Genomic DNA, 57297 nt, shown 5'->3' on the forward strand with positions numbered 1-57297 from the left:
GCCCGCGCGATGCCGATGCGTTGCCGCTGCCCCCCGCTGAGGGCCACCCCCCGCTCCCCCACCCGGGTGGCATACCCGTCCGGCAACTCCTCCCGCACAAACTCGTCCAGATTGGCGATGCGCGCGGCCTCCCGCACCCGCTCCATGTCGATCTGGTCGGGGAGCACGCCAAAGGCAATATTCGCCGCGAGGCTGTCGTCGGCGACATAGATGTGCTGCGGCACATACCCCAGTTGTTGCTGCCAGGCCGTCACATTCGCCGCCGTGATCGGCAGGCCGTCCACGAGCAGGGAGCCGTGTTGCGGGGCAATCAGCCCCAGAATGAGATCCACGATCGTGGTCTTCCCGGCCCCCGTGCTCCCGACCAACGCGATCGTCGCATTCCGCGGGATCGTCAGCGTGAACTGATCGAGCACCGGCGCGCGCCCCGGGGAGTAGGCGAAGCGAATGTTCCGGAGGACAATCTCCCGCTCAAAGGTCACGCGGGGCCGGGCCTCGGGCCCCCGCGGCGGGGCCTCGCGGACGGGGACGCGCGCCGACCCTGTCAGCTGCGCTTCCAGCGCCTCCAAGGAGCTCAGATTGAACCGGATCTGCGTGGCGCTACTGAAGAGCTGCTGAAAGGCCGGCAGCAACCGGTAGGCCGTGAAGGCATAGAGGACCAGCACCGGCATCGCGTCGGTGAACGCTCGGTGCGTCGCCAGCAGATAGAGCACCACCCCGATCATCGAGCCAAACGCGAGGCTTTCGATCGCGTAGCGCGGCACCAGCGTCACAGTGGCGCTGAGCCACTGATTCCTGGCATACACCGCCGACCAGTGCGCAAACCGTTGGGGATAGGCTTGATCTTGGCCCAGAATCTTGAGCTCCTTGATCCCATGCAACATCTCGGTGGCCAGGCGCACCCGTTCGCGGTGGGCGTGTTTACTGGCCGCGCCCAGGCGGGTCACGAAGTGCCGCACCCCGAGAAACACGCCGGTGTAGAGGGTCCCAAGCACCAGCCCGACTGAGAGCGCCAACCAGGGATCGACCCACAGCACCAGCAGCAGGAGGCTGAGGACGATGACCCCTTTGGCCAGCGCCTGGAGGGTCGGCGCGACGATGCCGTTGGTGACGCGGACCACATCCTCCGTGCAGGACACCACCAGGTGTGAGGTATTGTGGTCCAAAAAATAGGCGTAGGGTTGCCGCAAATAGCTCGTGAGGATCCGCCGGGACAGGTGGTGCCCCAGCCGGCTCGCAAACCGCAAGATGGCCGCCGCGGTGGCGAGCGACACGGCGTTACTGAGGAGCAGGAGCCCCAACGCCCCCAGCCCCAAACCGATCAGAAAGCGCTGGGGGGAGTCGAATGCCAGCCCGGTAAACAGCGTGTGCAACCAGCGATTCGTCTCGATCACGGCCGGGTTGGCCACCACGGCCATGAACGGCAAGATCGAGGTCACGCCCGCGACGTCGATGAAGCCGGCCAGCACCATCGCCCCGAGCAGCAGCGCCGCGCGCCGTTGGTCCCGGGTGGTCAAGAGCTGCCGCAGTCGTGTCAGGGGAAGCCCCATGCCTCCGTCTCCATTCAGCGTGACCCAGCGTGACGTTAGAGACTGACCCCGGCCCGCCGGTCCGCGAGGGCCGCCGCCCGCCCGTTCAGCTCGGCCACGGCAAGGACAGTTCAACTCGATCAGATTCAGTCGAGAACCACCTCATGGCGGCTCTTGCTGTCGACTGAGGCCTGTGCAGAACCGCGCTTATGCTGCACTAGACTCAGACGTTTGTCGGCAAAAAGCACGCGACGGGAAATCGGGAGGGTGGAAGATAGAAACGAGAAACACCTGTTGACCGACAGTGGAGCGAAGACCGTTTCCAACTTTCATAACGAAGAAAATATTGACGCCTCCGGTGACGGCAACCAGAGCGCTTGCGGCAAGAATCGATGTTTCTACAGAGTTGTCTGCGATATGACTTGAATCCCATAGGGAGGCCCGAATACCGACCATCTGCATAACGACGCAGCATACGAGCAGCCCGACAATGATACCGAATAGTATTCCGTTCCTAAACAGCGGCATTCACTCACACCCCCCACGCGGCGATAGATCTCATCCTGACTGCGGACCATACCCACGTTCGGTAACTCCGACACCCATACGTTGGTTGAGCAAGTTGGATACCGTGGCGACTGTTTCCCTGTTCCCACCCGCCGCAACCGACATAGTGCGTATGTATTTCAATACCTTACAGAACAGGATCGCGTTTTCATCCATGGACAACAAAAGTATGAAAGTATGATGGTTGTTACCGATGCGACGGCTAGAGCCTACAGTGTTGCCTCATCATGAGTCTCCCACAGATACGTACGGCATCAGAGCGGACAGGGTTACCGCGAATGAATGAAGCGAACAAGGGATTCAAGAACAAGTGCAGGTCCCAACCCACACTTTGAGCAGTCTATAACTTGCAACGGCTAATAGACCGCTATCGACAAGACGATGTCGTACGAGTTTTACCGCGTTGTGTTCCGGAAAGAGATCTATGGGACCTTGAATGCCTTGCAAGCCACGTTAGAGTCGTGGACATACAAGTCCACCACGCATCGAAGTCGGCATGAGTGATGATGTCATGAGGAATACCAATGTAGATGTTGATCAACAGCTCAGGAAGAGATGATGCTCGCGGCTCAATTTGAGGAAACGGCTTATCTGGCGAGGTGAGTTCCTCACTTTAGAGATGAGACCTTTTACATTTTTGGGCATTTGGCGGGCAAATGCGAGGCACGTTAGCATCACATCACTAGCACATCACGAGGGCATGACATATCGCCTCACCAAAGGACAAGCGATTACTTCCAGATCATCGCCTGTCCCTCGTCCGTCCTCACGGATGTGTGAACGTCCAACCCCTGCCGTCTGTATTCTTACAGCAGGCTTATTGGCTCTTCTTATACACCACTAAGCCACCGATAAAAATCGCGAACATGACGCCCATAAACATTACGAGGGTGTCCATGACTAGCTCCTTTCCTTGGAACCAAAGACCTCGAACGCTTGTCGTCTACCCCTCACATCATGTTGCCGCCCCAGGGGGAAGCCCGGTGAAACCACGGCGAGGAGCTCCCCATCCGGGGAGCTCCTCGCAGATGGCGCTTAGGACGCCTAGCATATCTTGTCTGTATTGATGAAGACCCGCGCGAGGAATAGACTTAGAGGCAACTCGTCAAGAGCAATGCGATTTTCTCGCCAGCGATCACATGCTTACGCTAGCCTCGAATCTCACCCAGGCTCATCTGATTCAATAATGTATTCCCTACACGGGAATGTGACAGCCAATGGAGAACCGGCTAACGTAACTGGCGAGACGCCCGCCCATGACTCGGCGGGCCATTGTGATCCGGTGGACTAAGGTCTTCCATCTTCACCTCCTCCTTGATTGGGAATCACCTGGAGAATCGTGTAGACAGTGAACTATTTATCTTCTGTATACCTCTTCCAGCTTAACTGTCAACTAGGATAATTCAAATTCCTCCGAATTTTAAAGAGAGCATGAGTTATGCCACCCCCATCAAAAAAGATAACAATTGATACAGAATATGCGGCCTGATTTCTATTCGATTATTCTAGTGAGAGGTTGGCAAGGCGGCAGATACTACCGCTGCACACGTAAGATGGGGCCAAGGGTCAGCCATTTGGATGGGCCCAACGCAGCCATGTGGGGCAAGTGAGCGACGTACCAGAACACGATGTCTTGCTCCTGCACTCCCTCATTATCTTCGTCGTATCCCAACTGGCCTCGCGCTCCGAAACTCCACGGCACATCTTCGCTTGCATTGGCTCGGCGGATTGCCACATCGATGTCCGCAAACCTGTCTCGTTCGCCGTCATCCTTCAGTGGAACATATCCGGCACCGGGCAGAATCCAGACTCCGTGGCCGTTCAGCTGATCGCGCACCAACCAAACCTTATGGAGAGCGGGAATCTTGACGTCGTTTCGTTCATTCCCGTACTTCCGCCACCCCGGTCCCCACCCTCGATCCGCCCCTCCGTCTTCGTGGACGAAGACCTGATCCATACCGTTCCCGTTGATATCGAAATCAAACCGCCAATAGGGGTGATGATCATGGTTGGTGTTGCACGACAAGCCCCGACTATGCAGCACGGGACGGAGTTCGCCGTCATCCGACAGGTGCCAGGCTTGATAGAGATGATATTCCCCGATCCTGGCATAGATTCCCAACTCGAGCCACTTCACATTATTCTGGGTTGAGCTTTCCGTGCAGACTTTCCGATCGCCGCAGTTGACGATCGGCACCAGATCCTGCCACCTCAGCCGATCCTGAAACGGGCCGCATCGTCCGCTGTCAGCCCGCGAGCCAAACCACGTGAAGGGATTCCACCAGACCATCTCTTTCACATACTTTACGCGGACGACGGGCATGCTGGCCTTGCCAAGAATCAGTTCATCGCCATACTTCACGTTTCGCAACGCCAAGCCCTGGTTGTCCCGGACTTCCCAGTCGAAACTCCACTTCCCCCAGTCGACATGTTCGGATTGCGTCTCGGCAAGAACCGGCTCGGAGTACGCGAGTGCGCAGGCAAGGAGTATTCCGCTCCACCAGATTCGCGTCATCGTCTTCTCACTCACGAGCGAGGCGGCTCCTCACCCGCATCCAAAACTTTCTCCTCGGTCAGATCGACGACCGCCCAATATTTGGGATCTCCGTCCTGTCCTTTTGAAAAGGTAATCCACATCGTGCGGTGGGCGTAGCCGGGATCGTTTCTGAAAAACCCCCGGTCTGGTTGCATCAGTAATCCGTGGCCTTGGAGCTGTTCCACCTTGCCGGCCAGACGGGGATCGGCCTTGGCCAATTCAATCCCTCGTTGGACATCCTGTTGTCCTTCCGGAGGAAGATACCCTTCCAGGGGCGAGACGCTGAGCAGATTTCCCCCCTTCATCCGGACGTCCACGGCAACATTTTGGCTGTAGCTGTAGTAGACGAGCCTCGTTAGCTTGGCCGCCTCGCGGCAACATCCAAATGAGATCTTGCCTTCGGGCGGCACACGATCAGCGTCGATAAACGCCCATCGGCTACCCAGAAGCTTGGCGACACGCGCATCGCGTTCGGCCGCGCTCCGTAACGCCGCCACCTCGTTGGCGGTCAACACAGCCGAGGCATTCGTGGACCGCTTCACGGCCGCATCCGAAACAGCCCCGACCATTTTGGGCTTGTGATGACCAGCGGCGTCGTCGCCGGTAAATTGGAGCATGTGCGGAGAAGGGGGTTTCTCGGGCAACTGGGTTTTCCGCACAGGAGTCTCGGGATCCTCTGGGCCGAACGGACCACGGGAGCCGGCATCGAGGCTACAACCATAGCCGATACCAAGGACCGTCAACAGGAAGAGAGTCCGCCACCCCGTGGGGTAGGTCATAGCGTTACACCGCCAGCTTCCCGGCAATTCCCAATGCAAGTCTGGAGATCTGCGCGGCGGCCTTGATGACGGCAGCCCGCTTTTTTCGAGAGGCCGCATTCAGAATGGCTTCCTTCATAAGCTCTTTGTAGGCCTTGACCTCATCTCTCGTGAAAGGAACGATCTGTGCGATGGTTTCATTATTAAAGGTATTGGCCAGCTGGACGTACAGGTTGGAGATTTCCGCCGCATAAATCCCTCGACGAAGGGGATCATTCTTGTAGGTTTCGAATTTCTTCCGTAATGCCGCCACCGCTTCAAGGAGCGCCTTTTGGCGAACCCTGGTTTCATCCTGCCTTCCGACCTCGAATTCGACCGTTGCCAACTGATCGACCAGCGCCTTCGCCTCTTCACGGGCATGGTCCACCTGAACCGAGAGATCGGTGATTTCCTGATGCGCACCCTCGGCGGTTTCCATCAACTGCTTGATCAGACTATCGTTCTCTTCCAGAAAGCCCACGACCCCAGCCATACTGGTCTCCATGCTGCCTCCTCTATTGCCCGTCGTCTTTCTTCAACCGGTCTAGAAGGTCGACCAAGTCCGCGGTAAAGGTATGGGCCCGTTCCAGGCTCCTCATCCGAACCATGCGCGAGCCCGTCACTTCCTCCAACGCATCATTGACGGTTCGGGAATGATTCAACGTCTCCATGATTCGCGCAGATCGGCCTGGAGCCTGCTCCACCAAGGCAGCCACAAACTCCGGATCGACAGAGGCCAAGCCCGACTTCTCCGCATGGCGCTTCAACTGGGCATGGATCGCCGCCGCGCGCTTCCATGAGTCGTTTAACGCATTGGCCGTGTCACGTAGGTTGCAGAAGTCTTCTTCAAATTGTTCCCACACCGCCTTTTCCAAGCCCTGATAGTCGGCCACGTACATCTGACCCACGAGATAGGCCGCGGCATACGCGGCCTCGCCTTTCTTGCCGGCGACGTTTCGATACGAAGAGAGCACGAACTGATGCTTCGCTTCCTGCGCCCTCAGTGACGTGAACGCGTCGTTCAACTCGTTGCGGGCTTTCTCCAAGAACTTGATGCGGTCTTCCGTTTCCTTCTGAAACAGATCGATGTTCGTCTGTGCCGCATCGATCTTCGTGCCTTCCATGCGAATCAGGTCACGAACCGCCTCACTATGAATCGAATGACAGCCCACCACGCTGATCGCGATGAGCGTGATGCTCAGGCCGCTGACTATCTGTCGGATCATACAGGTTTCCTCCTGCTCAGGAGCGAGTCATCATCGGCGCAAGGTCCGCACGGCCTCTGCGAGCGACTGCACTTCGTCACGGGATACGGTGACGTCAATATCCAGATACTGCTTAAGGATCGCGTTGATTCGGCGAAGCGCGCCCACGTTGTTGCCGTACTGATCGAAGGCCGTCAGATCCACATTTGCGGAAGCTTGGGCATCCTTTTCTATGCGCTGCGCGATCCGACCGGTGAGTTCAGGAAGCTTCTGAAGGAGATTGCTCATGTCTCCCGTACCGGCCTGAAACACGACCTGCCCATCCGGCCCTTTCCGCTCGGGAAGATTCTTGAGACGAATGTCATTGATCAGCGCGATGACCTCGGCCCCTAGCAGCTCGGCGTCGTCCTTCGCCAACTCGGCATCGGCGACGTCGGTCAGTTTGGGGTTCGTCGTGGCCCACTGCAACGCCAAGTTGAGCTTGAGCCTGGTTTGAACATGGCGATACCACTGGTGATGCCGTTCGGTGACGTTCGTCACCAACTCTCGGTATTGTTCCATCAACCGCTGGTTCTCCGTATAGGCCTGATCCTTGGCGATCACGGCTTGTTTGACTTCCGGCGGAGTGGCGCAGCCGAGACAGGCCAGACTCAGCGCGACAAGAACCTGCGCTGCTTTCATGGTGATTCCTCCTTCCGACTCACGCCTGGAGCAAACCGTCACCGAACGCCAGTGCCGCCTGACTACCTCGATAACGAGGGTGGAGCAGTGCCGGAGAAGTCGACTCCTGTCACCCCTGCACATCAACTATGTAGTAATGATCGGTAGTATGGACTCGTTAGGCGAGCAAGTACACAGAGCCTAGTACAATTCAGTAACTTTCCTAGGTGAGCCCACGTATGATTTCTTGATAGTACGCCTCAAGAAGCGTGGCGCGCGCTTCTTCTATCATGACCAATTGCCGTTGATCGAATGTATTCGCGCAGTACAGATAGTGCGTTTCATCCACGATCCCCAGCTCCACATGCACTTGTCGGCCGTCCGGCTCCTCGCGCGTCAATTCATGGATGATCGTTCGTTCCGTCAATTCTTCCCACACAACCTGCGCCGAGGGGCCATGGTTCTCGTAGAGCGGTTCGTTGGGATCGATGGAGTTCGCCAGCATGGCGTTGAGCGTGAAGAGAGTCCCATCATCCAACTCCGGCAATTCATCCCAGGCGACTGTGACCTGATGCCCCTTGTTCAAGACATAAAAAGGCCCATCCTCCACCGGCTCTTCAATGGATCGGTATTGAATCGGATCCGCTGGGTGCGCGAGTTGTAGCCCTCGGCCGGCTAGCGCGCGCTGGAATGGGATTCGCCTGGCCAATTGCCGTGTTTTCTCACTCACGATCATGCGGCCATGTGGGCGTAGGGCCTGGCACAGACTGTCAAGTCGGATCGCCAACCCTGTCCGCCGTTCAAACGCCGTCTGGCGCGCTGGATCGTCTCCACGATCGAACGTCTTCCAACTCTCGCTGGGTATCCCAGGATCCTGTTCAGCTTGAAGCAGTGCATGCGTCGCCAAGACCATGTCGAAGGAACCTACAAGAGATTCCCTTTCGATATCCAGGCAGATGAACCGAAGATTACGCAGGCCCAGGTCCTTCGTCTTTTGTTGTGCGAGCGCAATCGATGACGCCGAGCGATCGATGCCGACCAGATTCACATCGGGGAAACGACGGGCGTACAAGGTCGTCAGGATACCGGGCCCACAACCGAAATCGAGAATGTCCCAGGCCTTGCCGAGGTGAGCCATCGTTCGCAGCCCGATCGCTTCATAATATTCATACCGCTGGCTATAGAGAGCCGGAACGATCTTCGGATGCGCGGCAAGATCATAGAACGCGGTTTCGTCCACATGATTGCCCGTGCGCTTTCGTTCGGCGTGGATACGGAGCCGGTTCAGTTCTTCGACGGAGAGCCGCTGCCGCTGCCACAAGAAGTAATCGCGGTCGGATGTGAAGTGTCTGAGCCCCCACCACGCAAGATGCTCGCGAAGCGCCTCTCGTACCCCGTCGTTCGCATCAACCAGCACGGATGTTCCTCAAGGGTCGACGCTTCACGAGAAATCACGGCCGTTTCAGCATGATGGCATCGAAGTACGCGTCCGGCACAGGATGCGGACGTCGAAGCTGTCCCGACCCAAAGGCCACATACTTCTCGCAGGTCAACTGTTCCAACCCGATCGGCCCCTTCGCATGCAGCCTCCCCACGCTCAGCCCCACGTCGCTCCCCATCCCGAAACTATCGCCGGCATGAAGCCTGGTTGACACATTCACCAGCACCGCGCCGGCATCGACTTCCCTGGTGAATCGCAAGGCGGACTCGTAGCGCGTGGTGGCGATCCCGGCGGTGAGGCAGGGGCCGTGCACTTTGATATGAGCCAGCGCTTCATCGAGGTCTTCGACCATTTTTACGGCCAGCGTCGGACCGGCGAACTGCGTATGCCAATCCGCATCCGTCGCCGGAATAATCGCGGTATGGCCCGTCATCGCCATTTGCCCCATGAGCGCGACCGTCTTCGGACACGCATGCACTTCGACCTTGAATTCATCCAGTAGGCGGTTGATCAACGGAGGTAAGAACTGCCGGCTCACGAGCTGCTGCACCAGTAAGGTATCCAGCGCGTTGGAGGCTCCCGCCCGCTGCACCTTCGAGTTGATGACCAGATTTTGCGCGACCGAAATATCCGGGTCTTCATCGATATACAACTGCGTGAGACCCCCGTCATCGCAGAGCACCGGGACTTTAGCTTGCTCCGCCACCGTTTTGCGCAAGCCGGCGCCGCCACGCACGATGAGCGCATCGAGGGTTCTGGCCGATCGAATCAGGTCGAGCGCGACTTCCTTCTCTTGGCGATCGATGAGCACCCAGGCCCCAGGAGGCACGCCATGCTCCGTTGCCGCCTCACGAAATCGCGCATCAATCGCCTGATGCGTCAACTTCCATTCCGGCGCCCCGCGAAAGATGCAGAGATTGCCCGCCTTCAGACAGAGCGCGATCGATTCCACGGTAACGAGAGGACTCCGTTCGGAGATCACGCCGATCACCCCGATCGGCACCCTCACCCTGGAGACCTGCAGTCCATCCGGACGTTCCTGCCGCGATGTCACGGCGCCGACGGGGTCCGGCAGATCGGCGATGCCATGCAGCCGCTCGACCATCTCTTTCATGTGGTCAGTCGTCAGGCGGACGCGAGCCACGGCAGCCTTCATCCGATCTTTCATGTCCGCATTCTCGAAAGACTTTCCCACGGCCTCGACATCTTTGCCGTTTTCCGCGAGAATGCCGTCTTCGTCTGCAGCGAGTCGATCGGCAACAGCATGCAGCGCCTTCGACTTCACGGGACCGGGAAGCAGCGCCAGATCGACCGATACGTTCCGGCACTCTTTCAATAACTTATCGAGATATAATCTGATCGGAACTTCAGTCGCCATCGGCATTCTTTTCCACGAAACACGGCGTCAGATGAGTCATTGCAATCACTCCATCCCCCTGAGACAATAGCACACAGTAAGACCTCCAGGGCGCGTGACTATACCACGCGTTTTTTTCATGAGTAAATGACCTGAAAGCCTCACGTTTTACGCTGCTATAATTAACTACACCGTATGATGGCGAATAAGAAGTTGGCGTGCCGGCTCGCGTTGGCGCAAGAGAAAGGAACTGCGATGCGCTCACTAGTTCAAGTGAAGAGACATGGTTTCAGAGTGGCTCTCTTTGTGTTCTTAGCGGCAGTACTGGGGGCCTGTGCTCAAATGAAACCGGTGGGCCCTCTCGGTCCCCCCACGCAGGCCACACCCGAGCAAATAACCGAACGAGAACGGGAAAACCAACCTCCCAAGGTCGTACAAACCCGTCCCAACGGCAGCAGCCCTCAACAATGCCTGGTCAATTTCGACGATGAGAGCGCGCTGGAACATATCTATTCCCAGGCAAGATCAACCCTGGCCTACAGGACGAGCCGCATCGGATTCGGCCCCTTGCAGATGTGTGATCCGTCCAAACATAGCGACTGCTGGACCTATCGCCAGCGCTGTTCCAAGCATGACGTCAATATCGACACGATCGGCCTCACACATTTCCACCTGAGCATGGAAACGGGGATCGAGTGCTATACCCTTCCGGATCCTGGGGACGGGCTCGGCCGTGGATTCGGCAAACTCGTGGACTTTAAATGCACCGAGGTCGATTGGGCGAAAACTCCCCGCGTCTTGTCCTCGCACGATCAGAATCAGTGGGTCAAAATTTGGGTCAGCAATCCCGAGAGTCGCGCGCCGACGTCTTTCGACATGGAATCGATTTCGGTGTTGCCGGACACCTCAATTCAACTCTGGTTCCGGAAACGCGATGGAACCTGGTGGTTCTGGCCGGAGCTGAAGGCCGGCAACACCTGGAATATCCGTGAGCATGCGCGCGATGTATCCGAAGTTCGGATCCGAGGCACCAAGGCGGGACGAGCCAGTTCCTACGTGATCGGTTCGATCGTCGTTCGGGACTAGGTTTGCCTATCTCCGCCGGTGATTGCGAATACTATCCGGCAAAGCCGACACTTCGAGGATGCGATGAGCTTTTACCGCAAGGGAGAGAACACCGACGAAAGGCTTTCGTGAGATACACGCTGACAGTGCTTACTTTATTCCCGCCTCACATCGCCCATTCACGCCAATCCTTAACAATCGATCGGCTCTTCGCGCCGTAATCAGCAATTTTCCTCGAGCAAATAGAGATGAGCGTTGAAGCCCTATTGTCAATACCAGCTTAGGGGCGTATGCTTATGTGCCTCGGCTGCCGGTATCGGTGAGAGCCAGAGGATGTGATCGAACCCGATCGCGATGAACTCAAGCCATGGGGACTGAGCTTCCATTGCTCGACTTGATCGGAATCTATTCCGACGGGTCACCGACTCCCTCCCATCTCCTGAAAAAATCCAAGCAGCACCATGGCATCGATCGCCGGCTGTGCCGAACCTGCCGCGTGACCGCGGTTGTAACAGCCAATGTAGCGACGACGCTCGGTGCCGGCGGCATGAATCACGCTCTCAACCGGGAGGTGGCTTATGGCACGTACACATAGCCTGACTCATGCGGCGTTCATCCTTCTGATCGGATGGTGCATGTTGCTGGTTTCCATTCAGGACGCGGGGCTGGCTCAAGACGGACCGCCCGGCACTGTCTCACTTTTGCGACTCTGGTCCGCAGAGTTTCACGACAATATGACAGTCAGTTTGGTGCCCGCGTTTGCAGCGAGCATTTCCGGCAGGCCGAGAGATTTTCTGGGCACGTATGCCGACAGCACTCTTCAAGGTTACATCTTCTCTCCTGACTCAAAGACACCGCCGCCTGCCGGCACGGTGCCGCTGCACGAACGATTCAGTCCATCAAGAACCGATAGCTACACGGCGATCTGGAGAGGCCCTGGTCGGGCCGAAGATGCGCCATTTTCCCCCGACTATTCGGCTCCGGTTCTTCTCGACTACATTTATGATCCGAGCCTTCCACAGCCTGAGGGAACGGTTCCCTTGATTCGCTGGTGGAGTCCCTCGCGAAAGGATAACCATACGACGACCATGCCGGCCTGGCGTGGCGCAGCCGGAGAATGGCGTGAACCGGACTATTCAGATCCGCAGCTCGAAAGCTACGTGTTCCCACCCCTCGGGATGGAGCCCGCATCCCAGCCACCGCCTGCTGCGCTGCGAGACATGACGTTCACATTGGACCGAGTGGTTGTGCATGATGACTGTGATGACATCAGCCCCGGCGATTGGTTCATTGGAATCGCGGCCGTCAATCCAGGAAATCCGAGCCATATCCAGCGTGCCAGATTCCCGAGCAGTGGAAACGCACGGAATGTGAGTACGGGAGAAACACTCTCGATCGGGACCTCGATCACCTTATCGTCCGTTCCGGTGACCAACAGCATCCGGTTTGTGATCGAGGCCATGGACTGCGATGCCAACGGTCAATTGTCCTGGGCCTTGCTCTTTCCGTTCTCACTGTTCTCCACAGTGGATCGAGACGGGTTGAGTCCCACCGGACTGGGGTCGACACTGTGTCACAACGAAGAGGAGTTTTGGGAAATCTCCGGGAACGATGATTACGTCGGGAATGCCGATCGACTTGTGACTCCCGAGGAATGGCAATCCGGCCGCACATTCACGCTTTCAGCCCCTAGTAGGGGATCAGACTGTGAGCGCGCGGTAAGTGGCATCGGCGATCCCGGCGGGCCGCCGAACTACACGGCGACCGTGACGGTCCGAGCAAGGTAGGCATGGTTGAGAATCGCCGTATGGTACGAACAGTCTGGGTGCGAGCATACCTTCGTCTCGGAGTGCCATCGGCTTTTGCGCCTCAGAAGTCGGCTTCACACAGGTCTGACTCGAAGAAGGGAGAACGCGATGCGGTCTCGATCACGAGGGAAGATGCGGATCTCAATGGTCCTCTGTGCTCTTTTCACGCTCACATTGGGGGCCTGCGCCCATCTTGATCCTCCGAGACAAGCCACATCGGAGCAGGCTGCCGAGCGAGAAAAGGAGAGCGCCACTCCCAATATCATTCAAGCGCGCACAGGAAGCAGCCCCGAGCAATGCACCGTGACGTTCGACGATCCATCCGCCTTGGCACAAATTCGTCTGTTTGCCAGGGACAGTTTCGCATGGACAACCGGCAGATCGTCTTCCGGAGAACTGGAATTTTGCGATCCCTCCCGTCATAGCGATTGTTGGACCTATCGGCAACGATGCACGACGCATGACGTCAATGTGGATCCTGTCATCTGGGGACATTTCCACTTGAGTTTTGAAACAGGCGGAATATGTATTATTTTTGATCCAGGAGACGCCCTTGGCCCCGCGTTCGGGAGACGGATCGATGGGAGATGTACCAGCATACCGTGGGTCTTCGAACAGAGAGTCCTTCATTCACATCTGTCGGATCACTGGATCAAAATCTGGGTCGGGAACGCCGCCTCACATACACCCAGGTATTTTGACATGGAGTCGGTTTGGGTGCTGCCGGACCGATCGATTCAACTCTGGTTCCGGAAACGCGATGGAACCTGGTGGTTCTGGCCTGAGCTCGGCGCAGGAACCATCTGGAATACCCGTGATTGGATCCGTGATGTGTCGGAGGTCAGGATAAGCGGGGCCAGGTCAGGCGCAGCCCCCTACGGAATCGGCGCGTTTGGAATCCGAGATTAGCGCTGAGAAACGCGTCATACTCCAGACGGCTCGTAACGGCTGATCGAGGCCGCTCGTCCTCAGGAGGTTTCTCTCTCAAGAGGGCTTCCTTCCTTTACACTGGCGCTCTTCATTCAATTGGCGGGCCAATGCCGTGGCCAGCCAGGCCCACACCCCCATCACGGGAACCAATACCCAAGCAATGTGAGTGGGCGTGGCGCCCAGAGCCTTCACCGCCGTTACGAGCCAGGCTGTCGATGCGTCACCACCACGCGAAATGGCCGTATCGATGAAGTTCTTGGCCTTATATTTTTCTTCGCGACTGACGACCGTGAACAGAACCTCCCGCGCCGGTTTGGACAGGGCGTACTCCCCCACCCTCCGCAATACGGAAAAGACGACATAGACCGCGAGACTCGGCCAGAAGGCGATCCCCAGAAACCCCACCAGGCTGATCGCCGGCAGAAACAGCAACGCCGTCACCAGACCAAACCGGCTGACGAGTCTTCTGGTGATGAACACCTGCGTGAGCCAGGTCAAGAGGTTGGTCGTGAAGTCCAGCGCAGAAAAGAGCCGCGTGCGGGCCTCCGGTTGATCGAAATATTCCGCGACCAAGCGCGTCTGCTCAAAATAGAGAACCGTGGCGGTCATCGTCAGGATCGCCAGATAGCCGCAGATCCCGAGCAAGTAGGGCGACGAGAAGGTCAGACGGACTCCCGCGAAAAAGCCGCCGCGGAGCGGTTCCCCCTGCTGTGGCCGATGGTCGGCAGTCCGCGTCCGCCCCCATCGCTCCAATCGATAGACGCATCCGATGCAGGCCATCAGAAAACCGCTCGATGCCAACATCAGTACCGGAACCGGGAAGATAAACGTGAGGCCCGTGGTGAAGAGCGGGCCGAGCAACGCTCCACTGCTGCCTCCCGCGGCGATCACACCGAACAGCCGCGCGCCCTGCTCCGGCGTAAACAGATCCGCCATGAAACTCCAGAAGACCGACACAATGAAGAGATTCATCACCGACAACCAGACAAAAAAACTGCGGGCCACCCACTCCGGGTACAGATGACTCGTCATCAACACATAAAAGGCCCAGAGATTCGCGATGAAGAACGCATAGACGGTCAGCAGCAGCCGGTAGCGCGAGCATCGCGCCGAGAGCCACCCGAACAACGGCGTGGCGGCGAGCATGGTGAGGAATGTCGCGGTCATCATCCAAGGGAGATGTTGCAATCCTCCTTCGATGGCCATTTCGTCACGCACGGGACGGAGAATGGAGTACCCGCACAAGAGACAGAAAAAATAGACGAAGGCCCACGCCAACGGGACCAATTCCTCCGGCTTCGCGCCGAGGGAGTGCGCCCATCGAGTCCGTGCTGTTTGATCCGGCCCGCCCATGCGCCCGCAGTGTAGCAGGTGTGCGTACGCCTGCAAGCGCAGATCTGTTAGAATGAGCGGGCCGTACGGAATTCTTGGGAGATGGGAAAGATGATCGATCTTCGGAGCGACACGGTGACCAAGCCGACGGAGGAGATGCGGAAAGCCATGGCGCGCGCCGAAGTCGGCGATGACGTGTATGGCGAAGACCCGACCGTCAATCGCCTTCAAGACATGACGGCGGCCATGCTCGGCAAGCGGTTTGCGCTCTTCGTCCCCTCCGGCACCATGGCCAATCAACTGGCAATCCGGGCCCAGACGCAACCGGGGCAAGAAGTTATCGTCGAGAGCAAGAGCCATGTCGTTCGCTATGAACAGGGCGCGGCCGGGGCACTGGCCGGCGTGCAACTCCATTGGGTGACCGGTGAGCGAGGAATCATGACGGCCGAGCAGGTGGAGGCCGCCATCAGACCGACCGATGCGCACAGCATCACGACGGCGCTGATTTGCATCGAGAACACCCACAATGCCGGAGGCGGCACGATTTATCCGCTTTCCACGATCGAAAAAATCAGAGCCCTGGCCGTGAGACATGGAATCCCCATGCACCTCGACGGGGCCAGACTCTTCAATGCCGTGGTCGCCACCACCCTGCCACCGACGGTGTACGCCCAACACTTCGAAACCGTCTCCCTCTGTCTCTCAAAGGGACTGGGAGCCCCGGTGGGATCGCTGCTGATCTCCAACGACCAACGACTCATGGATCGCGCGCGCCGCTTTCGCCGAATGTATGGAGGAGCGATGCGTCAAGCGGGCATCCTGGCCGCCGCCGGCATCTATGCATTGGAACGGCAGGTCGCTCGGCTCAAGACCGACCATGAGCATGCCAAAAAACTGGCTCGCCAGCTCCAACACATTTCCGCAATCCTGATTGCGCCCCAGCACGTCGAAACGAATATCGTCGTCTTCGACATCGTCGACGCGCACCGTTCTCCGGCCGAGCTGGTGGCCGCGTTCAAAGAGCAAGGCGTGCTTATCAACGCTCTTGGAGGACAGAGCTATCGGGCGGTCACCCATCTGCATATCACGGAGAAGCAGATCGACGAAGCCGTGGCCGTCTTTGCCAACGTCCTCAAACGTTGACACCATATTCCTCCATCCATAGAATGCCGAAGCGACCAGGTCTTTCGCCGGGCGCGGCGCATGAGGTGAAAGACCACCGAGAACGAGAGGCAGACCCTTCGCCAGTCGATTCAGAGGGTTTGCATACACGATTCATTGCTATGGAACTAGAATACGTCATGGACACACACAGCACCACCGACACTCCCACGCGTGAAGAACTCAACGCCGAACTGCTTGAAGTCCCGGAACCTCCGGAGCAGCCGGAATCGCCGCCTCCTCCCGGATTTGAAGCCAATGTGGAAGTCGCACTCCGGCACGTCAAAGGCCGAAGAGGCGGTGACCTCGTCGGCATCCTGCTCGTCGGATCGGGAGCTCGGAAGGCCCTGACACTCCACAGCGATATCGATGTGATCGCCCTCGTCAAAGGAGAGGCCGACAGTCACGAAATCCTCCGTGTCGGCGACCGTCTGGCGGATATTCGCTACCATGGCTACCACGCCGTCGAGGAGGATCTCGCGTACTCGCTCCGGCTCCCCTCCCTACTTCGAAAAGCTAGAATCCTTTACGATCATGACGGCCTCTGCGCGAAACTGCTCGAGAAGGTCCACCACCGCTTTCGCCAAGGTCCTCCGCCGGCTTCGATCAACGAACAGATTCGCCTGAAGGCGGAGTGCTATCATTTGCTTGGAAAAACACAGGACCTCGTGGATAAACCTGGAACAGCCCACTACTTATTGACGCTATTTTACGAGGACTGCATCTCGGCGTTCTTTCGGTTGAGAGGGTTTTGGCTGGTCGCCCCGGTGGATATTCATCGGTTCATGTTTTCGCGCGACCCGGCGCTCGCCGATCTGGCCGGGCAATTCCTGACCGCGACCACGCTCACCGATCGGCTCAACTTTGGCCGGCAATTTGCCGATCTCCTCTTTAAGGATGTCCCGAATCCTGCTCGCATCGACTGACCGGAGCAGCGCATCATCCGGCTGCCTCCGCGTCGAAAACGTGTTTCATGTGCGCCGTGAGAGGAACCACATCTGCCTGTAGATCGATCGACGGACGCACATCGGCTGTGACCGGCGACAAACCAAGGAGCTCTCTTATGGAACTGGGATTCATCGGACTCGGCAAGATGGGGATGAACATGGTAACGCGTCTCCGTCGCGACCAGCACCGTGTCGTGGTCTATGATCGCTCGAATGACTTGATCAAACAGGCTGAGAACCAGGGCTGCATCGGGTCTTCATCCCTTGCCGATCTTGTCGGTAAGCTCAGCGCTCCGCGTGCCGTCTGGGTGATGGTGCCTTCCGGAGCCCCGACCGAAGAAACCATCCAGACTGTGGCTGCATTGTTGCGCCCCGACGACACCATCGTGGACGGTGGAAACACCAAGTTTCACGACGATGTGAGGCGGGCCGCCGAGTTGAAGAAAAAAGGCATCCACTATGTCGATGCGGGAACCAGCGGAGGGATCTGGGGGCTGAAAGTCGGTTATTGTCTCATGGTCGGCGGAGAAGACACAGCCGTCAAACGGCTTGAACCGGTGTTCAAGACCCTGGCGCCGGAAAACGGCTGGGCCCACGTCGGCGCGGCCGGTGCCGGGCACTATGTGAAGATGGTGCACAACGGCATCGAGTACAGCATGATGCAAGGCTACGCCGAAGGGTTTGAGCTGATGTCGAAAAGCGAATACAAGCTGGACTTGGCGCGCGTGGCCGATCTCTGGATGCACGGGAGTGTCGTCCGGTCCTGGTTGTTGGAACTGGCCGCAAGCGCGCTCAAGGACGATCAAAAGCTGGAAAAACTGAAGGGGTACGTGCAAGATTCCGGCGAAGGTCGATGGATGATCGCCGATGCCATCGAGAAGGACGTGCCGGTCCCCACCCTCACGACGGCGCTTTTTACGCGGTTTCGCTCACGACAGGAAGAATCGTTTGCCGAAAAGATGCTGGCGGCCCTGCGAAACGCGTTTGGTGGCCACTCGGTCCGGCGGTAACTGCCGGCATCATGAACACGCTGTTGTAATTACTTCGATGCCGGCGGACTTTTTCAACATCCTGCGGAGGAGACCCTGATGGCCCCAACAAGTCCGCGAATCGATATCCACCCCGCGCAGGAACCGCTGGCTCCGGTGGAGCCCTGTACGCTGATTATTTTCGGTGGATCAGGCGACTTGGCTCGCCGTCGACTGATTCCCGCAGTCTACAACCTCCTCCTCGACGGGTTACTCCCGTCGAACTACGTCGTGATCGGCTTGGGCCGAACCCCCATGAGCGATGAAGAGTTCCGAACCAGCGTCCGCGATGGCGTCGTCAAACATTCCCGCCAGGCCCTCATCGAAGATACGTGGAACGCCTTTTCCCAACACCTGTTTTACTTGGCGGGAGGGAACGACGACGCGCAGACCTATGCGCAACTAAAAGAACGGGCCGAGGAACTCGAGCGGAAGTTCCAACTGCCGGGAAATCGCATTTTCTATCTCAGCATCCCCCCCAGCTCCTTCACCGACGTCTGCGAAGGGCTGTCCCGTTCCGGACTGGCGGGAACTCCTGGGACTCGCGCGCCTTATACGCGTATCATCGTCGAAAAACCGGTTGGGCGCGATCTCACCTCGGCCCAGGCCATCAACGAGGTCACCGGTCGTGTCTTCGACGAATCGCAAATCTTCAGGATCGATCATTATCTCGGGAAAGAGACCGTTCAGAATCTCATGGTCGTGCGCTTCGCCAACAGCATTTTTGAGCCGATCTGGAATCATAAATATGTCGACCACGTCCAGATCACGGTCAGCGAAGCGGAAGGCGTCGGCACGCGAGCAACTTACTATGAAGAAGCCGGCGCACTTCGTGACATGATCCAGAACCATTTGCTTCAATTGCTCTGCCTGGTCGCCATGGAGCCGCCCTACTCGCTCGACCCGGACGTGGTGCGAAACGCCAAAATGGAAGTTCTTCGATGCTTGAGACCCATCACGGCAAAAGATGTGGAAAAGTTTACAGTCCGAGCCCAATACACGGAAGGGACAGCCCATGGCACGCCGGTTCCCGGCTATCGTCGAGAAAAAGGCGTGAAGCCCAACTCCACCACTGAGACGTATGTGGCAGTGAAATGTTTTGTCGAGAATTGGCGATGGTCCGGAGTTCCGTTCTATTTGCGCACGGGGAAAGCCTTGCCGCTGCGGGCCAGCGAAGTCGCCGTCCAATTCAAAGAGATTCCACAGATCCTCTTCAATGCCGGCGGGCAAAGTCCTCAAGCGCCGAACGTGTTGGCGTTAAAGATTCAACCGGAAGAGGGGCTTTCACTCCGCATCATCTCGCGGGTACCGGGGACCCGTGCCCAGACCCATCCGGTTGAAATGGACTTCCACTACGGGGAAGTGTTCGGTCGACCCTCTCCGGAGGCCTACGAACGTCTCTTGCTCGACGTCATGGCGGGCGATGCGTCCCGCTTCATGCGGCGCGATGCCGTGGAAGCATCCTGGGCCTGGATCACCCAGATTCTCGAAGCCTGGGACAAGTCGGGGCAACGGTGGCTCCCGGAATACCAAGCCGGCACATGGGGCCCGGTGGAAGCGGATCGGTTAATCCAAAACGACGGCCGCGCCTGGCGGGTATTAGATTGATTTGCGCGAAGACCGATCACCGATCAAACGTAACCTGTATTTGTTTCGCAATCTCCTCCCGCGTTCCCAGCCCTCCGATAAATTTCACAAATTCGCCATTGCGATACAATGCCAGCGCAGGGAGCGACGAAACTTCCAGTTCGGCGGGAATTTGAAAATTTTCGTCGACATTCATTGTCAGAATAAGTACCCGCCCGCACGATTCCTGCCGCAACTGTTCCAATTCGTTCATTAAAGCTCGACAATGGCCGCAGCCCGGCTTCCAGAATTCCACCAAGACAGGGACAGCGCTTGCCTCGATTACCCGGTCGAAGTCTCGATCAGTGACGGCTTGGAGCAAGGAACTCATGAGTGTCTGTCGCGTACCAACAGCGGTTTCAGGATGTGTGCAACTTGCTGGGCAAACACCCGATACCCGGCGGTGGTCAGATGGATCCCGTCGTTCGAATAGTTCGCCGCCAGTTGACCGCTCTCCGGATCCGCAGTGACTACGAAAAGATCGACATAAGCCAGGCCTTTGGAACCAGCGTAATCTTGGATACGCTGGTTCAATCGGTTTCGCCGAACCAGATGCTCGGCAACCCACTCCTGCCCCTCTCTGCTGTCCGAAGCATCTTCCACTCGAATCGAAGGCACCGTCACAGGAATCGGAACCCCACCCATCGCCAAGGTCTGTTCGTACATCGTGATCAGATTGCCCATGATTTCAGACGGTGACTTATTCCATCCCAAATCGTTCGTGCCGCCCAGAATCGGGACATACCTCGGTCGATGATCGAGCACATCGCGCCGGAATCGCATGACCATTTCGCCTGTCAGCTCACCGCAGATCCCGGAGATACGAACCTGCGCCGCATCGCCCACATAGGACTGAAGGAACTGGCCGTACGGAGTCTCCCGCCCGGTCTGGTTGTCCCTTGTCGGCGCTTGAAAGCCTGCCGTCAGACTATCGCCGAAACAGATCACAAGAGGAGGTCCACTCATAGTGCGGTTTGCATTCTAACGATGCCTCCTATGACACACAAGCCATTGAATCACGCACGTATCCGAAACGGAAAGGGCTGTCAAGAACGGCGATTTTCTTGACGAAGCTGCGACCTACCGGTAGGTCTTACCTATGACAACGGACCTCAAAACGGCTCAAGACATGATGGCCGCAGCAGTCGCCACACGCACGGCTGAAGACCCAGAGATGGTCTCCGTCAAACGTGTATTAAAACTGCTGGACAAGACGGCCAAATCGAATCGGACGTACGGCTCAACGAATCCCGTTGCCCAGAAATTTACGCAGCAATTATTCCAAGAATTAACCGATCACCTCACTGCTTATTCAAGACTGACGTTGCTGGTTCAACGATCCGAATTGCTGTGCAGGGACACGGTCGTCTACCAGGCAGAGCGGGATGGAGGAAGCGAGAGTCTCGCCTTCAAACTATACGCCGATGGCATCCGAGAGCTCGTCCTGCACGAAGGTCTTACGCAAGAGGATCTGTCCCTTTTCCTCGCCTCCCTATGGAGCAACGGCGACTCAGTCGAGGACGACGATGATATCGTCACACGCCTATGGTCTCGGAATCTGTCGACGATCACCATCGCCACGGCCGAAGAACTCTCAAAGTCGTCGGTAGCGAACGACGGCGTGAACCACCCTGACAGTAGCATGAGTTCGTCCGATTCAACGCTCAGAGAGTTGCTGGATCGGGAGCGAGAACGAAAAAAGCGCATCAAAGAAGGTACCCACGCTGAGAGCGGCAGTTCCGGAAACGCCAAAAACCGTTTCCAGTCCGGACTTACAGGCTATGAAGTCACGGAAGAGGAGCTGGCCCTCCTCGCGCAAGAGATCGAGGGAGAGCGAAAACAAGACAGCCTCATGTACATCCTGGACATGTTGACCGCAATCCTGGCCTCAGAGAAGTCTCCCGCGTTGCTGACGAAACTTTTCAGCCTGTGGGGCACCGTCGTGGAATCCCTTCTCCGCGAGGGCAAATGGACGGTATTGGAGAACGTCTTAAGTCTCCTCCACGAAACGGATGCCGTGCGGCCGGATCTTGGCGAGGAGCACAAACAACAGTTGGCCTCGCTCCTCGACGGACTCGGCCGCACGGAACGAGTGAAGATGATAGAGGGTTACCTCAACCAGCACCCGGACGCCGAGGTGAAAGGGCTCTCTACCATCTTCCTGCTAATGAAGCCGGATGCCGTCCCCGCACTCTGTTCGCTTCTCGCGAACAGCACGTCACCGGTCCATCAAGCCATTGTGTCGGAAGCCCTCGTCACCCTCGCGAAAGACCATCCCGATCCCTTGTTGCGAGGGTTATCGGATCGGAGGCCTGGGTATGTTCGCAATCTGCTTTCGATTCTCATCAAGTGGAACAATCCCAAGTTCGCCGATGCAGTTGAACGATTGACCCGCTATCCCGACGCGCAGGTGCGTCGGGAAGTCGTTCGTGCCCTCGGCCTGTTCCGCCCTAACGGCAATGGCTCAAAACTCGTCTCCCTTTCGACCGACGAGGACGATGGGGTTCGCTTTGCCGCGCTGAAGCTGCTCATGTCCGGCCAATACACCATTCCCTTTTCCCAATGGTCCCCGCTTCTGTCGGAAGAAGGGTTTATGGATCGCCCGATCAATGAGCGACGAGCCGTCTTCCAGGCTGTCCGCGCCACGTGCGGCGACGAAGCGGTTCCCTATTGGCAAGGCCTGATGACCGAATGGACCTGGATGAATCGGAAGAAAAAAGAAGAGCTGGCGGTACTGGGAGCAGAAATGCTCGGGAAACTTGCCACCCCTGCCGCCAGCGCCGCGCTCTCCCTTGGGGCCAAGAAGGGAAATGCTGCGGTTCGTCAGGCCTGTGCCGCGGCATTGTCACAAGCTCAACGGCTCCAACGCAGCCTCCCCGCAACCGGTTCCATACACTAGGAAACATGATCGTGAAAGAAGGCCAGTCACAGTCTCTGGGAAACCCGCCCACCCACGATCAGAGCCAGCCGCTCCTGACACACGAAAAGTCGTTGTCACGGAAGATCGGCCAAGGGTCGGAAGCCGGAGATATCCTCGACCAACAGTTGGTGATGCTGGGATTCCAGCTCATTACACAGTTGAATACGCTGATTAAGACCTCAAAAATTCATGGCCGAGCCAACGCCGCGCTCGACAAGCCCGTCGAAACGATGTTGACACTCATTGAAACCCTCGCCCACGACCGACCGGTCACGTTGTGGGTGCAGGACGATTTCCTCTTCCTCGGCGAGAACCATCTGAAAGTGACGGCGCAACAAATGCTCGTCGTCTCAAGCATCCTCGACGCCTTGAAAAAGTGGAAGATCGGCGGCCTGACGTTTGCCTCTTCGGTCTCCTCCAAGGACCTTCGAGAGTTTGCCCACCTCTTCGTCACTCTCGACCCCGCCACGAAATCGATCGAGGACTTCCGACGGGAATTGAGCAACCTGGCCGTGGCCGGCATCGAACTGAACGACCCTCGATTGCTCAACCTCAAAGAAGATCTTCCGGAAAACAGAAATTCGAAAACCCACCACAAAGCGCGCTCAAAAACCGCGTATGGGAAAGCCGCCGATGCCGTCGGCAATCTAACTCAGTCCTCCCGCGACGGCAAAGCTCTGAACTTCAAGCAGGCCAAACGCGCCATTCAAAATATCGTCGACTTGATGATGCAGGACGAGTCGATCATGCTGGGCCTCACCACGCTTCGCTGCCATGATCAATATACCCATAACCATTCCGTCAACGTCTCGCTGCTCTCCATCGCGCTCGCAAACAGAGCCGGGTATCCGAAAGTCGAGCTGGCCGATCTCGGCTTGGCTGCGCTGTTTCATGACATGGGGAAGTCGACCATTCCACTGGAAGTCTTGAATAAACCGGGTGAGTTTACGGAAGACGAGTGGACGATGATGCGCAATCACCCCACGGAAGGCGTTTTGAGTCTCACGCAGTTACGTGGCATCACCAACCTTCCGGCGCGCATGGCGGCGGCATCCTTCGAACACCACATGAACCTGGACTATTCCGGCTATCCCAAATTAAAGACACCGTGGAAATTGTCTCTGACGGGACGCATTCTCACGATCGCCGATTGTTACGATGCCATGACATCGTCTCGCGTGTACCGCCGAGAACCGATGTCGCCCTCGAAAGTACTCACTATGATGCTGGCGAAATCAGGGAAAAGTTTCGACGCGACCTTGCTGAAACTGTTCGTCAATTGCGTGGGAATCATTCCGATCGGAAGCCTGGTCGTTCTCGATTCCGATGAATTCGCCGTCGTACTCAAGCCTGCCGCCGACACGACCGAGAGCGAACGGCCGGTCGTGAAAGTCATCACCGATGCAGAGGGGACTCCCATCGAGCACGGTCCCGAGTTGGATTTGACTGAAAAGGACGACACCGGCGAGTACCGCCACAGCATCATTCGATTGGTTGACAATACGGAGCATAAATTCGATACGAGCCGTTACTTCGTCTAGCCGCCATGCACCGCGCCCCTCTCGCCCCCACACGTCCTGTTCCTCGCTTGACAGTCTGAAATCCGATCTTCGACAATGCGCACATGGGGGGACATGTCGTCATCGAACGATTGGAATTTCGCGGCCGCTGCGGTGTGACGCCCGAGGAACGCGCTCGCCCGCAACCCCTCGCTCTCGACTTGGAATTAGACTATCGACTGGAAGCAGCAGGGTTGTCCGACGACCTTGTTCATACGATCGACTACGCAAAAGTGGCCGAGCGAGTCGTCGACATCGGAACCGTACAGGAGTCTCAGCTGCTGGAAACGCTGGCGGAACGACTCATGGCCGCCCTGTTTGATGAATTCCCGATCAATCGCATCAAGCTGTGGTTGCGAAAGCTGCATCCTCCGATTTCCAACGTGACCCGTTCCGTGGGGATTCGCATTGAGCGCACAAGGCTCACACAGCACATCCTCCGAACAGATCCCCCACCGGCCCGGTTTCTCGTCCGGCAACTTCACCGGCTTCCCAAAGGCAGGGTCCTCGATGTGGCTTCCGGCAGCGGGCGTCACGCGCTGTTCCTCGCCTCGCTTGGCTACCAGGTCGACGCCGTCGACCGCGACGAACAGGCCCTCGCACGCCTTTCGTCCGGCGCCCGAGCACGACACCTCACCGGCATCAGTTCGCGAGTGTTCGATCTGGAGCCGCCGACGCAGAATCCGCCACTAGGGCATGAAACATACGACGCCATTCTCATCTTCTTTTACCTGCACCGCCCCCTCTTCCCCTCTCTCGTTGACGCGCTTAAGCCCGGCGGGGTTTTGCTGTATGAAACTTTTACCCTTGACAACCATATCCGGCACCACCATCCAAAGCGTCGAGAATTTTGTCTTGCACAGGGTGAACTCGTACGCCTTCTCCCAGACCTCCGCATTCTCCATTATGATGAAGGACTCCATGAAGGAGTGAACGGAGCAGAGTCCGTCTACACAGCCCAACTTGCGGCGCTGAAACCCCTAACTGTAGGACCGACGACATGAGCCGCCTGGACCTTCATCTGCATACCACCCATTCCGACGGAAGTTGCACGCCCACTGAGGTGGTCCATATGGCGCATCAAGCAGGGGTGACGGCCTTGGCGATCACCGATCATGACATCATGACGGGCGTCACCGAGGCCATTGAGGTCGGACAACAGTGTGGAATCGAGATCATACCCGGCGTGGAAATCAGCTCGCTTGCCGGCAACTCCGAATTGCACATTCTCGGATATTTTCTTGACCGGCAAGACTCCGACTTACTTGTTCGCCTGAAGACGCTGCGAGACGCTCGTCACCGCCGGAACCCTCAGATCATTGAACGATTGCAGGCTCTCGGAGTCGAGATTACGTACGACGAAGTCCGCGCACTCGCGAACACGGACTCGATCGGCAGGCCGCACATCGCCCGTGTCTTGATGGACAAACACGTCGTCGCCTCCGCGAAAGAGGCCTTTGATCGGTTTCTTGCCGATGGAAAACCGGCCTACGTTCCTCGGGAGCTCCCGAGCCCTGCAGAAGCCATTCGCTGGATCAAAGCCGCTCGCGGACTGGCCGTCCTGGCTCACCCGACGTGGGTCAAGGTCGCAGATCGGTCGCTGGTCGATTTGGTTCGACAACTCAAAGCGGACGGGCTCGACGGTGTAGAGGTGTACTATAGCACTCATGCTGCGCGACAAACTCGAGAATACCTCAACCTGGCTCAGCAACTCGGTCTCTTGGTGACCGGCGGAAGCGATTTTCATGGTCTCACAAAACCTGATATCGAAGTCGGCATCGGGAAGGGCACGCTGCACATCCCGCCCTTGCTGCTGCCTAAGATGAAAGAAGCCGTTGGGCGACTCTAGCGCAATATCCGCTCGTGGATTTCCTCCGATCCATTGACTCTCCTTCGGTATCCGCTAGACTCTGACTATCTTCAGATCTCATCACCATGGTCAACGCGTCACGCTGGACCCTTCAATATGCGCTGGTCGCGCTGGTTGCCCTCTTTGCCGGTCCCGTACTGCGCAAACTACCGGCGGCCGAGTCGTTTCCCCTCTCGCTGTTCGGCTTGACCGGCTCCCAAACCATTTACTTCATCGTTGAAGGAATAGGGGTGGTCGCTCTCTGCATTCTTTCGCTCCGCGCATTTCTCCAGATGCCGGATAACGGACGAGGTTTCTCATTTTTGCGACAACTGGTCCTTCCGGTCACGACCCTGTTTATGGTGATTGTGACGGATAAGATCCTCCGGATCACCGGGCTTTCGCTTCTCGACTCCGTGGATCCCACACACTATGCCCTGGCGTACGCTGCGGCATTGACGCTGAGTGGGATCTGGATCACGGCTGCCTGGCTTCTGCATCGTGACGCCCTTCGCCGCTTTTTCGTGAAGCCTGTGCCATCGACTCGACGTCAAGCACCTGGACCATCGGCGGAGGATACCGCCGAGCTCGATTCGGAACATGCCGGTCGTGAAGCTGAGACCGCGGCGTCCATCCACACCACGCAAAACGGTCCACCCGGCACGCTCGGTCGGTATAAGGTGTTAAAGGAGTTGGGGCGTGGTTCGATGGGAGTGGTGTATCTGGGAAAAGATCCGACGATCCAGCGATTCGTGGCGATCAAGACCATGCGGCTGGACGAGATCGACGACCACGATAAACTGCAGGAAGTGAAGGCTCGGTTCTTTCTTGAAGCGGAATCCACCGGGCGATTGTCTCACCCCAATATCGTCACCATCTTCGATGCCGGGGAGGAAGACGACCTCGGCTACATCGCCATGGAGATGCTTCAGGGTACCACGCTCAAGCAGTGGTCGCGGAAACCGCATCTCCTGCCGCTCGAAAAACTGATTCCGATACTGGCGACCGTCGCCGACGCGATGGACTATGCCCATCAGCAGGGGGTGGTGCATCGCGACATCAAACCGGCGAACATCATGCTGACCACCGACGAGGCCGTCAAGATCATGGACTTCGGCATCGCCAAAATGGCGACGTCGTCGAAAACGCAGACGAACATTGTGCTGGGAACTCCCACCTACATGTCCCCTGAGCAGATTTCCGGGAAAAAGGTGGATGGGCGATCGGACATTTTTTCGCTCGGCGTCGTCATGTTCGAACTCCTGACCGGTCGGCCTCCCTTTATTGCGGACAACGTCTCAGCCTTACTGTTTGCCATCGCTCACACGCCGCATCTCAGCGTGAAAGCCATCAGACCGGATCTCTCTCCCATCGTAAAGAAAGTCCTGGATCAAGCGTTGCAAAAGGATCCGGCCCTTCGCTATCGCCGCGCCGGCGAGTTCGCCATGGCACTCCGGTCCTGTCTTGAAGGGTTGGCTGCATAAATACGGGGTGTTCCTTCTCTCGACTCTTCGCGAGTGTTCAGCTCGAACGACTCCTCTCCATCGTTGTCTCTGAATCGTCTCAGGTTGCCGGCGGGACACAACACAACGGCCATGAAGGAACGATGCCCGGTATGCCGATCTTCAGTTTCGTAAGTGGAGACGCCCTTTAGGTAAGCTTTGGTAGCAGCTTTCTGAAAGCTCCTGCTCATGCTCTTGCAAACATCGCAGGAGACGGCCGTCGCCTGGCTGCACGGTTAGACAGACCCGCTTCACATCTTCGACACAGGCAAGCCCATACCCTTCGGCTTCCGTCCAACGTACCAGCCGTTGCCGTACGATCTGTTGACAGGGAGGGTCCAATCGTTTCATGCGCTGCACGACACAATGTCGCCGGTCTTCTCCTGAAAGCGAATCGGGACAGTACTGCTGGACCTCGGCCTCACACTTCATTTCCGCGATTTGCCTGGCACGGCTGTCGCGCGGAACGGATACGCCACCGTGAGTGGCCGCCGACTCCGATTTTCCCGCTCCTGCCGGACGGTCAGCCGGCTGCCTGGTCACGCCTGGAATCGTGAGATCGAGCTCAGGGACGCGCTGCGTAGCAGCAAGCGAGGAAGTCGATTGTGCCGAGAGGAGCTCTTCCTTCGATGGGAGGTTCGCCCAGATGACGGTCCAAACTAAGACCAACCCCGCCACCGAGATGGAGTTCGTGATCACATTCCCGAATCGTTCTTCGGCGCCGGCGGCCTTCATCACGGTGAGGATAAAATAACGCTGCGGAAAAATCATCGAAACAGAAGTTTTTCGCAGGGCCTGTGCGGTCCGCCGAACCAACCGGCTTGAAGAACACGGAAAGAGCAAAAGGCAGGAGCGAGGGAAACTAGTTGTCCGGAGTCTCCACGATATGGTTTTCGAACCTGGTGCAACCTTCCGCCAAGAGCCGATTGGTCAACATCTCTCCCGGCCATTCGATCGGCAGATCGGCGGTAAACACCCAGACATCAGGGGAGGTCCAGACCGGACCATGCTCTTCCGGGAGCTCCGGATCGAACAGATCGGTCCATACCGGCATATAGACCCCATTCCCGCATTGCGTATGAAGATGGACGATGGTGCGGGACCTGACAAGCGGATCCAGCTCTCGCCACACTGCAGCCGTCTCATCGGCAAGGTGATGCAGCCTCACCGCGTTCTGCGCGTCAAACATCGCATACGCCGCATAAACCGGCGCCTCGATGGTATCGGGCGCGCACGCCAGTTCGGGACATTGCTTCACCAGCCCTTCGAGAATCTCACGGCGCTGTTCATCTTCCCACGCATCGGGCAACCCTGGGTCCGGAGCGCCGATCAGCTCAAACAGAAGAAATGCCGTATTTTCGACGGGAGGAAGCAACCGCGCCGCCACGGACTGGACGCGTCTGGAATCGGTGACCGTCACAAGGTGGTCATGGAACATTTGCAGGTTCAACATCTCCAAGGTGGCATCGGTCAAAAGGCGCGACTCCACGCGAACAACCGTTCCCGCGGGGAGCTGAAGAGACTTATGCAAGAGATCGGCCGTGGCGATCGGATCAATCTTCAGTTTGAGCGGCGCGGTTAAGTTCGCCTGCAGAGGAAGCTCCAGCGCCGCCATCGTGCCGTAGGCCGGCTTTTCGTCGTCTGGTCCGTCCAACAACAACGTGCAGCTGGCCTCGGCGACCAGATCAAAGAGCCATTCGGCCATTTCTTCGTCAAGCGCCGCCAGCACGGTCAGTAGATCATGCTCGCGTCCTTGCTCAAGAAACGCCTGCAAGGTATCGATCGCATCATCGGTGTCGCCATGATCGTGGCGACGGGCATTGATGAGATGAATGAGATCCCGGGTGAGTGGATCAGGGCGAGACCAGCCTAACATCATGGCTCCCTACTGTACGAGCCCACGGCCATGGCTCGACGGCTCAAAACGCATGTTGCCAAACTTTTCCTTCCCATGCAAGCCTCCGGACGATTACCCCTACCTCGCATAGACATGACGACGCTCATCCCTATTCACCGATAATCTTCACAAGTACCCGCTTACGACGACGTCCGTCGAACTCGCCGTAAAAAATTTGTTCCCAATGGCCGAAATCAAGCTTGCCCCCGGTGAGCGCGACGACGACTTCACGCCCCATTACTTGGCGTTTCAGATGAGCATCGCCGTTGTCTTCGCCTGTGTCATTGTGCCGATAGACCGCGTCGTGAGGAGCAAGCCGTTCCAGGAAATCGTCGTAGTCCCTTAACAAACCCGACTCATCGTCATTGATGTACACACTGGCGGTAATGTGCATCGCGTTCACCAGCACGAGGCCTTCCCGTATTCCGCTCTTCCGTACCACTGCCTCGATATGGGGCGTGATATTGATATAGGCCCGTCTGGTCTGTGTTTCAAACCAGAGTTCTTCGCGGTAGGACTTCATGACCGTTGCCACAGTATTGTGCCTGCCGCCTCGACAGACATGCAAGAGGCCTGAACGATTCTCTTCTCTTGCATGTTCCACTGCGTGCCCGAAGACATGGCATCGGCCGGGCCCTGCGCTCACGTCTTAATCCCATGTATGATCCTGGTGAGTGTACATCCGTACCAGAATAGACGCTGCTGAATATTGGTACAAAATTGACAGCCTATGGGCTTGGTGATAAGTATTTTTCTAGATTGTACGATGCTGTTCCGCTGGAGGGAGGTGCTTGATGTTTGCTATCGCTGGGGGCCCGTCGTTGGCCGGCAGTCCTCTGACGTGGAGCCTGTTGTTTGCTCGTCAGCCGGAACCGGACTTGGAATTCACGGAAGAGGAGTTGGAACAGACCACCACGATTCGATCACCTTCGCCTCCAAACCCGCCTAAAAAGTCGAGCGGGCGCCCGCTTCTGTGGGTACTTCTGTTGGTATTGATCGGCGGCGGCGCCTATGTCGCGATGGAGCCGGAGATGATCATGGACTATGTGGGGCCGCTTCTCGGCGAATCGCCGGCCCCACCACCTCAACCGCCTGTCGCCCGCAGACCGGCGCCGCCGAAACCTGCGCCGGCCGCTCAGCCTCAAGCCCCTGTTTCGACTCCACCCGCTGAAACGCCGGTCGAAGCACCGCAGGCCGCAGCGCCGCCGACGGCTCCCGTTCCCGAACCTCCGGCCATCCAGCCGATGCCGACGACCCCCGCTCCGATACAAGCCTTGCCGTCACCCGCACCGGTTGCGCCTATCACCGCGACACCGACTCCGCTGTTCAGCGAAGGGCAACGGGTCAGTGTACTTGCAAATCCCACGAATCCCGGCGGGAAAGTGGTCCTGACTCAGGATGCCGAACGGACAAGGCCGGGACCGGCCATTCCGCCGGGAACCGCGCTCACGATTCTTGACGGCGACCTGCAGGGAAATGACTGGGTCTATTCCGTCCGTAGTGATTTCGGCACAAAAGGTTGGCTGATGGAAAAGCAGCTTAAATTGAAGCCCTGATCGCCTGTTCGCACGAGACCCTCCACGCACAGAGGGCGGCGATCACATCGCCGCCCTCTGTGCTATAATGCCGCCCGTTCGCGCCTCCATCATGGTAGGTGAGACATCACGAGCCACGGGAATCCATGCACGCCGTGATCTTCGACTTCGACGGTGTCATCGCCGACACCGAGCCGCTGCACTTTGAAAGTCTGCGCCGAACCTTGGCAGACATCGAGATCAATTTGACCGAACAAGACTATTATGCGGACTATCTCGGCTTCGACGATCGCGGATGCATTCTGGAGGCACTCCGAATCAATCGCCGACCGACCTCTCCCTCGCTTCTCCAAGAGTTGATGGCGAAAAAGGCCGCCGCCTATATGACCTCGATCCAAGATCACCTCGTGATTTTCCCAGGCGTCAGAGAGTTTGTCGAAGCTGCCGCGGCCACCTACCCCATTGCCATCGCCTCGGGCGCCTTGCGCGCTGAGATCGAGTTGGTGCTGGAACAAATCGGAATCCGAAAAGCGTTCGGCCACATTACCAGCGCGGAGGATGTTGCGCAGGGCAAACCGAATCCTGAACCGTTCCTGCAGGCCCTGACCGGATTGAACCGTCATCAGTCCGCTGCAGCCATTTTCCCGCATTCATGCCTGGTCATCGAAGATTCCCTCCCCGGCATCCGGGCCGCGAAAGCGGCGGGAATGAAGGTCTTGGCGGTGACCAATACGCACACGGCACAAGACCTTCATGAGGCCGATGCCATCAGCTCCGGTTTGAGCGAGACACGCCTCCAGGATGTGCGTGCCCGCTTATGGCCGACATAAAACAATGCGAATCTGCTCACTCATCCCTGGGGCGACAGAAGTCATCGCCGCGCTCGATCTGGCCGACCGATTGGTCGGCATCAGCCACGAATGCGACTTTCCTGCCTCGGTTCGACGGATTCCCGTCATGATCGAACCCCTGGTTGGAAAGGACGGAGGATCCGGCGGAGAAATCGACCGGCAGGTCAAAGAACTGGTGGCGTCAGGACAGCGACTCTATCGACTCGATGAAGACGCCTTGCGCCGAGCCCGTCCGGACCTTATCCTAACGCAAGACCTCTGTCACGTCTGCTCAGTCACGCCGGACCAGCTCACACGCGTGATCGAGTCGCTTCAACATCGACCCGACGTGCTCACGCTCAGCCCGACCACCTTGGACGACATGCTCCATGATATTGAGCGCATCGCCGATGCGGCGGGTGTACGCGCGAAGGGACAGGCGCTCACCCAGGAACTCCGGCGTCGAGTGGACCACGTACGCGCACAAACCAGTAGGATGCCCGAGCGCCCGCGCGTGGCGTGTCTTGAATGGCTGGATCCTCTCTATGTCGCAGGCCACTGGGTTCCGGAAATGGTTGCGCTCGCCGGGGGTCTCGATGTCCTCGGATCTCGGGAGACTCCCTCGCATGAAACCACATGGCGCGCCGTGGAAGCCGCTCGACCCGACGTCGTCCTCATAATGCCTTGCGGGTACTCCGTCGAACGTACGGTCAACGAGCTCAGGCGCGTCGGACAAACCGGTGACGCATGGCGGCGGGCTTGCGAACAGTGGCCGGATCTGTACGTCGTCGATGCAACCTCCTTCTTCAGCCGCCCAGGCCCTCGGCTCGTCGACGGCGTGGAACTGCTCGCGGCCATCCTCCACCCGACGCCTGACCATCCGCTTGACCCGGCCCACGCGATCAAACTTGAGACCTCGACGCTGATCGGGAGTTGCGCATCATGATGGCCGCTGAAGCACAAGCCTATTGCACGGCCTACACAAAGAAGAGCGGCAGCAATTTTTACTATTCGTTCCTCTTCCTTCCCAAAGCCAAACGCGATGCCATGTACACGGTCTATGCCTTCTGCAAAGCCGTCGACAGCGCCGTCGACGAACCGGCTGCCGGGAGCAACCCCAAAGATGAGCTGAAGCGCTGGCGCGAGGAACTGGACGCGGTGTATTCCGGCATCCCGACCATTCCCATCATGGTGAGCCTCGCCTACCACGTGAAAATCTTGGGCATTCCGAAAGCGTACTTCGAAGAGTTGATCAAAGGCGTCGAAATGGATCTGTTCAACAATCGGTATGGGACGTTCGATGAATTGTCGCTCTATTGCTATCGCGTCGCCTCGGTGGTGGGCCTCATCTGTTTGCATATCTTCGGTGTCACATCGGCGCGCGCGCAGGATTATGCGGTGGCGCTCGGCATGGCCTTCCAACTGACGAATATCCTTCGCGATGTCGGAACGGATGCCGCCGAACGCCGGATCTATCTGCCGTTGGATGACTTGCAGAAGTGGAACTATCCCGAGAAATCCATGCTTAATCGGAGCTATTCAGCTGAGTTTCGAGCGTTGATGGAATATGAGGCGTCACGAGCGCACCACTATTACAAGAGAGCCGATGCGGCACTCCAGGGACTCTCGCCTCAAGAGCGTCGCGCGCTGACGGTGGCGGAAATCATGCGCGGCATCTACAGTCGGATCCTGGAACGGATCGAACGGTCCGACTATCAGGTCTTCGGACCACGTATCACCCTCACCACAACCCAACGGGTCGTGATTGCCTTAGGTATTTGGCTCCGCTCCCGATTCTCGTGACCGCTCCACCTCCACAGTCCGTTCTCGTTCTCGGCGCCGGCCTGGCCGGCCTGACCACTGCGTACCATCTTCATCAGCGGGGCTACGAGATCACCTTGCTCGATCATCCCGACTGGCGCGATGGATTCCGAACTGACGCATCCCAACCGGCCCCGATCGTTCTCGGATGCCACCAGGAGACGAGGCGGATCCTTCGCGCGCTCGATCGGGAAGGATCTTCGGAAGCCGACCGGCCGATTCCACTGGAATTTCAGCTGCCAGACGGGCGCATCGCTCCCTATCAGTCCGCTCGCCTCCCAGGAGCGTTTCAGTGGATGATGAGCCTTTTCAGCTTCCACGGCCTTTCCTGGCAGGACCGGTGGAGACTCTTCTCCCATGTCGAGCAAATTTGGGAACAAGCTCAAACTCTCCCGGCAGATTTAGAGAGTCGGACGGCGGATGAATGGCTGACGGCGGCCGGACAAAGTCCGGACGCCAGAGAACGGATTTGGGATCCGCTCGCGCAATGGTTGGCGGGCAACGCACTGACACGTCTCTCCGCCGCAACGTTCGTTCATCTGCTGTCAACCGTGTTTCTTCGTGACGCATCGGCCGCGCGGCTCACACACCTGGCCGGCTCCGTCGACCATCGGTTTATCGCGCCCATGAAACAGGCGCTCCAGCAGAGGCATGCGCGGATCGTCTCCTTGACCCATCGACCGATCCTTCGGTTTGGACAGACCGGCGTGAGCGAAGTTCGGCTTCACGACGATACGAGACTGCGGGCCGACCGGTACATCATCGCGCTGTCCTATCGGAACCTCCTGCAGCTGATGCCGGAACGGTTGCTGACACGCTACGCCTACTTCGCCCAGATCACCGAGCTGAAAAGTCTGAGCGAAGTCGTGATTCGATTGACCTGCCCCACGACGAAACCACGATCTCGCCTCCTCCTCCTCTCAGGCCGACCGTTCCACCAGCTCACCGGCACATCGATCGAGTCGGGCGAGAGTGACTATCGGCTGTCCGCCGTCGGAAACGCCCTCGCTGAGTTGAACGACGATCAGTTGATCGAGACGGCACAGACCGCGATGTGCGAGCTGTTTTCAGGAACGGCCAGGGAGGATGTGATCGCCCGATCAGTCGTTCGTGAAAACCATGCTGCTCTGTCGCTTGCGCCGGGCGCTGCGCAATTGCGGCCGCTTCAACAAAGTCCCATCGAGAATTTACTCGTGACCGGGGCATGGACCGACACCGGATGGCCTGCCAATCTCGAGAGCGCACTCGTCAGCGCCCATCGCTGTGCGGAGCTCGTCTCGGCCCACCCCGCTTGACCTTGTCATGGTTGGATGGTACGAGCATGACATGGCATCGTGGGCCAAAATCGTTGTGCTTGCGCTTCCGCTGATCGTGGGAAGCTGTGCGCAGAGTCCCTACGAACGTGGAGGCCACCCCCCGGGATTCAACCGATCTGATATGGAGCGGGACTATATGGAATGTGAGTATAAAGCGAGGTTAGCGAATGAGCAGCACTTCTACGGCTCCAGTTCTCCGTTTCCGTTCGGTTCCGGACCCCAGAGCCCTGCCGATCATGCCCGGGCTTTGCATGGCCTTTCGACGATCAACAGTATGCGAGATACCTGTCTCGCGGCAAAAGGCTACCACCTTAATTAGGTTCGGCGCGCAGATAGCACAAATCCTCAAACCGCTCGCCGCCCCGATACTTGGCGATGACCATCCACTCCCGTCGAGCATCGGTCAAGCCGATATAAGCAACACCATCAAGCCGAAACGGTTGAATCGTAAAGACGGCGCTCAACGCAGGAGACGTCGATGCCTTGTCCATGGGAAGAGATGTCAGGGGATATGTTCCGCCGGTCCGTTCGAACTTGTCTTGCGTGGCCAACAGGGGGCGCATGTCTTGCCAACTCAGTTGGTCGAGGACCTGACTATCGGCGGGGAATACATAGAAGCTATCACTTGGCACACCCTTCATGCAAAACGTGGTCTTCACCACTAAGTCATCGCGCCCATCGTTGTTCAGATCTATATTCGCCTTATCGAGACTCGAACAGCGCCTGATCTTAGGTCCCTCTCCCTTCAACTCCACCGCCGTCCACTCCACAGTCTTTGATAGCTCGGAGGGGGCATTCAGCCGTTCTCCGAGCAACGTCACCATTTTTTCACACAACGGCCTATCGCTGTACGCCGCCAGTTCCACTGATGCCGCAGATACCAATGCCGGAATCATCACGACCGCCAGACCTCCAAGACTCATGACCTTCATATCCACGCCTCCTCCGACACCTCATTATCTCGATTGACATCCCGGCTGTCCGTTTTTAAGATACCGAGACTAATTCGTTGCCCTCGCGACTCATGACACTTACTCTTCTCCAAGACCTCGCGCAATCCCTTGTTGATTGCCGGCGGTGCAAGCTAGCCAAGCTGGGGCGCAGTCAAGTTGTGTTCGGCGTCGGGAATCCTCACGCCAGTATCATGTTCGTCGGGGAAGCGCCGGGTTTCAATGAAGATCAGAAAGGGGAACCGTTCGTCGGAGCAGCCGGCAAGCTCTTGAACGACCTCCTCGCCTCGGCAGGTCTCTCGCGCGATCACATCTATATTGCGAACGTCATCAAATGCCGGCCACCCAACAATCGCGATCCGGAGCAGGACGAAGTGGAAACGTGTAAGCCGTTTCTCTTGCAACAGATTCAGCTGATTCGACCGAAGCTGGTCTGCACCCTGGGCAACTGGGCTACTCAGACCCTCTTGGAACGCAAGGTGGGTATCACCAAGGTGAAAGCGCAGGCCTTCTATATGAAGGATTTTGTGCTGTTCCCCCTCCTGCACCCGGCAGCCGCGCTCCATCAAGGCAACCTCCTCGGCACGCTGAAAGAGGATTTCAAGAAACTCAAAGAGTTTCTCGACCGCCACTCCAATCCGGCTGAGCCAACCAGCTCAGCTCCAGGGCCGACCGCGCCGGTCTTGAATATTGAAGCCCCCCAGCCCGCACAGATGGATTTATTCTGATAGCGGTCTGGTGAAACAGCCGGCTTCGCGCTCGCCTTACTTCCCCTGTTTGTCCATGTACGGTTACTGATAACGAATGCAGCTTGTCCGAGATCCATCGGATCGTAGACGAGGCCCCCTCGATAAAAGTACCCCCCAGAAAGTGGGGATTCACAGAACAAGGGTTGCTCTATTTCCGCTGACCGGAACAAATGGTGGAGAGAGGATTTTACTCGGAGCACAAACTCTGCTATACAACACACATCAGATCACAATTTTTTGAAATCGAAGGGGGGTGGAGTGCTCATGGCAACGAAGAAAGCAGCGAAGAAGCCAGCGAAGAAGGCGGCCAAGAAGAAGTAGTCGTCGCATCATGAGGAGGCGTCGGCCACGTCGCCTCCTCACCTTCCCGCATCCTTGATCTTCCTCAGTCCCATATCGCATCGCACAAGTCGCTGTTCGATCGACACCTCCTCGGCAACGCTTCCAATCGATTCGACCACCAGAGAGAACCTGCATCATCGGCGAGAGAATCCCTTCTCTGGCCAGCCCTCACTTAGGATGGATCGGCAAAAGTGTCCGGATGCAACCCGGCTACCCCCCGCAAAGCACACCCTCATGAAAGGAAGAATAAGGCAAAAGAGACAGACCGACCGGTAGGCTGACGTCACGACAACGAGGAAGCGATGCGGCAAAAGAAAGGGGAGGTGATGGCCACATCACCTCCCCCAGTTTCTTAGCGCCAGGTGAGACTCCATGGCGTAAAGAAAGCAGCGGGTGAATCTTAGCATGAACCTTCCCTTGAAAACAGAATATACATATCAATAAAATCAACAACTTGAGAAATTTAATCTAAAAATACGACGCGAAAGGACTGTGCGACCTCCCCCCTCCGAAACTACCCCATTGGCTTGGACGTTCACAAATGCTGAGAGCAGTCTCTCCGAAGGGGAGCCATGACCAGGACACGGCATAGGGATGAACAAGTCATTGCCGTGCGCAAGGACCTCCAAGTGAACATCGGGGGTCTAAGAGGAGGCGGGAAAAGTCAGCCAGCAGAATCAGGGCTCATACCCGCCAACACCGTTCTTGTCCAAGCCGGTTCATCCCCACTCGCGCGGGGAACACGGCTGCACGTGTGTACTACTTCTCGGAGTGGGCTTTCTCTGTTTCAATCCTCGCCCGCCCTTTCGAGCGGGCGCTACCCACGGTAGGCCCTCTCAATCTCGTTTTTACGACGTTTCAATCCTCGCCCGCCCTTTCGAGCGGGCGCTACCGGCTCTCCACCACTCGGGCGAGGAGAGAATTATGTTTCAATCCTCGCCCGCCCTTTCGAGCGGGCGCTACGGAGATGGGGACGCGCCGGATCTCCCGGATGGCCGAGTTTCAATCCTCGCCCGCCCTTTCGAGCGGGCGCTACGGTGAGCCTATGAGGATGAGCCTCTGCGGTGTGCGTTTCAATCCTCGCCCGCCCTTTCGAGCGGGCGCTACCCAAGGAGCCACAATGAGTGAGACTATGGACCGTGTTTCAATCCTCGCCCGCCCTTTCGAGCGGGCGCTACTGGGGGCTCAGAGACAGAGGAGAGTAGAGACAGAGTTTCAATCCTCGCCCGCCCTTTCGAGCGGGCGCTACGATGAGGTATTTTATCGGCTCCTGCCTGTCCGCAGTTTCAATCCTCGCCCGCCCTTTCGAGCGGGCGCTACGGCCTACTCTCAGATCGACAACTCTTGCCCAATGTGTTTCAATCCTCGCCCGCCCTTTCGAGCGGGCGCTACCCGCCGAGCCTTTGATTTCGTGTTCGTCCTCAGTGGTTTCAATCCTCGCCCGCCCTTTCGAGCGGGCGCTACCCTGATCCAGCGGGACGCACGACGGATGGAGATAGTTTCAATCCTCGCCCGCCCTTTCGAGCGGGCGCTACCACTCGGGCGAGGAGCATCACATGACGCCAGAGAGTTTCAATCCTCGCCCGCCCTTTCGAGCGGGCGCTACGCAGCACCGACTGGCTGAGGAGCTCGGTGTGGAGCGGTTTCAATCCTCGCCCGCCCTTTCGAGCGGGCGCTACAGTACTACTCGAAAACCCTCTACTACCGATGACTTATGGAGTTTTCTCCGCGAACCTAGGAAAACACTCCGATATTCCGACACCACGCTCCCTTCACATTCACTGAATGTCTTGCTCGCACAATAAGTTAGCTGCATCGCGATCCTTCCGGCTTTTCCTCAGCGCTCGTGGTCCGCGCTTACAACACCAACGGCTCCTCGAAATCAACCGCGGTATTCACCCCGTAGACCTGCACATATTTCTCCTTCGGCTCAATCAAGCGATACACCCGCAGACTGTCTTCTTTTTCTTCAATGATGTCCAATAATCGCCGCATCACCTCCTCATACTGCATCTCGGTAACCGAGCATTCGAAGACGGATTTCTGCACCCGTTGTCCAAAATCCAGGCACGCCAGCGCGACTTTGCGAAGCCGCCTACGGCCAGCCGGGGTCTCCGTCGAGACATCATAGGTGATGAGCACATTCATCGATCCTCCCTACCGGTGCAAATACGGTGGATAGGCCTCCAGATCGCCGCGCAGCACACGCGCCAGCAAGCGGGCCTGGATGTGCGGCACGAGTCCCAACAGCATCTTCTGATCCAGCACCGGATGCGTGATTTCCTCTTGCTTGCGTTTCTGGTACGCGACGATGACGTCCTTCCTCGCCTCATCCTCCAGATGGACGGCGCCACCGGGCCGAGCTTGGAAATGTTTGGCCGCGACTTGACGCCGATTGATCAACGTCAGCACCAGGCGGTCCGCCAAGACGCTGCGCAGCTCTTCCATGAGATCCAACGCCAATGCCGCACGGCCCGGCCGCAAGGCATGGAGAAATCCCATCTGTGGATCAAGCCCCACCCCCTCCACGGCGGCCACGCAATCGTTCATCAGGAGCGCATACAGAAACGACAGCAACGCATTCACCGGATCGCGCGGTGGGCGGCGATGTCGTCCGTCCAGCGTAAACGTGGGGCGATCTTCCTTCACCATGCGATCGAACGTCCCGAAGTACACACGAGCTGATTCCCCCTCGATCCCTCTTAGAACATCTAAGTTTTCACACAACGGCAGCCGACCTAAAGCATTGCCGAGCGCTTCGCCGGTCGCTTTCAATGGCGCGACATCGGTGGCATCATCCGCCTCTCTCGCCCCCCGCAATACCACCTGTCGCGTATTCTGGATCTTCCCGGCAACGATATTCCGCGCAATGGCGAGCGTTTGCTCAGTATTCTTCATCGCGGCATGCTGGGCACACCGCAAAAGCACATTGCCGCTGACCGGCCCCTCCACCCGCGCCTTGAACCGCCCATTCCGATCCAGCAGCACCACGAACCGCCCATCCTCCGCGCAACGGGCCATCGCTGCCGGACTGATCATGATATCGCCGAAGCAGACGACGCCACCGATGTGATGCAGCGGCACTTGCAGCTTGGTCTCCTTCTCAACCTCGATCTTCAACGTGTCATGATCCACACGCACGTAAGCGCCATCGGTCGTGATATAGAGCGTGTTCAGCAATTGTTGCATGCGGCCTTCAGCCTCCCTTCGCGACAAACAGTCCGCGCACGAGGACTCGCGCTCGCTGTTGCTCACCAATGACAGACGGCATGCACGACTCCCGCAACGAACAGTGTTCACAGCGACGGTCATTCACCGGAGGCGGAAGCGTGCCGCTCTCCAGCATTCGGCGAACCTCGGCGATGACCTCTTCGACATGCCGACGCAGTTCCGGCGTAAAGACCACTTCGCGGCGACGCCGAGAGCTGTGATGATAGATCGCGCCGCGCCGCACCTCCTTGCCCATCATCTCCTCCAGACATAGCGCCTGAGCACAGACTTGGAGGTCGTCATGTTCCTTCTCTCGCCGTGGCCCGTGCTTGTATTCCACGGGATAGGGCGTCTCTCCGTGGAATTCCACCACATCCGCCTTACCGATCAACCCCAACCGTTTCGACCAGAGCGGCACCGCCCGTTCGACGCGAACACCGTCTACGATTTCAGACTCCGGTTCATCCACGCGCTTATGAACGGCCTGTCCACGCATGGTGTAGAGATTCTCGTCAAACGTCTGTTCGATATGGATCAGCGCACACTGGCGCGGGCAATAGCTCCAATGCTCCAGCGCGGAGATCATGATGGGATCGTCGCTTGCGTCAGTCATCGAACGTCAGCTCCCGTCCCGGTCAAAAACCATCAATACGCTCTGGCGTGAGCCCGTTGAGCGAAGCAAGCTCAATACCGCCATCGGGCTTCACAGTCAGCGTGCGATGAACCTTGGCGGAGGAGTACTGACCCGCTTTGCAATTATGCTTCCACCAGATTACTTCAAGAATCTCCATGCTGCCTGCTGGACGCGCTGAGGATTCATCATTTTCAAAGAGCCTCGGCAGTACTTGTTTAATAGCCTCGGCATCTACATCACTAAACCCTGTCTTTTTCGCCAATTGAGGATTCATACTCCCGAAGAAAACGTACACCCCATTTTCAACACGGTGCTTTGTACCCATTGTGTCGGAACTTCTTTTGCCGTCCTTAGTGTCTTCACCGCTCGCACTCTTGGTTATCTGGGTGCTCGCAATGTCGATAGGCGCTACACTGAATCCGGATTGGACAGTGACCGGGCCACGAATTCCAATGGAGATACCGGTATCGCCGTCGCCTTCATTTTCCTCGCCTTTCTTGGTCTTCTTGCCACCTTTCAGTGCGAACAGTTGACCGAAAGCACGTACATCCAACCACTTCTTGCATGCCAATTCGACAGTCTGGGGCGAGCCAAGCTTGTTGCCCAAGCCAGCTTCGGCACGTGCTCGAAGACTTTTACATTCATCTTCTTTGCGGTCATCCGACTGCACAAAGATCTCGTTCCCGTCATCTTCTTTTTTGCCAGCAGCAACCCATCTCTCCAACAACCGATCCCTGATCTTCCGCTTGTTGCAAACATCGGTCATTTCTCCGTAGTTGTCATAGTCGGTGCGGGGACGATTTCCATTAAGCGGGTCGCCATTTGGATTGGCCCGTTTAACACGAAGCACTACTGCAAAGTCGATCTTGTTTTGAAGTATTGTCATCATTACTCTCCTTGATCCGTTTGGGTCTCGGTGGATTCTTCAGCGTTGGTCGATTCGGGCTTTGACCATAGGGCTTGTCTCTGACAGTGGTATCCCAGGAGGAATTCGCCTGAAAGCCTTGCTTCACTCATGAAATCTTGTCCCCTGAATGTGCAGATGATTCCGTCGAGGAGTTTTTCCATATTGACAAGAAAGCCTGGTAACCTTGTGCGAAGTCGAGCCTTGTAAGGTGCCAGAGAGAGCTCGATGGTCCGCCATGTAGAATAAGGATGGTCGGCGAAGCGCTGCATGAGCTTAGCTGCGCTGGTGCCTCGATTTTCCTTGGCTAAATACAGCGCCATATCTTCGATGCGTTCCGCTACGGCCAGGAGGCGCCCGAAGAGGTAATCCCGGGATGTTCTGTCTAACTCCAATGCCATTTCGTAACTCCTTTGCTTGTGATGTCCTCTAAATAGAGCGCAGGCGATACCCAAGTTTTTCTCCCACTCCCATTTCTCAAGCCCCAGCCGATTGACTGCTCTGCGTACCGTGGATTCCACAAGGTCTCGCGGTATAGGTCGCCCATCGATGATGCAGGGAAGAAGCCGTTCCACCGTAGCCTTGCGAAGCTTCTCGCCTGACTTGCCTTCCACTTGACGACCATAGGCGGCCTCAGTGATATCTCTCGGCGAGGGAACGCCTACAAACTTCAAGTTCTTGCCAAAGCTCTGATGCCAGGCACAGGACTCGTGCCATAGCTGAATACGTTCAAGGAATTCCGAGCCGGTTAGTTCCCGGTAATAGGTGATGGCCATGCGTCCGGGCGTGGCCGAGTCTAACCCCATGACCACAATTGCATCCGTCGAGCCGAGGCGTGTTCGATAGCCGGCGATATATTTTTTCAGCCTGACAGCAAAGGCCTGACCTGCATCCCCTTGATACACGGGCGTGGCATCCTCCTCTCTGGATTCCAAGCCAAACATCTGGGCGGAGTTGGCAAACGGGTCAGGCAGAGGCTTGCCGGATACGGCCCAGGCCACGATGACCTGATTTCCGTTGCGGAATGCCTGTCTGCGTTCAAAATCAAGCAACCATTGCAAAGCCTTATGGGCTTGTTGAGTAACTACGAACCCAACGCCGCAGGCTTCGACGGCATCACTGAAGCGTCCGCGAAAAGTGTATCCGCTGGTGTCATTGGAAGAAATCAGCTTTGCCTTGTCACCCGCGTTCCGAAGCTTGGCAGGGTGCTGCTCAGCAAGTATGGCTTCATTTCCTGTGACCATACATAGCCCGCGTTTGCTCTGCTGGCTGGCGTAGTAACGAATCCAGGCATCGATGATTTCTTTGTCTTTCCAGATCGCAGTCTCGGGATCGTTGGCAAGTTCTACGTGCCAGCGGATGAAGGCATCTTCTGGGCTAGACCCTGCAGGTATGACTTTGAATATCGCCGGTACATTCTTCTTGTCACCATTCCATTTTTTTAGCAGCTTCCCCTGCGAATCTAAAGGCAAGAGTCTTTCACGTACCAGGTCGTGAACCACGTGTTTTTTTCGAACATAGGTCAGAATTGCGGCAAGCTTGTAGTGACCTTCCGGCGACGCTCCCCATGCCTCCAAATCCTTCAAGTAGCTGCAGTGAGGTTCTTCCTTCTCTTTGGCGAACCCAATAGTTACTTCACCACCCAGTTCCCAATAGTCACCAGCCACGTATTGGAGCTTGTCGCATAGAGGATGATTTTTGGGTTTACTTCCGGCCCGCCCCCCAGACTCCTCGGTGCACGGAATCAGCGTCGTTTGATCTGCCTTGCTGACCACGTTGGCTCGCCGGAAATTGCCGCTACCATCAATCACAATTTCGATGTGCGCCTGCTGCGTCGTGTGACTGATAGGAAGTAGAGGATTGCTGCTGAATTGTGGCAACCCGGCACATAGCTCGTATGTTTCGTTAAGTTTTTGAATCCAGCTCATGTCAGCACTCCAGCCCGACGATTTCCGCTTCCGCGCCAACGAGATTCCGACCGGTCGTAAACTGCTTGGGCTGCATCTCCCGGATGAATTTCTTGATTTCGCAATTCTCAGGCGAGATAAACCGGATAACGCCATCAGCCATCGTCGGTCGCCAGAAACGAGCTTGAAGTTTGCTCTCGCCAGTCTCGTCCGGGTAGTCAAAGCCGTGGAAAGTCAGGCTGAATCCCAGTTCTCCTGCACCATCGTAATGCCCCGGCCCGGAACCGAATTCGCAAGGCTCCACGTAGCCCTGGCAATCCCGCGTGCCCAGGAAAATGTCCTGTCGGCCGCCCCGCTCAAGCATGCGCTTGGCAATCAGGTGATGTTTTGGTTCACTCCGGTCATCCGCGAGTTCCGGCCGAAATTGGTTCCATTCGAAATGAGCTCTGACCTGATATTCCACATCCGCCAGGAAGGTATAAATGGCCAAGGTGTTGCCGCCGCCAAACTCCAGGGGTTTAATGCCCTTGGTCTGGGTGCGTATGCGCTTCATCACACGCACCTCGTCGATAACCCAAATGAAGGTGGGCTTCCAGTAGATAGACTTGGCAATACCCTTCAGCGCCTCGTAGGTCGGTAGGTGATAGGAACATTTTTCTCCGCCGATACGGGTCAAGGGGTCCGTGAAAAGAGCGTATCGGCCCCACACCTTGAATTCGATGCTGCTGTTGCGCGAATCAGGCATATAGCACCTCCATTGTTCCTTCTGGCGTCTGACTCAGGCCGAACGACTGGTTGTAATAACGGGCATCGGACAAATGGAGAATGTCCACATCCTTCTGGATTGCAGACACGGCCCCGGCCTTCTGAAGTTTCTCCAAGTCTTGGGGAAAAACATTGACTGTGTATTGCTGTGCTCGGCGCAACAGCACGAACTGCTTTTCAACCTCGAAGGCCGAGCAAAGATTGTTAACCACATCACGCCCAGCTTTTCCGTAGGGCACGATGATGCCTCGCGTCGGTGCGTCGATGACTTTGAAGGCATGGGCAGCGGACATGAAGGATTGCCGAAGATAGATGTTGGGCGCGATGCCGTAATTGCGTCCATATTCGTCCATAGCGAGCGAGTTGGTTGAAAGAAGATTCAACAGTGTGTCATCACGACCGACACTCTGGGCGGATACGGGGTAATCCATTTCCAGATGGCGGTTAAAGAAGAAGTATTCGAAGTACCGCTCTATGGCTTTCGGCCCGATCAGATTGCCACCAAAGTCCTCGCTACCAGCCTCAACATCGTCAAGCAATCGCTCGGTAATGCCTTTACCGCACTGAATATCCTTGAGCCTGTCTATATTTTCCACGGCCGGATTAACCACGTGAACCCGCCCTACCTTAGGATTTCCATCAGCATCTTTTTGCTTTCCATTGCGATTACAACGGCCAGCGGCCTGAGCAATAGAATCCAGGCCAGCGGTGTAGCGAATGACCGCGCCGAAATCCACATCCACCCCAGCTTCAATCAACTGAGTACTAATACAGAGCACGGGAGACTCGTCATCTAACAGCTGCCTAATTTGGTCGAGAACTTCCTTGCGGTGTGCAGGGCACATATTGGTGCTCAGGTGAAAGGTCTGTATCCCCACAGCTTCCCGGCATAGACGAAAAAGTGTCTGCGCGGACTTCTTCGTGTTAACGATCACGAGGCAGCTCTTACTTTGCGCGACCTCATCCAGAGCAAGTCGAGCGATTTCCTCGTCAGTCCATCCACCAGGTTTGCGGCGATTGAGCACCTCCACACGCTTCAGGTCGTCGAACAGTCCCTTTACGTCGGGCATAAGGTCATCGTTCTTTGTGAACTTCAGCGCACCTTTGCTTTGGTCTACACGGTTCAGCAAGGGTTGTGTGGCCGTGCATAGCACCACCGTACTGCCGCAGTGCTCGACTAGAAAATTCATAGCATTGGAGAAGAGATGCACACAGTTGACGGGCAAGGTCTGGATTTCGTCAAAGATCAGCACCGCATTGGCCAACTGGTGCATCCGCCGAGCACCGCGCGTACCTCCACCAAAGATGGTCTCTAGCAGCTGTACGCTGGTGGTGAAGACAATCGGGGCGTCCCAGTTCTCCGTCAGTATCTTTTCCCGCCATCCCTGCTGTTCTGGGGTGAGGTTGGAGTGATGTTCAAGCACTACCCGGCCACGGTCGTCCTTCGTCGGCTCTAGGATGTCGCGAACCACCTTGGCGTTCTGGTCAATGATGGACGTGAAGGGAATGACATAAATCGCTCGATCCATCTTATGACGTTCCGCGTGATGTAAAGCAAAGCGCAGGCTGGCAAGAGTCTTCCCGCCTCCCGTGGGTACGGTCAGAGTATAAATGCCTTTATCACGAAGGGCGCTATTGAGGCAGTGATCGGAAATGTTCTGCCTGAATTCATCGATAGGATTCCGGACGGTGAATCCTTGCAGGTGCTTCTCAAGACGCTCGATCAGCAGAGGCCATTCGGTGTATTGCCCGTTGAGCCGATATTTTGCGGCCTTTGGCCTTTCGAAATCAGCCGTATCGGCGCGATCTGCATCGATTAGACAACTGAACAGAAAACGCACGAGCAGACCTAATTTGAACTGCGTGATCTGATTTTTGCTTGGATCTAGCCCTTTGATGTGATCGCGGAGTATCACCTGGCGAATAGATTCTTTGAGACCATTAATCAGTCCAGGGCTGCTCACCAACTCGCGGAAGCGATTATAGATCAGTGTGTCCACTTTGCTCATGGCTTCGCGAAAATGGGATCGGTCATCCCGCTTACCAATCCGCCTTGTAAAAATATCCTCGACACAACTATTGGTGTCCGAAGACAGACAGTTGATCAATCCGGAATGATGTGAGGCGATGCACAAGGCGAGAAATTGGCCAGCAATCCTACCCATGTCGCCTTGCTGGGACAATTCCTCCCAAACAAGCTGAGCCCCTGCGGTGGAATGATCCACCTTTCTCTTGAGTCCACGCGCATCGACAAACTCAGCTTCATCTTGGTTGATCAAACCGACAGCCGACTTGAGATAAGCTTGAAACTCATTGCTGTACTTTCCCAAATCATGGAGTAGCCCTATCAACTCGCCTTGATGTTCGAGGTGAATCTTCGAGGCAAGCCCTTTTGCTATCTCAGCAACTCCCAACAGATGCTCTTCGAGGCTCTGGGGATCACCTCCCGTTTTTCGGACATGGGCAATATATGCAGGCAACTCCTTATTCATTGTTCGGCCCTCGGTCTCCAAGCTGCTCTCTCGTTCCTGCGAACAATATAGTTTTGGAATGGCAAGGAGTCTTTCCCGAGATCATGCCAGAGCCCTGCGAGTTGCCCCCATTCAGCATGCCCGAAGGTCGATGCAAACTCCCCTGCGAGATCCCCTACCGCGCGCAAGTGCTCTTCAAGCTCATGGATGGCGAACGACCCGTCGTCGTTCCGCCGCACATGGGCCAGAGCGGGCTTACGATACTCTCCACAACGCAGTTCCTCATTCCTCATTTCCTCGACTCCTTCCCCCATCCAGCGGACCAAATGGCACGCTCTCGCGCCGGCTTTGTCTTTCTCTCCTCTTCCTGTACAATCGCTGCATGGCGTTTGATCCCGATAATCCGCCGATTTGGCTGCGCAAGCTCCATATGAGCGCGGCACAGATCAGTGCTCATGACTACGCGGTCACGCCTGAGGAAGGCATCTTGGAGTGCTGCCGTTTCTCCGATGCCATACGACGATGGTCGAACGTGTGCGCGCACGCGCTGGGACTTTCTCCGCTCCCTCCCCCTCCTCCATTGGACAACCCCTTCCGCCGTGTGTCATCGATCGACCACGCTCCGTCAGTCTTGCGCGATGTCGCCCGCTAGCCCCGACTCACTCGCCGATTATCTTCACGCCATTGTCACGGCATTGCCGCCGTCGAGCCCATATTGCCTCGTCGGCGCGCTGGCCGTGAATGCGTGGGGACGTCTTCGCGCCACGAAAGATATTGATCTGCTCGTACTCGCCGACATACCCGCTCGCACCGAATTGATCGATGCGTTGCATGCCCACGAGTTTCGGATCGACGAGACCTGGCTGGAGCACAATCCGATGGCCAAGGATGTCGTGATGCGTCTGACTCATCCTTCTTATCCTATGATTCCTCTAGACCTTCTCTTTGCGAACGATCGCCAGGCCCAATCGGCCCTTGCTCGCAGACAGGCTCTGCAGCTTCTCGGCGTCTCCCTGTATGTCTGCAGTCCGGAGGACCTGATTCTCCTCAAGCTTAAGGCCGGTCGTCCTCATGATTTTGAAGATGCGCTGGGCGTCATCAAGAATCCTCACTTACACGTGGATCTCGACTACCTCTGGGGCTGGGCGAACCAGCTTGGCCTTCCCGGCGAACTGTCCTACGTGCTCCACGCAGCCGACACCGGACGGTAGAGACGTTCGCCTGTCTCGTTTCGGCCCTTGCCATGTTTTTGTTCCCCGACTCCTCCCTCCATCCAACGGCGCAAACGACACGTCGGCGTTGTATTGGTTCGCCGGATTCAACGGATTGTCCGGATGATAGCGATTGACCGGATTCAAAGGGTTGCTCGGACTGTATTGGTTGATGGGGTTGGCCGGATTGCCGGGATCGTATCGATTCACGCCGAACGGCATGGTCATTGCGCGGCATGGTTTACCCTGAAAACCGGCGAGAGAACGCTGGTTCAGGGGGAAACCCGTTGTATGAATCGGAAAAGAAGGACGATATCGAGAGGACTCCCGGCACCGACGTGTGGCATCTATGGAATAGCGCCATGGAGGGCCCTGCTCGTTGGCTGCGGGCTAACAATGCTAGGGGAAGGCTTGTACGCTGATTTACTGTCCTAAGCAACCCCCTCCTTCGCATCGGGTACGGGGCTGCGCCCTATTAGCTCTTGGACCCCGAGTAAATCAAGTCGAGCACCCCACAGCCTTATCAATGCTGAGGCAACGCGGGTGCAGGAAGGGGGTTGTTTTTTCTCTTTCAGGCGTACAAAATATCGCGGCTTTGTCAGCGGACCTTATCGTCAACCACTAGAGAGAGAGGCATAACCGTGAGTCTGCGAAATCTTCTACGGCTTGTTCTTGCAGTCGGGGTCTGCGGTACCGCCGGCCCAGTCTGGGCGTATGATCCAAGTCCTAATATCGGTACCGACCTGACCGCTTGTGACCAGGTCATCTTTTCTACTTTCACACCTCCTCCCTTCTCCGCGGACAAAAACAATGTCACCGTGGCCCCGAAATCGGAGTTTTCATTCCTTGCATCCAAGGCAACTACTTCCGCAAGCATCACGGTGAAGATCAAGGATGAAAAAGTTCCGATCACCGTCACTTCAATCGGTTACGGGTTCCAGGTCAAAGGGAAACTGCCCCCCAACATCAAAGGCAGCTACATCCGACTCGATATTTTCGCCAAAGGGCCCGGTGACTGCGACAAAGCCGATGGGTGGCTGCTCAAGGTAGGAAACTGACCGTTGCCAAAACGATATGGGTGGGACTCTCCTGCCCATGTCGTTGTCCCGACACTCGCCGACATCATCTTCACAACTCTTCTTCCACAGACTCGATCGACTCTTGCAGTGCCGCCACAAAGGCCTCCGGCTGAGCGAGGGCATTCTCCGTTAATTGGAATTCGCTCACCAAGACCCCGTCTCTATCGACCAGTAGTAACCGATAGCCCATCTTCACAGTAGACCCTCCGCTCTCCCTGTAGACTATGAGAAGTGACCTGTCGCACGGACGGAATAGGATCGCGGCCTGTTAGAAGGGGACACGGATGCCCAGTTGGACCTCGTTTGGGATGAGGTGTTGTCCAAACAGGCCCCTCAGTCCAGCATTGGTGGAGCCGGAAGAAGACGAGAAGGATGGCGAGGCATGCAGGGAACGGTCTAACTCCGTGACATAGCCGCCTCCGAATCCTGCGCCGATATAGGGCATCAGCTTCGTCCCTCCCACCGACACCTGTTTCGACAGGCTTGGAACGGCCCTCTGGACTACCACATTATTTTCCACTGGCAGGGATGCCGACGGCGCCATTGCCGCCTCCGTGATCATGACGGCGCTCGAAGATGCTGTCACACTGGAGGTTGCCGGCCCGATCGTTGAGTATTCCTCTCCAGTTGGCTCCGCATACGAGAGCGACCAGCACATACCGAAGCCGATCGTAGTGCTGATTCCCAAGAGCAACTTCATTATTGTATGAGTGTGCCGCATATACCTCTTTACCATACAACCTGCCCGGCACCTGGTCAAGAAACCCTCTCTCCCGCCGTGCGGAAACATCGGCCCCCAATCCGTTAACCCATCACACTGTGAGCGTACTCTCATCCGTATGGTGAAACAGATCCGGCCGCCCCGACATGCGGAGTTGCGTGTCCTCCTTGTAGTGAAACCGTTCTGGTCGAGGATGGTCACCGTCAATTCGTAGCGCAGCGTCTTGAACTCCTTGTCGAGGACCGGTTTGAGCAGATCCCATAGGTGTCCGATCCCACCTCTGCGACCAGCCTAAATGGTGGCGGAAGGCGCCGCCGTCCCACCGGCAACCAGCGCCACCCGCGCGGTACGGTGAAACAGCGCAGCACCTGCCCCTCGCTCGGATCCCAGAGCCAGTAGCCCACTTCCTCGTGGAGCAGCACATCACGCTCCCCGATCCGCTGCGCCACCGTCGCATAGCGCGAGCCATACAACACTTGCTCGTGATTGCGTACAGGCCCGATCGGCTCAAGGGTAATCCGTTCGCGAAACTGATTCTGCTCCGTACCCCGATCGTCCGGCTACGCAACATCCTCGCCTTTGTCTCCCGCCCACTGACCCGCCAACATCGTCAGCGGCCCGAGCTGCCGCATCAGATCCGAATCCATAAGACCTCCTGAATAGATAGGATGAAAAGGAAGCATGGACTATACTTCCGTCCGTACCCACAACATAGGTGTCACAAATCAGGGAGGGATGGTAGGAGTTCACCACAATCGGCGCAATCAGGTGGAAGGAGGACGGCCATGCTTCAGACATCCTCTATTTTCTTGGCGAGTCGGCCTCGCCACGATATCGTAGGCGCTGTGCACCGATGAGACGGACACTTGAGCTCCTCTATGCGATCCTACGACATGGTGGTAGTCGGCAGTGGACCAGCCGGCCAGAAAGCAGCAGTCCAAGCGGCGAAACTGTCCAAACGAGTGGCCATCATCGAGAAATCGCGCCAACTCGGCGGAACTTCGCTCAATACCGGCACCCTCCCCAGCAAGACTCTCAAGGACACGATCGAGTATATCCATGGCTTGGGACGACGAGGATTGCACCAGCTGGGTGCAGCGCTCACCAAGCAGTTGACGCTCCCGGACCTGATGACACGCAAGAACCAGGTCATCGAAACCGAAGTCGCCGTGATCACCAATCAGCTGCAGCGTAACGGCATCGAGATCATCCAAGGCACAGCCGGCTTTGTCGATCCCCATACCGTGAGCGTGGTGAGATCGGATGGGCACGTCGATCACGTCCAGGCCTCAGTCATTATCCTAGCCACGGGGTCGCGACCACGCCGCCCCACGGAGATCCACTTCGACGACCTGATCGTGTGCGATTCCGACTCGTTTCTCCGCACGACCAGGAACCCCGCCAGCATCATCGTCCTCGGAGGCGGTGTCATCGGCACAGAGTATGCTTCGATGTTAGCCGCCTTCGGCATCAAGGTCACCCTCATCGATCGGCGGATGCAACTGTTGCGGTTCTTGGATCAGGAAATCGCGCAAGCCCTCGACTCCCAGATGCAGCAACAGGGGGTCGCAATCCGACTCGGACAAGAGCATCTGAACATCGGCATGAATGAAATCGGGCACCCGACGATCCAACTCCACAACGGCGAGACAGTGACCGCCGACATGCTGCTCTACACCATGGGACGGATCGGCAATACGGACGCATTGAACCTCGCCGCGATCGGCCTTACCACTGATCCGCAGGGGCAACTTACAGTCAACGCCCAGTACCAAACGGCCATTCCCCACATCTATGCGACAGGTGATGTCATCGGGTTTCCCGCGCTCGCTGCAACCGCCATGGAACAAGGCCGCCTCGCGGCCTGCCATGCCTTTCAGGTGTACGAGTCGCACGACGTCAACGTGATTCCCTATGGCATCTACAGCATCCCCGAGGTCTCGATGGTGGGGAAAACCGAGGAAGAACTCACCACCGCCGGTGTCCCGCACGCCACCGGAAGGGCTTTTTTCAGAGAAATGGCGCGCGGCCATATCAGCGGCGACCTCCATGGTTTCTTAAAGGTGATCTTTCACTCCGAGACCCATAGGCTCCTTGGCGTCCATATCATCGGGCCTGGTGCCACCGAATTGGTTCATATCGGCCAATCGGTCCTGACCTATGGAGGCGCGGTGGAGTACTTCGTCCACAATGTCTTCAATTATCCCACGATGGCCGAGTGTTACCGCACCGCCGCCCTCGACGGTTTGAATCGGCTGCACCATCATTCATCTCAGCAGTGAGCAGAGACGAAGGGTCTCTCACCAGCCTAGCCGGGCCCTCAGCCTCCGATCGAGAAAGACCTATTGATTCGCCCCGCGCATTTGCGCATACTTTCACACGGGCTATACTTCATGTGTACTCTCGGGCGTCATGATCGACGTGGAGTCGTAATCATGCACTCTCTCCCGACCATCATCCTCTCGGTTCCGAAGCAATCTTCCGGCAAGAACACCCACCAACGGTCTCCGTCTGGAGATTGACTGCCATAGGAGGTGCGCCCATGCCTATTCCACACACACTAAAAACTCATCTCGATCGTGAGCATGTTCATTACGATGTCTTGCCCCATTCAGAAACATTCCGAGCGGTTGCCGTCGCTCAGACGCTCCATGTACCCGAGCAAGAGATGGTGAAGGTGGTGATCGTGAAAGTGAAGGAACGATTCGTCACGACGGTGCTGCCGGCGACGGCAAAAGTGGATGTGACGCGTCTACGGAAGATCTTCGGAACCCATCGCGTACGTCTTGCGACCGAGGAGGAGATCTCGCAGCTCTTTCCCGACTGCGAAGTCGGCGCCATGCCGCCGCTCGGCACGCTCTATGGACTGCCGGTGTACGTCGATCGCTCGCTCACCGGCGATGAAGAAATTGTCTTTGAAGGGGGCACCCACTCCGAGGCAATCCGCATGCGCTACTGGGATTTCGCCGCTTTGGTGTTTCCCGTGGTCGCTGAGTTCAACCGTCCGCCGATGGCGAACTGTTGACGGTATCAGCTCAGGAGGCCGCGAATTCTTCGTTCCTTCCCCTCTGACGGAACTTGTGATCAACCTTGCTCACATCCCGCGCACATAACCAACCTCGTTCAACAAGCAACGACTTCTTTCATCCAAGAAGTACGCCGCCGGGCATTTTGTTTTCAAAGCTGCTAGGATAGGCCTGTGCCGATCAGAATGTGCCACCCTGTTGCAAAAAGGAAACCCATGATCAAAAGTTCACAACTCATAGCGGTCTGTATCGTCCTCTCACTCATCGGCCTCCCGACCCTCACATTGGCCAAGGCGCGTGGAGGATCGGGCGGAGGATTTTCCAGCGGCTCACGAGGCGGAGGGTACGGAACCATGGGCAGCCGTGGGTCCCGTACCCATCAAGACAACGGCGCCAAGCCGATCGAGCAATCCACGACGGCCAAACCATCGACGGCACCGCCGCCAAACGCCGCCAACAGCCCCACGGGCCAGTCCGCGCCGACCACTTCACCGTCATGGTTGCAACGCAACCCCCTGCTCGCTGGAATCGCCGGTGGTCTGGCAGGAACCTGGATCGGACACATGCTCTTCGGCGCGACGGAAAGCAGCGCCAAGACGACGGACACCGAAGAGCCGGCTTCGCCGTCCAACTCATTCGGGCTGATCTTCCTCGTCATGTTACTCGGGGCCGGTGCGCTCTACTATTTCAAACGAGTCCGACAGACACCCGCTCCGGTGTTCACGGGACTCTCGCGCAACACAGCCGCGCGGGGCAGTCTCATTGATATCTCGTCCAACAGCGGCACCGACAGGCCGACGATTGACACGACCTACGCCGTGACCACCGAAGATAAGGCCGCCTTTCAGCAATTGCTGGTCGATATTCAATCAGCATGGAGCGCGCAAGATGTGACAGGACTGCGACGCTGTCTGACGCCGGAAATGCTGAGCTATTTCAGCACCGCCTTGGCCGAAGACAACAGTCGAGGCGTGCAGAATCACGTGGAAGGCGTGGAGTTGCTCAAGGGAGACGTGCGTGAAGCCTGGTCCGAAAATACGACCGACTATGCCACCGTGGACCTACGCTGGAACGCCCGCGACTATACGATCTCCACAACCATCCCGCGCGGAGAACCGGGCTATCTGGTCGAAGGCAGTGAAGAAACACCGACCGAATCATGCGAAGTCTGGACCTTCATGCGCGTGCGTGATGGACGCTGGCTTTTGTCGGCCATTCAACAATAGTCTCCGAGGGAAGGCGGCTGACTCACAGGGTCAGCCGCCGATCCACTTCCAGACAGAGGGTGTGAGCATGTAGGCAGCGGCCGAGACCAGCACCCCGATCACCACGCCAAGAAGCCCCGCCACGTAAAGTCCCGCAAACGGCGCCGCAAACACAACCACGATCATGAACAGGGCCAGCGACCGATGGTCTTCATAGAACCTTCGGCGGGCTTCCGCAGAAAAGGAACCAGTAGAGTGGGAACCATCAGACATGTCTGGCAACTCGGTTCTTCTCGTTTTTACTGTGCTGTTTGTCGCTTCAAGTTCATGCGCAGGGTCTTCACCCCTCTACCATTCACGGAGTTGTGCCCCTTGCCCGTCAGAGACAGCGTGCCACCTCCGAACGTCTCCAGTTCTTTGCATCCCCGCTTGTTGAACTCAACGACATAGGTCAACGCCGCACTCACGGCTACCTTGTTTTCATGATTCGGCGTCGTCTTGGTTTCCTGCGGTTCAAGATCGAACTTTTTCTCTTCCACCTTCTCGCCCAACTCGCACTTGAATTGGATATGGCCGGTCAGGGCAACATCCTTCACCCCACTGTCCTGATCTTCTACCGTCAGCGTCACCACATACTGATCGCTTCCCGCCACCTCGACAGTCTGTCCCTCCTGCACAATATCTTTTCGCTCCTTGGTCACTACATTGTACGTCTGCCAGGCGAGAGTCGGAGGAGAAGCGTCGAAGCCGGGAATTGCCACCATCGGCACCGGCTTGATGCATCCGGTGGATATAAGACCGAGCATGCTTACAGTCAACACAGATATCGTGACAGCGACACGGCTTGATTTCATGAAAGACTCCTTGCGTTCATTGAAGTGAGCGGCGGCATGCTAGGCGGTTCGTGTAGAGGAGTCAAGCGCACGGCAGCAAGCTGCTTGAACTACCCGTGAAAATATCTTTTTCACTCTTGATATCATTCTGGATATCCGTACGGCCGACCTGATAAAAGATGGCGGTGATCGGGTTGTTGCTGACCTAGTCCGAAAGGAATACTGCGTGATGATGTCAGCATTCACAGCAATCGGAGTGCGCATCCGTATACCACGAGGCGCCGTGTCAACAAGCACGAGGAGTACGCAGCACCTCATTCGCCGCGCATGTCGTGCAACGATGTTGCTGGTGACGATCGCCGTCGCGGCTCAGGCGGTGCACGCCGCAGCCGTGGGCCAGACGAAGTTCAGGCGTATCTCCACCCAGTACATCGCGGCTTTGGGCGATCTAGGTGCGACCGCCGGGAGCGGCGCGCAATTGTGGGGTCTGTGGCTGCTGGATCCGGGTCCGCGAGGCGTCAAGCTGAACCATTATCCATCATTGAAGGATGCCGGTGGTGTCGCCCCGGCGCGCTGGAAGTTCGACGAGACGGACTGGTGGCTGGAGGAACACGGCTTGATCATGGAGCAACCGACCGTTCCACTCCCTCCCGGCAAATATCTGGTCACGGGCGCCCGCAAGGTGACAGCCGTGCTGACGATCCATCCCGCCGACAGCCACGGCGACAGGCGCTGGGAGCTCGATCAAGGCGCGACACTCTACGACGTAACCCACCTGGCCTGCCGTTCCGCGCGCTATACACCGGCGGCAGTGGGTGGTGCATGCTCGCCGGCCAACGCAAAGCAAACATCGTTTCCAGTGGCGCCAGGAGGCGCGATGCCTCCGGTCGACGGCTGCACAAAACAGGACTATGCGGTGCTCATCGTGATCGGCGTCGGCGTGGAAGACTGAACCGCGGCGGCACACCGACGGCTTGTGCGGCAAGCTCGACGAAAAACTCCCAACTCATATCCAACCTCGCTGTGACGAATCATGAACGGCGCGGCAAGGTATAGTTGATTCGACAACCGACACAATTCGTCACTAAAAGATCCCCGACCCCTTTAAATGAAACAACCTGACAAATCATTGACAGATTCATCTCTTTACATCGTCAATTTTGACAACAATCACTGCTCAGTTTAACTACGTATGTCACGAATCCTTGAAATGCTGACCCTGACAATTTGGCGCAGCTCTTGCTTACATCGCTGCTAACAGTGAACCTAACCACCTTAGGAGGGATCAATGAAATGTCCGAAGTGTAAAGGGATGCTGCTGCTGGAGCGGTTCTCAGATTTCTTTCTTGTGTTCTACGCATGGAAATGCATCAACTGCGGGGGCATGATCGACCGCACCATTTCCAACAATCGCCGAAAGAGTCTGGCAGCCCGTGAGTCCCAGACGGTTGCCGTGCGCTAAGAAGTTGAGCCAAAGGGGTCGGGAATCTTTTATTATATTAGTTGACCACCGAACAACCACCCGACCCGTGCGCTAGATACCCGCGGCGGTGGAAGGGCCCTGCTTCCCGGCCCAAGCAACGCTGACAGCCTTTCCCGTTGCGCCAGGGGGCGCGATGCCTCCGGTCGAGGACTGCACGAAGCAGGACTATACGGTGCTCATCGTGATCGGTGTGGCGTGGAAGACTGAATACCGGTGGTGTGCCGACAGCTTGCGCGGCAGCTTTATAATGACTCCCGGTACATTTTATCCATCCGAAGCTACACGTTGCATTCTCCGGCACGGTTTGATCCGTCAGCGGATTCGCCACCGTCGGGGCTTGGTTCGAAGGAAACGGTCAGTCAGATTCGCGATGCTCCCGTCGGCAAAGTACAGGGTCTCCACAACGAACGAGCCACTCACCCCGGTCCTTGCGAGTCATCCGAGGTTTGCTTTTTCTCCCTCAGGGATTACACAATAGCAAATACTCATTGCCCCCGCCATCCTGGCCACTATCAATAATCAACAGCGAGGTATCATCGTGAATGTTCGACATGCCCTAGCGATCGTTATGGCACTGAGTGCCTTCGGC

At 57.1% G+C, this 57297-nt stretch carries 56 protein-coding genes and 1 CRISPR repeat array (1 of these 57 only partly in view); of the genes, 28 read left to right on the forward strand and 28 right to left on the reverse strand.

Annotation, left to right across the window (positions count from 1 at the left end):
• The 8 genes from COMA2_RS03680 to COMA2_RS03720 form a co-directional block, all read right to left on the reverse strand.
• Positions 1 to 1550: ATP-binding cassette domain-containing protein (locus COMA2_RS03680; RefSeq protein WP_090894767.1), on the reverse strand; the 1550-nt coding region annotated here is incomplete at its 3' end.
• Positions 1551 to 3630: 2080 nt separating this feature from the next.
• Complete coding sequence (locus tag COMA2_RS03690) at positions 3631 to 4626, reverse strand: hypothetical protein (RefSeq protein ID WP_090894771.1); 996 nt, start codon at positions 4624 to 4626, stop codon at positions 3631 to 3633.
• A complete protein-coding gene (locus tag COMA2_RS03695; RefSeq protein WP_090894773.1) occupies positions 4623 to 5411 on the reverse strand; it encodes a hypothetical protein in 789 nt (262 codons plus the stop codon). The genes COMA2_RS03690 and COMA2_RS03695 overlap by 4 nt, the downstream gene beginning before the upstream one ends.
• Before the next feature lie 4 nt (positions 5412 to 5415).
• A complete protein-coding gene (locus COMA2_RS03700) occupies positions 5416 to 5934 on the reverse strand; it encodes a hypothetical protein (RefSeq protein WP_090894775.1) in 519 nt (172 codons plus the stop codon).
• Positions 5935 to 5944: 10 nt separating this feature from the next.
• Positions 5945 to 6655: a hypothetical protein gene (locus COMA2_RS03705; protein ID WP_090894777.1), complete on the reverse strand. Its 711-nt coding sequence runs from the start codon at positions 6653 to 6655 to the stop codon at positions 5945 to 5947.
• Between the two features lie 30 nt (positions 6656 to 6685).
• Complete coding sequence (locus COMA2_RS03710; protein ID WP_090894779.1) at positions 6686 to 7315, reverse strand: hypothetical protein; 630 nt, start codon at positions 7313 to 7315, stop codon at positions 6686 to 6688.
• Positions 7316 to 7517: 202 nt separating this feature from the next.
• Positions 7518 to 8711 (reverse strand): class I SAM-dependent methyltransferase, encoded by a 1194-nt coding sequence (locus COMA2_RS03715; protein ID WP_090894781.1) that lies wholly within the window; start codon positions 8709 to 8711, stop codon positions 7518 to 7520.
• Between the two features lie 34 nt (positions 8712 to 8745).
• Positions 8746 to 10113, reverse strand: coding sequence for a glutamate-5-semialdehyde dehydrogenase (locus tag COMA2_RS03720; RefSeq protein WP_090894784.1), 1368 nt, complete (start codon positions 10111 to 10113; stop codon positions 8746 to 8748).
• Between the two features lie 234 nt (positions 10114 to 10347).
• Between COMA2_RS03720 and COMA2_RS03725 the strand changes: the two genes are divergently transcribed.
• The 4 genes from COMA2_RS03725 to COMA2_RS03740 all read left to right on the forward strand — a co-directional run bounded on the left by COMA2_RS03725 (position 10348) and on the right by COMA2_RS03740 (position 13874).
• Positions 10348 to 11178 (forward strand): hypothetical protein, encoded by an 831-nt coding sequence (locus COMA2_RS03725; protein ID WP_090894786.1) that lies wholly within the window; start codon positions 10348 to 10350, stop codon positions 11176 to 11178.
• Between the two features lie 346 nt (positions 11179 to 11524).
• Positions 11525 to 11752: a hypothetical protein gene (locus COMA2_RS03730; protein WP_090894788.1), complete on the forward strand. Its 228-nt coding sequence runs from the start codon at positions 11525 to 11527 to the stop codon at positions 11750 to 11752.
• Entirely contained in the window at positions 11736 to 12944 is a 1209-nt protein-coding gene (locus tag COMA2_RS03735) for a hypothetical protein (RefSeq protein WP_090894790.1), read from the forward strand. The genes COMA2_RS03730 and COMA2_RS03735 overlap by 17 nt, the downstream gene beginning before the upstream one ends.
• Positions 12945 to 13073: 129 nt before the next feature.
• Positions 13074 to 13874, forward strand: coding sequence for a hypothetical protein (locus COMA2_RS03740; protein ID WP_090894792.1), 801 nt, complete (start codon positions 13074 to 13076; stop codon positions 13872 to 13874).
• A 75-nt stretch (positions 13875 to 13949) separates the two neighbouring features.
• Here COMA2_RS03740 and COMA2_RS03745 read toward each other — a convergent pair whose 3' ends face one another.
• A complete protein-coding gene (locus COMA2_RS03745; RefSeq protein ID WP_090894794.1) occupies positions 13950 to 15248 on the reverse strand; it encodes an NTP/NDP exchange transporter in 1299 nt (432 codons plus the stop codon).
• Between the two features lie 90 nt (positions 15249 to 15338).
• Here COMA2_RS03745 and ltaE point away from each other — a divergent pair, with 90 nt between their 5' ends.
• The 4 genes from ltaE (at position 15339) to zwf (ending at position 19971) form a co-directional block, all read left to right on the forward strand.
• Positions 15339 to 16370, forward strand: a complete 1032-nt coding sequence (gene ltaE / locus COMA2_RS03750) for a low-specificity L-threonine aldolase (RefSeq protein WP_090894978.1) — start codon at positions 15339 to 15341, stop codon at positions 16368 to 16370.
• A 158-nt stretch (positions 16371 to 16528) separates the two neighbouring features.
• Positions 16529 to 17314 (forward strand): hypothetical protein, encoded by a 786-nt coding sequence (locus tag COMA2_RS03755; protein WP_139077023.1) that lies wholly within the window; start codon positions 16529 to 16531, stop codon positions 17312 to 17314.
• A gap of 137 nt (positions 17315 to 17451) precedes the next feature.
• Positions 17452 to 18345 carry a phosphogluconate dehydrogenase (NAD(+)-dependent, decarboxylating) gene (gene gnd / locus COMA2_RS03760; RefSeq protein ID WP_090894798.1) on the forward strand — a complete coding sequence of 298 codons (894 nt, stop codon included), beginning with the start codon at positions 17452 to 17454 and terminating at the stop codon, positions 18343 to 18345.
• A 78-nt stretch (positions 18346 to 18423) separates the two neighbouring features.
• Entirely contained in the window at positions 18424 to 19971 is a 1548-nt protein-coding gene (zwf, locus tag COMA2_RS03765; RefSeq protein ID WP_175304373.1) for a glucose-6-phosphate dehydrogenase, read from the forward strand.
• 16 nt (positions 19972 to 19987) lie between these two features.
• On the opposite strand, the gene COMA2_RS03770 is transcribed toward zwf, so the two are convergent.
• Both COMA2_RS03770 and COMA2_RS03775 read right to left on the reverse strand, forming a co-directional pair.
• Positions 19988 to 20320: a thioredoxin family protein gene (locus COMA2_RS03770; protein WP_090894800.1), complete on the reverse strand. Its 333-nt coding sequence runs from the start codon at positions 20318 to 20320 to the stop codon at positions 19988 to 19990.
• Positions 20317 to 20955: a GDSL-type esterase/lipase family protein gene (locus tag COMA2_RS03775; RefSeq protein WP_090894802.1), complete on the reverse strand. Its 639-nt coding sequence runs from the start codon at positions 20953 to 20955 to the stop codon at positions 20317 to 20319. The genes COMA2_RS03770 and COMA2_RS03775 overlap by 4 nt, the downstream gene beginning before the upstream one ends.
• A 133-nt stretch (positions 20956 to 21088) precedes the next feature.
• On the opposite strand from COMA2_RS03775, the gene COMA2_RS03780 reads away from it, so the two are divergent.
• The 5 genes from COMA2_RS03780 to COMA2_RS03800 all read left to right on the forward strand — a co-directional run bounded on the left by COMA2_RS03780 (position 21089) and on the right by COMA2_RS03800 (position 27801).
• Positions 21089 to 22888, forward strand: coding sequence for a HEAT repeat domain-containing protein (locus COMA2_RS03780; protein WP_090894803.1), 1800 nt, complete (start codon positions 21089 to 21091; stop codon positions 22886 to 22888).
• Between the two features lie 5 nt (positions 22889 to 22893).
• Positions 22894 to 24450 carry an HD-GYP domain-containing protein gene (locus tag COMA2_RS03785; protein ID WP_175304374.1) on the forward strand — a complete coding sequence of 519 codons (1557 nt, stop codon included), beginning with the start codon at positions 22894 to 22896 and terminating at the stop codon, positions 24448 to 24450.
• Between the two features lie 83 nt (positions 24451 to 24533).
• Positions 24534 to 25472: a dihydroneopterin aldolase gene (gene folB, locus COMA2_RS03790; protein ID WP_090894806.1), complete on the forward strand. Its 939-nt coding sequence runs from the start codon at positions 24534 to 24536 to the stop codon at positions 25470 to 25472.
• A complete protein-coding gene (locus COMA2_RS03795) occupies positions 25469 to 26317 on the forward strand; it encodes a PHP domain-containing protein (RefSeq protein WP_090894808.1) in 849 nt (282 codons plus the stop codon). The genes folB and COMA2_RS03795 overlap by 4 nt, the downstream gene beginning before the upstream one ends.
• 86 nt (positions 26318 to 26403) lie before the next feature.
• Positions 26404 to 27801 (forward strand): serine/threonine-protein kinase, encoded by a 1398-nt coding sequence (locus tag COMA2_RS03800; protein WP_090894810.1) that lies wholly within the window; start codon positions 26404 to 26406, stop codon positions 27799 to 27801.
• A 141-nt stretch (positions 27802 to 27942) separates the two neighbouring features.
• On the opposite strand, the gene COMA2_RS03805 is transcribed toward COMA2_RS03800, so the two are convergent.
• From COMA2_RS03805 to COMA2_RS03815, 3 genes are all read right to left on the reverse strand, one after another.
• Complete coding sequence (locus tag COMA2_RS03805) at positions 27943 to 28590, reverse strand: cysteine rich repeat-containing protein (RefSeq protein WP_090894811.1); 648 nt, start codon at positions 28588 to 28590, stop codon at positions 27943 to 27945.
• A gap of 91 nt (positions 28591 to 28681) precedes the next feature.
• Positions 28682 to 29698, reverse strand: a complete 1017-nt coding sequence (locus COMA2_RS03810) for a hypothetical protein (protein ID WP_139077027.1) — start codon at positions 29696 to 29698, stop codon at positions 28682 to 28684.
• Positions 29699 to 29825: 127 nt separating this feature from the next.
• Positions 29826 to 30239: a secondary thiamine-phosphate synthase enzyme YjbQ gene (locus tag COMA2_RS03815; protein ID WP_090894815.1), complete on the reverse strand. Its 414-nt coding sequence runs from the start codon at positions 30237 to 30239 to the stop codon at positions 29826 to 29828.
• 271 nt (positions 30240 to 30510) lie between these two features.
• Here COMA2_RS03815 and COMA2_RS03820 point away from each other — a divergent pair, with 271 nt between their 5' ends.
• The 5 genes from COMA2_RS03820 to COMA2_RS03840 all read left to right on the forward strand — a co-directional run bounded on the left by COMA2_RS03820 (position 30511) and on the right by COMA2_RS03840 (position 35197).
• Entirely contained in the window at positions 30511 to 31272 is a 762-nt protein-coding gene (locus tag COMA2_RS03820; protein ID WP_090894817.1) for an SH3 domain-containing protein, read from the forward strand.
• Between the two features lie 125 nt (positions 31273 to 31397).
• Positions 31398 to 32081 (forward strand): HAD family hydrolase, encoded by a 684-nt coding sequence (locus COMA2_RS03825; protein ID WP_090894818.1) that lies wholly within the window; start codon positions 31398 to 31400, stop codon positions 32079 to 32081.
• 4 nt (positions 32082 to 32085) lie between these two features.
• On the forward strand, positions 32086 to 33027 hold the full coding sequence (locus COMA2_RS03830; RefSeq protein ID WP_090894820.1) for a cobalamin-binding protein: 942 nt from the start codon (positions 32086 to 32088) through the stop codon (positions 33025 to 33027).
• Positions 33024 to 33884, forward strand: a complete 861-nt coding sequence (gene hpnD / locus COMA2_RS03835) for a presqualene diphosphate synthase HpnD (protein WP_090894822.1) — start codon at positions 33024 to 33026, stop codon at positions 33882 to 33884. Before COMA2_RS03830 ends, hpnD begins: the two co-directional genes overlap by 4 nt.
• Positions 33881 to 35197, forward strand: a complete 1317-nt coding sequence (locus COMA2_RS03840) for a hydroxysqualene dehydroxylase (protein ID WP_217490611.1) — start codon at positions 33881 to 33883, stop codon at positions 35195 to 35197. The genes hpnD and COMA2_RS03840 overlap by 4 nt, the downstream gene beginning before the upstream one ends.
• 332 nt (positions 35198 to 35529) lie before the next feature.
• Here the strand turns inward: COMA2_RS03840 and COMA2_RS03850 are convergent, their stop codons facing one another.
• Positions 35530 to 36150, reverse strand: coding sequence for a hypothetical protein (locus tag COMA2_RS03850; RefSeq protein WP_090894828.1), 621 nt, complete (start codon positions 36148 to 36150; stop codon positions 35530 to 35532).
• A 92-nt stretch (positions 36151 to 36242) separates the two neighbouring features.
• Between COMA2_RS03850 and COMA2_RS03855 the strand changes: the two genes are divergently transcribed.
• On the forward strand, positions 36243 to 36896 hold the full coding sequence (locus COMA2_RS03855; RefSeq protein ID WP_090894830.1) for a uracil-DNA glycosylase: 654 nt from the start codon (positions 36243 to 36245) through the stop codon (positions 36894 to 36896).
• 1147 nt (positions 36897 to 38043) lie between these two features.
• Positions 38044 to 38938: direct repeats of the CRISPR family, unit length 37 nt; unit sequence GTTTCAATCCTCGCCCGCCCTTTCGAGCGGGCGCTAC.
• Positions 38939 to 39116: 178 nt separating this feature from the next.
• Here COMA2_RS03855 and cas2 read toward each other — a convergent pair.
• The 8 genes from cas2 to COMA2_RS03895 are packed head-to-tail and all read right to left on the reverse strand — an operon-like array spanning position 39117 to position 47443.
• Positions 39117 to 39407 carry a CRISPR-associated endonuclease Cas2 gene (gene cas2 / locus COMA2_RS03860; protein ID WP_090894832.1) on the reverse strand — a complete coding sequence of 97 codons (291 nt, stop codon included), beginning with the start codon at positions 39405 to 39407 and terminating at the stop codon, positions 39117 to 39119.
• Between the two features lie 9 nt (positions 39408 to 39416).
• A complete protein-coding gene (gene cas1c / locus COMA2_RS03865; RefSeq protein WP_090894833.1) occupies positions 39417 to 40448 on the reverse strand; it encodes a type I-C CRISPR-associated endonuclease Cas1c in 1032 nt (343 codons plus the stop codon).
• Between the two features lie 7 nt (positions 40449 to 40455).
• Positions 40456 to 41082: a CRISPR-associated protein Cas4 gene (cas4, locus tag COMA2_RS03870; RefSeq protein ID WP_090894835.1), complete on the reverse strand. Its 627-nt coding sequence runs from the start codon at positions 41080 to 41082 to the stop codon at positions 40456 to 40458.
• A 22-nt stretch (positions 41083 to 41104) separates the two neighbouring features.
• A complete protein-coding gene (gene cas7c, locus COMA2_RS03875; RefSeq protein ID WP_090894837.1) occupies positions 41105 to 41989 on the reverse strand; it encodes a type I-C CRISPR-associated protein Cas7/Csd2 in 885 nt (294 codons plus the stop codon).
• Between the two features lie 2 nt (positions 41990 to 41991).
• Positions 41992 to 43935, reverse strand: coding sequence for a type I-C CRISPR-associated protein Cas8c/Csd1 (cas8c, locus tag COMA2_RS03880; RefSeq protein ID WP_090894839.1), 1944 nt, complete (start codon positions 43933 to 43935; stop codon positions 41992 to 41994).
• Position 43936: 1 nt separating this feature from the next.
• Positions 43937 to 44659, reverse strand: coding sequence for a type I-C CRISPR-associated protein Cas5c (gene cas5c, locus COMA2_RS03885; RefSeq protein ID WP_090894841.1), 723 nt, complete (start codon positions 44657 to 44659; stop codon positions 43937 to 43939).
• Positions 44652 to 47171 carry a CRISPR-associated helicase/endonuclease Cas3 gene (locus COMA2_RS03890; protein WP_090894843.1) on the reverse strand — a complete coding sequence of 840 codons (2520 nt, stop codon included), beginning with the start codon at positions 47169 to 47171 and terminating at the stop codon, positions 44652 to 44654. Before COMA2_RS03890 ends, cas5c begins: the two co-directional genes overlap by 8 nt.
• Positions 47168 to 47443: a CRISPR-associated endonuclease Cas3'' gene (locus COMA2_RS03895; RefSeq protein ID WP_090894845.1), complete on the reverse strand. Its 276-nt coding sequence runs from the start codon at positions 47441 to 47443 to the stop codon at positions 47168 to 47170. The genes COMA2_RS03890 and COMA2_RS03895 overlap by 4 nt, the downstream gene beginning before the upstream one ends.
• 89 nt (positions 47444 to 47532) lie before the next feature.
• Here COMA2_RS03895 and COMA2_RS19690 point away from each other — a divergent pair, with 89 nt between their 5' ends.
• The 3 genes from COMA2_RS19690 to COMA2_RS03905 all read left to right on the forward strand — a co-directional run bounded on the left by COMA2_RS19690 (position 47533) and on the right by COMA2_RS03905 (position 49419).
• Positions 47533 to 47802, forward strand: a complete 270-nt coding sequence (locus tag COMA2_RS19690; protein ID WP_139077031.1) for a hypothetical protein — start codon at positions 47533 to 47535, stop codon at positions 47800 to 47802.
• Positions 47789 to 48361, forward strand: a complete 573-nt coding sequence (locus COMA2_RS03900) for a hypothetical protein (protein WP_090894847.1) — start codon at positions 47789 to 47791, stop codon at positions 48359 to 48361. Before COMA2_RS19690 ends, COMA2_RS03900 begins: the two co-directional genes overlap by 14 nt.
• Positions 48362 to 49002: 641 nt before the next feature.
• Positions 49003 to 49419 carry a hypothetical protein gene (locus tag COMA2_RS03905; RefSeq protein WP_090894849.1) on the forward strand — a complete coding sequence of 139 codons (417 nt, stop codon included), beginning with the start codon at positions 49003 to 49005 and terminating at the stop codon, positions 49417 to 49419.
• A gap of 70 nt (positions 49420 to 49489) precedes the next feature.
• Here the strand turns inward: COMA2_RS03905 and COMA2_RS20035 are convergent, their stop codons facing one another.
• The 3 genes from COMA2_RS20035 to COMA2_RS20420 form a co-directional block, all read right to left on the reverse strand.
• Entirely contained in the window at positions 49490 to 49636 is a 147-nt protein-coding gene (locus COMA2_RS20035) for a hypothetical protein (RefSeq protein ID WP_175304375.1), read from the reverse strand.
• A gap of 72 nt (positions 49637 to 49708) precedes the next feature.
• A complete protein-coding gene (locus tag COMA2_RS03910; RefSeq protein WP_139077033.1) occupies positions 49709 to 50002 on the reverse strand; it encodes a hypothetical protein in 294 nt (97 codons plus the stop codon).
• A 362-nt stretch (positions 50003 to 50364) separates the two neighbouring features.
• Positions 50365 to 50679: a heme-binding beta-barrel domain-containing protein gene (locus COMA2_RS20420; protein WP_217490617.1), complete on the reverse strand. Its 315-nt coding sequence runs from the start codon at positions 50677 to 50679 to the stop codon at positions 50365 to 50367.
• A 360-nt stretch (positions 50680 to 51039) separates the two neighbouring features.
• Between COMA2_RS20420 and sthA the strand changes: the two genes are divergently transcribed.
• The 3 genes from sthA (at position 51040) to COMA2_RS03930 (ending at position 54413) form a co-directional block, all read left to right on the forward strand.
• Entirely contained in the window at positions 51040 to 52443 is a 1404-nt protein-coding gene (gene sthA, locus COMA2_RS03920) for a Si-specific NAD(P)(+) transhydrogenase (protein WP_090894853.1), read from the forward strand.
• 260 nt (positions 52444 to 52703) lie between these two features.
• Positions 52704 to 53186, forward strand: coding sequence for an aminoacyl-tRNA deacylase (locus tag COMA2_RS03925; protein WP_090894854.1), 483 nt, complete (start codon positions 52704 to 52706; stop codon positions 53184 to 53186).
• Between the two features lie 216 nt (positions 53187 to 53402).
• A complete protein-coding gene (locus tag COMA2_RS03930) occupies positions 53403 to 54413 on the forward strand; it encodes a TIM44-like domain-containing protein (RefSeq protein WP_175304376.1) in 1011 nt (336 codons plus the stop codon).
• A 30-nt stretch (positions 54414 to 54443) separates the two neighbouring features.
• On the opposite strand, the gene COMA2_RS03935 is transcribed toward COMA2_RS03930, so the two are convergent.
• Positions 54444 to 54665, reverse strand: coding sequence for a hypothetical protein (locus tag COMA2_RS03935; RefSeq protein ID WP_090894858.1), 222 nt, complete (start codon positions 54663 to 54665; stop codon positions 54444 to 54446).
• A gap of 26 nt (positions 54666 to 54691) precedes the next feature.
• Entirely contained in the window at positions 54692 to 55246 is a 555-nt protein-coding gene (locus tag COMA2_RS03940) for a hypothetical protein (RefSeq protein ID WP_090894860.1), read from the reverse strand.
• A gap of 262 nt (positions 55247 to 55508) precedes the next feature.
• On the opposite strand from COMA2_RS03940, the gene COMA2_RS03945 reads away from it, so the two are divergent.
• The 3 genes from COMA2_RS03945 to COMA2_RS03955 all read left to right on the forward strand — a co-directional run.
• Positions 55509 to 56177 carry a hypothetical protein gene (locus COMA2_RS03945; RefSeq protein WP_139077037.1) on the forward strand — a complete coding sequence of 223 codons (669 nt, stop codon included), beginning with the start codon at positions 55509 to 55511 and terminating at the stop codon, positions 56175 to 56177.
• Positions 56178 to 56513: 336 nt separating this feature from the next.
• Positions 56514 to 56687, forward strand: coding sequence for a hypothetical protein (locus COMA2_RS20040; RefSeq protein ID WP_090894863.1), 174 nt, complete (start codon positions 56514 to 56516; stop codon positions 56685 to 56687).
• A 559-nt stretch (positions 56688 to 57246) separates the two neighbouring features.
• Positions 57247 to 57297, forward strand: the 5' end (the start) of a protein-coding gene (locus COMA2_RS03955) for a hypothetical protein (RefSeq protein ID WP_139077039.1). It continues 369 nt past the right edge of the window; only the first 51 of its 420 coding nucleotides appear in the window; the start codon lies at positions 57247 to 57249; its stop codon lies off the right edge, out of view.

Origin of the sequence: Candidatus Nitrospira nitrificans (assembly GCF_001458775.1) — a bacterium.
GTDB classification, from domain to species: domain Bacteria; phylum Nitrospirota; class Nitrospiria; order Nitrospirales; family Nitrospiraceae; genus Nitrospira_D; species Nitrospira_D nitrificans.

Coding starts and splice junctions, on each gene's coding strand:
- COMA2_RS03895 (WP_090894845.1), bottom strand. CDS start 47,443: ATGAGGAATGAGGAACTGCGTTGTGGAGAGTATCGTAAGCCCGCTCTG.
- COMA2_RS03770 (WP_090894800.1), bottom strand. CDS start 20,320: ATGAGTTCCTTGCTCCAAGCCGTCACTGATCGAGACTTCGACCGGGTA.
- cas5c (WP_090894841.1), bottom strand. CDS start 44,659: ATGCCTGATTCGCGCAACAGCAGCATCGAATTCAAGGTGTGGGGCCGA.
- COMA2_RS03745 (WP_090894794.1), bottom strand. CDS start 15,248: ATGGGCGGGCCGGATCAAACAGCACGGACTCGATGGGCGCACTCCCTC.
- COMA2_RS03825 (WP_090894818.1), top strand. CDS start 31,398: ATGCACGCCGTGATCTTCGACTTCGACGGTGTCATCGCCGACACCGAG.
- COMA2_RS03785 (WP_175304374.1), top strand. CDS start 22,894: ATGATCGTGAAAGAAGGCCAGTCACAGTCTCTGGGAAACCCGCCCACC.
- COMA2_RS19690 (WP_139077031.1), top strand. CDS start 47,533: ATGGCGTTTGATCCCGATAATCCGCCGATTTGGCTGCGCAAGCTCCAT.
- COMA2_RS03925 (WP_090894854.1), top strand. CDS start 52,704: ATGCCTATTCCACACACACTAAAAACTCATCTCGATCGTGAGCATGTT.
- COMA2_RS03930 (WP_175304376.1), top strand. CDS start 53,403: ATGATCAAAAGTTCACAACTCATAGCGGTCTGTATCGTCCTCTCACTC.
- COMA2_RS03910 (WP_139077033.1), bottom strand. CDS start 50,002: ATGATCACGGAGGCGGCAATGGCGCCGTCGGCATCCCTGCCAGTGGAA.
- COMA2_RS03700 (WP_090894775.1), bottom strand. CDS start 5,934: ATGGAGACCAGTATGGCTGGGGTCGTGGGCTTTCTGGAAGAGAACGAT.
- COMA2_RS03775 (WP_090894802.1), bottom strand. CDS start 20,955: ATGAGTGGACCTCCTCTTGTGATCTGTTTCGGCGATAGTCTGACGGCA.
- COMA2_RS03705 (WP_090894777.1), bottom strand. CDS start 6,655: ATGATCCGACAGATAGTCAGCGGCCTGAGCATCACGCTCATCGCGATC.
- COMA2_RS03940 (WP_090894860.1), bottom strand. CDS start 55,246: ATGAAATCAAGCCGTGTCGCTGTCACGATATCTGTGTTGACTGTAAGC.
- COMA2_RS03820 (WP_090894817.1), top strand. CDS start 30,511: ATGTTTGCTATCGCTGGGGGCCCGTCGTTGGCCGGCAGTCCTCTGACG.
- cas2 (WP_090894832.1), bottom strand. CDS start 39,407: ATGAATGTGCTCATCACCTATGATGTCTCGACGGAGACCCCGGCTGGC.
- COMA2_RS03850 (WP_090894828.1), bottom strand. CDS start 36,150: ATGAAGGTCATGAGTCTTGGAGGTCTGGCGGTCGTGATGATTCCGGCA.
- hpnD (WP_090894822.1), top strand. CDS start 33,024: ATGATGGCCGCTGAAGCACAAGCCTATTGCACGGCCTACACAAAGAAG.
- COMA2_RS03730 (WP_090894788.1), top strand. CDS start 11,525: ATGGGGACTGAGCTTCCATTGCTCGACTTGATCGGAATCTATTCCGAC.
- cas7c (WP_090894837.1), bottom strand. CDS start 41,989: ATGACAATACTTCAAAACAAGATCGACTTTGCAGTAGTGCTTCGTGTT.
- COMA2_RS03900 (WP_090894847.1), top strand. CDS start 47,789: ATGTCGCCCGCTAGCCCCGACTCACTCGCCGATTATCTTCACGCCATT.
- COMA2_RS20040 (WP_090894863.1), top strand. CDS start 56,514: ATGAAATGTCCGAAGTGTAAAGGGATGCTGCTGCTGGAGCGGTTCTCA.
- COMA2_RS03780 (WP_090894803.1), top strand. CDS start 21,089: ATGACAACGGACCTCAAAACGGCTCAAGACATGATGGCCGCAGCAGTC.
- COMA2_RS03740 (WP_090894792.1), top strand. CDS start 13,074: ATGCGGTCTCGATCACGAGGGAAGATGCGGATCTCAATGGTCCTCTGT.
- folB (WP_090894806.1), top strand. CDS start 24,534: ATGGGGGGACATGTCGTCATCGAACGATTGGAATTTCGCGGCCGCTGC.
- COMA2_RS03710 (WP_090894779.1), bottom strand. CDS start 7,315: ATGAAAGCAGCGCAGGTTCTTGTCGCGCTGAGTCTGGCCTGTCTCGGC.
- zwf (WP_175304373.1), top strand. CDS start 18,424: ATGGCCCCAACAAGTCCGCGAATCGATATCCACCCCGCGCAGGAACCG.
- gnd (WP_090894798.1), top strand. CDS start 17,452: ATGGAACTGGGATTCATCGGACTCGGCAAGATGGGGATGAACATGGTA.
- cas1c (WP_090894833.1), bottom strand. CDS start 40,448: ATGCAACAATTGCTGAACACGCTCTATATCACGACCGATGGCGCTTAC.
- COMA2_RS03935 (WP_090894858.1), bottom strand. CDS start 54,665: ATGTCTGATGGTTCCCACTCTACTGGTTCCTTTTCTGCGGAAGCCCGC.
- COMA2_RS03735 (WP_090894790.1), top strand. CDS start 11,736: ATGGCACGTACACATAGCCTGACTCATGCGGCGTTCATCCTTCTGATC.
- COMA2_RS03795 (WP_090894808.1), top strand. CDS start 25,469: ATGAGCCGCCTGGACCTTCATCTGCATACCACCCATTCCGACGGAAGT.
- COMA2_RS03755 (WP_139077023.1), top strand. CDS start 16,529: ATGGACACACACAGCACCACCGACACTCCCACGCGTGAAGAACTCAAC.
- COMA2_RS03695 (WP_090894773.1), bottom strand. CDS start 5,411: ATGACCTACCCCACGGGGTGGCGGACTCTCTTCCTGTTGACGGTCCTT.
- cas4 (WP_090894835.1), bottom strand. CDS start 41,082: ATGACTGACGCAAGCGACGATCCCATCATGATCTCCGCGCTGGAGCAT.
- COMA2_RS03725 (WP_090894786.1), top strand. CDS start 10,348: ATGCGCTCACTAGTTCAAGTGAAGAGACATGGTTTCAGAGTGGCTCTC.
- COMA2_RS03810 (WP_139077027.1), bottom strand. CDS start 29,698: ATGATGTTAGGCTGGTCTCGCCCTGATCCACTCACCCGGGATCTCATT.
- COMA2_RS03720 (WP_090894784.1), bottom strand. CDS start 10,113: ATGGCGACTGAAGTTCCGATCAGATTATATCTCGATAAGTTATTGAAA.
- COMA2_RS03800 (WP_090894810.1), top strand. CDS start 26,404: ATGGTCAACGCGTCACGCTGGACCCTTCAATATGCGCTGGTCGCGCTG.
- sthA (WP_090894853.1), top strand. CDS start 51,040: ATGCGATCCTACGACATGGTGGTAGTCGGCAGTGGACCAGCCGGCCAG.
- COMA2_RS03815 (WP_090894815.1), bottom strand. CDS start 30,239: ATGAAGTCCTACCGCGAAGAACTCTGGTTTGAAACACAGACCAGACGG.
- COMA2_RS03890 (WP_090894843.1), bottom strand. CDS start 47,171: ATGAATAAGGAGTTGCCTGCATATATTGCCCATGTCCGAAAAACGGGA.
- cas8c (WP_090894839.1), bottom strand. CDS start 43,935: ATGAGCTGGATTCAAAAACTTAACGAAACATACGAGCTATGTGCCGGG.
- COMA2_RS03830 (WP_090894820.1), top strand. CDS start 32,086: ATGCGAATCTGCTCACTCATCCCTGGGGCGACAGAAGTCATCGCCGCG.
- ltaE (WP_090894978.1), top strand. CDS start 15,339: ATGATCGATCTTCGGAGCGACACGGTGACCAAGCCGACGGAGGAGATG.
- COMA2_RS03855 (WP_090894830.1), top strand. CDS start 36,243: ATGACACTTACTCTTCTCCAAGACCTCGCGCAATCCCTTGTTGATTGC.
- COMA2_RS03805 (WP_090894811.1), bottom strand. CDS start 28,590: ATGATTTTTCCGCAGCGTTATTTTATCCTCACCGTGATGAAGGCCGCC.